Genomic DNA, 57,671 nt, shown 5'->3' with positions numbered 1-57,671 from the left:
TTTGAAACTGCAGGGGATTGGAGAATCTGAATTAGAAGTTCGTATTCAATCATTACTGGAAAATCAAACAAATCCTACTATTGCCCCGCTTGCTTCACCGGGCATGGTCAAGTTGCGAATCACGGCAAAAGCGAAATCGGAAGAAGAGGCTGAGCAATTGATCTTGCCGGTAGAACACCAAATACGTTCTATCGTGGGCGAGTATATATACGGAGTCGATGAGGATACATTGGCATCGAAAACTACTGAACTTTTACTGCAAAACGATTGGTCTATTTCTGCTGCTGAAAGCTTAACTTCGGGTATGTTTATGGCAGAACTGGGATCAGAGCCTGGAATTGGCAATGCTTTAAAAGGCGGTGTTGTAGTTTATAATAAAGAGATGAAAATTGAACAGCTCGGTATTTTGCCGTCCCTACTCGAATACCACGGAATCGTCAGCTCGGAATGTGCAGAAGCTTTGGCTGAAAGCGTTAGAGAACGATTTGCTACTACATTTGGTGTCGGACTGACAGGTGCAGCCGGACCAGAACCACATGACGGTGAGCCGCCAGGAACTGTCTGGATCGGCATTGCAACTGAAGGTATGGCGACTGAATCTTATAAGCTGCAATTATCCGGCTCGCGTAATTCAAATCGTAAGCGTTCCGTGCAGTTTGCATTGCATTATTTAATACAGAAAATGAAAGAGAAAAAAGAATTGAAGTATTGATTTTTGAGGTCGATTTCTCTGTTGAAAATTAATTTCGCCTCGGTTATACAGACTGTTTTTCAATTTCCGGCAACAAATTATCGAATGCGCGTTCGTTTATTTGTTGTGTATTCTAACGAAAAAAGGTATAATAGAAATAGAAAAAGAGTTGAGGAGGAATTTTAATTGAGCGATCGTAAAGCGGCTTTAGATATGGCATTAAAACAAATAGAGAAACAATTTGGTAAAGGTTCTGTTATGAAACTTGGAGAGAAAACTGACCGTCAAATTGACACTTCATCTTCCGGGTCATTGGCATTGGATGCAGCACTCGGAATAGGTGGCTATCCACGCGGACGAGTGATTGAAGTCTACGGACCTGAAAGTTCAGGTAAAACGACAGTTGCTTTGCACGCTATCGCAGAAGTTCAAGCGAATGGCGGACAAGCGGCTTTCATTGATGCAGAGCACGCGCTTGACCCTGTGTACGCGCAAAAACTAGGCGTCAATATTGACGAATTGCTATTGTCTCAACCAGATACGGGCGAGCAAGCCTTGGAAATCGCGGAAGCTTTAGTACGCAGTGGCGCTGTAGATATTATCGTAGTAGACTCGGTTGCTGCGTTGGTTCCTAAAGCTGAAATTGAGGGTGAAATGGGAGACGCGCATGTCGGTTTGCAGGCACGTTTGATGTCTCAAGCATTGCGTAAACTTTCCGGTGCAATCAATAAGTCCAATACGATTGCAGTATTTATCAACCAGATTCGTGAAAAAGTCGGTGTCATGTTCGGTAACCCTGAGGTGACTCCTGGCGGTAGAGCGCTTAAATTCTATTCTTCTGTGCGCCTTGAAGTGCGACGTGGAGAAGCGATTAAGCAAGGAAACGACATTATGGGGAATAAGACTAGAATCCGGGTAGTGAAAAACAAAGTAGCACCGCCTTTCAGAACAGCAGAAGTCGATATTATGTACGGTGAAGGAATTTCAAAAGAAGGTGAAATTCTAGATCTAGGTGCAGAATTAGAAGTTGTCCAAAAAAGTGGTGCTTGGTACTCTTACGAAGGCGAGCGCCTAGGCCAAGGACGAGAGAATGCGAAAATATTTTTGAAAGAAAATCCACAAATGCGTTCGGAAATCGCTAGTAAGATTCGGGAAACATACGGCTTGGACAAAACCGATTATGTTATTGCGGCTCATGATGAAGAGGACGAGTTAGAAGAGCTTCTCTTGATTCCTGACGAAAAATAATTTTGCAGCTAGAGTCCGCCAATGAAAATTGGCGGATTTTTTCTGCTCCATTATCTAGCCTATTCCCTAGATTCATATGAAATGAAAGAAGCATCGCGGCGCAACTATTGCAAAATAGTTCAGAACCCCCTTCAATTTCCTTCATCATTCCTTGACACAATAAAAATACAACTATACAATTAAAGTGGCGTATTATATATGCCCTACATTGATCAAACCAATGAATTGTTTTTTTGGCAGTATGTTGATTTTAACTTAATTCAGCAAACACTTTGCTCATCTAAAAAGCAGTAAACTGAATGCCAAACAGTCCCGAAACAGCAGGCTTAAACCTGTTGGATTAAGTTAGTGCCTTCGGCGTTTTCACAGTTAATAGGGACATTACTTATCCAGTAAAATTGGTGATGTGAACACAGCCGCCATGGCAAAATTGATAATACGAGCCGACTGAAAAGAAAAGAATAAGCAGGAGGAGGTGACCTCAATGGGTGTTGAAATACTCATCTCCGTTTTGCTAAGTCTCATCGTCGGTGCAGTTGTTAGCTTTTTTATATTGAAAAATGTGAACGATTCAAAAGTGACTGGTGCCAAGCAAACAGCGAATCAAATCGTCGAAGAGGCGAAGCGTGAAGCGGAGTCAGTGAAAAAAGAGGCACTATTAGAAGCGAAAGATGAAACTCACGAACTGCGAATTGAAGCGGAAAATGAAGTCCGTGAGAGAAGAGCGGAATTACAGAAACAAGAAAACCGTCTCTTACAGCGGGAAGAAAACCTTGATCGCAAGGATGATGCGCTCAATAAACGAGAAGCGAGTCTAGAACGCAAAGAAGATGCGCTTTTAGAAAGACAACAGCATATTGAACGAATGGAACGCAAAGCGGAAGAACTTGTTACCGTTCAGAAGACCGAGCTTGAAAGAATTTCTTCCCTTACAAGAGATGAGGCGAAACGTATCATCTTGGAAGATGTGGAGGATGAACTATCCACTGATATTGCGGTCATGACCAAAGAATCCGAACAGCGGGCAAAAGAAGAATCCGAACGTAAAGCGCGGGAAATTCTGTCCCTAGCATTGCAACGATTTGCAGCAGATCATGTTGCAGAAACTACAGTTTCGGTCGTCAATTTACCAAATGACGAAATGAAAGGCCGCATTATCGGTAGAGAAGGAAGAAATATCCGTACACTTGAGACTTTGACGGGCATCGATTTAATCATCGATGATACACCGGAAGCAGTCATTTTATCAGGATTTGATCCGATACGGAGAGAAACAGCTAGATTAGCGCTCGAGAAACTTGTACAGGATGGAAGAATACATCCTGCGCGTATCGAAGAAATGGTAGATAAGTCTAGAAGAGAAGTGGACGAGCTAATTCGTGAAAAAGGTGAACAAACTACTTTTGACGTAGGCATCCACAACTTACATCCGGATCTTATCAAAATACTGGGACGTCTGCATTTCCGTACAAGTTATGGCCAGAACGTCTTGAAACACTCGATTGAAGTCGCTTATTTATCAGGCTTACTAGCGGCAGAACTCGGAGAAGACGTAACCCTCGCAAGACGAGCAGGCTTGCTGCATGATATCGGTAAAGCAATCGATCATGAAGTAGAAGGCAGCCACGTTCAAATTGGCGTGGAGCTGGCAACGAAATATAAAGAACATCCAGTGGTTATCAACAGTATTGCTTCACATCATGGTGATGAAGAAGCGACTTCTGTCATTGCCGTACTCGTCGCTGCAGCAGATGCACTTTCAGCCGCAAGACCGGGTGCTAGAAGTGAGACATTGGAGAATTATATTAAACGTCTGCAAAAGCTTGAAGAAATCTCCGAATCGTATGAAGGCGTTGAAAAGTCATTTGCAATCCAAGCGGGACGTGAGGTTCGTATCATTGTCCGTCCGGAGCAAATCGATGATATTACAGCACATCGTCTGGCGCGAGATATTCGAAAACAGATCGAAGAAGAATTGAACTATCCTGGGCATATTAAAGTAACGGTCATTCGGGAGACCCGTGCAGTAGAGTATGCGAAATAAAGAATAACTAAGTAAACAGCTTCCGGTTCGATTGGAAGCTGTTTTCATTTTGGAAAGAGGTTTTTTTGATGAAAGTAATTTTTATTGGGGATATTGTAGGGTCGATGGGGCGAGAAATGGTAATAGATTATTTATCTCGCCTGAAAAGAAAATACCAAGCAGATGTGATTATTGCAAATGGTGAGAACGCAGCTTCCGGAAGAGGGATTACGAAAGCAATCTATCATGATCTATTGCATGCAGGCGTGGATGTGATCACGATGGGTAACCATACATGGGATCAAAAAGAGATTTTTGATTTTATTGATGAGGTCGATTATTTGATACGCCCCGCTAACTTTTCGGAGCAAGCACCCGGCAAAGGCATGACCACAATAACCAAGAATGGTGTAACGCTTTCGGTTATTAATTTACATGGCCGAACATTTTTACCTCCCCATGACGATCCGTTTACCAAAGCGGATGAATTGGTAGAAGAAGCTCTAAATTTATCTCCATTAGTCTTCGTCGATTTCCATGCGGAAGCTACAAGTGAGAAAATTGCTATGGGCTGGCATCTGGATGGCAAAGCATCTGTTGTAGTCGGCACACATACCCATGTGCAAACTGCAGATGACCGAATCTTACCAGGTGGCACAGCGTATTTGACAGATGCAGGGATGACTGGACCATATGATGAAATACTGGGCATGAGAAAAGAAGACGTACTCTATCGCTTCCATACAAATTTACCTACTCGATTCGAAGTTCCGAAAAAAGGAAGACCGCAACTCAATGGCTTATTTGTGGAACTGGATGACAAGACAGGAAAAGCTCTTAAAATCGAACGAATCCGGATTAACGAAGACCATCCATTCATAAACTAATCTGAATGGTGTCTAAATCCTCTTTACCTATCATAGGATGACTTATGGAATACACTCTTTCCATAGACATTGCAAAATAAGGAGGAAATATCGTGAGTCCCTTGAAAGTATCTTCCCGATCAAATCCGAACTCTGTAGCAGGTGCGTTAGTTGCTGTGATTCGTGAACAAGGCTATGCAGAAATCCAGGCAGTAGGAGCAGGTGCATTAAACCAAGCAATCAAAGCAGTTGCTATTGCAAGAGGATTTGTCGCGCCAAGCGGTGGGGATCTAATTTGCGCCCCTGCCTTTACTGATATCGAAATCAATGGGGAAGGGCGGACTGCGCTTAAACTTCTCGTTGAAAAAAAGACTCGTTAATAGAATTTCCAGAAGATCATGGCTAAGTCGCCATGGTCTTTTTTTCATGACAAACAAGCAACAATTTGGCCCTTTACTGTCATATCCGCCAAAAGTTCAGTATAATAACATCATGTATGCTTATTTCCCGATAAGTAATAGAAAGGGGCTACTGCAATAATGAATGAAGAACAGCGCTTGCAAGCTGGACTCGCAACAGAAGACGCGCCATCAGGCAAAACAACTGAAAAAGACTATAGTAAATATTTTGAGTCTGTGTATAGTGCACCTTCTCTGAAGGATGCAAAAAAACGCGGGAAAAAAGAAGTGGAATATCACGATAATTTTCAAATAGAGCAACGTTTTAAAGGTATGGGTCAAGGACGTAAATTTTATATCCGTACGTACGGCTGTCAAATGAATGAACACGATACAGAAGTAATGGCCGGTATTTTCATGGCGCTCGGCTACGAGGCAACTGATACCGTAAAAGACGCAGATGTGATCTTGCTTAACACGTGCGCTATCCGAGAAAATGCAGAAAATAAAGTGTTTGGTGAGTTGGGACATCTAAAACCATTGAAACTGGAACGCCCCGATTTATTGATTGGCGTCTGTGGTTGTATGTCACAAGAAGAATCAGTAGTGAACAAGATTCTTAAGACTTACGACCAAGTAGACATGATCTTTGGTACGCACAATATCCACCGCCTGCCGCATATCTTGCACGAAGCGTATATGTCAAAAGAGATGGTCATTGAAGTGTGGTCAAAAGAAGGCGATGTCATTGAGAACTTGCCGAAAGTACGTCATGGCAAAATCAAGGCGTGGGTCAATATTATGTACGGCTGTGACAAGTTTTGCACATACTGTATCGTGCCTTATACCCGTGGGAAAGAACGTAGCCGCAGACCGGAGGATATCATTCAAGAAGTCAGACAGCTAGCAGCGGAAGGCTATAAAGAAATCACATTACTCGGTCAAAATGTCAACGCGTATGGTAAAGATTTTGATGACATTACGTATCGTCTAGGCGATTTGATGGATGATCTTCGAAAAATCGATATCCCGAGAATCCGCTTTACGACGAGTCACCCGCGAGACTTTGATGATCATTTGATAGAAGTGCTTGCAAAAGGCGGCAACTTGGTTGATCACATTCATTTGCCTGTACAATCAGGGTCTAGTGACATGCTGAAAATTATGGCTCGGAAATACACACGAGAAAGTTATTTAGAGCTCGTCAATAAAATCAGAACAGCTATCCCGACAGCTTCACTGACAACGGATATTATCGTAGGATTTCCAAATGAAACAGATGAGCAATTTGAGGAAACCATGTCGCTTTATCGCGAGGTAGGTTTTGACATGGCCTTTACGTATATTTATTCTGCACGTGAAGGGACGCCGGCTGCGAAAATGCAGGATAACGTACCGATGGAAGTGAAGAAAGAAAGACTGCAGCGCTTAAATAAGCTTGTGAACGACATGTCTGCAGAAGCAATGAAGCCTTATAAAGGACAAGTTGTGAAAGTGCTTGTGGAAGGCGAAAGTAAAAAGAATCCTGATGTGCTTGCAGGTTACACTGAGAAAAGCAAATTGGTGAATTTCAGAGCTCCAAGATCTGTGATTGGCGAGATTGTTGAAGTTCGAATCAAAGAAGCGAAAACATGGTCACTCGATGGTGAATTCATCGGAGTAGTTAAAGAAGAAAAGGTGATGTCATAATGGAAAAACTATATACAAAAGACGAAATCATTGCTAAAGCACGAGACTTGGCACATATGCTTGCGAACACGGAAGAAGTAGAATTTTATAAACGTGCAGAAGCGCAAATTAACGAAAACCAAAAAGTGCGTGAAAAAATAGCAAGCCTGAAATCGCTTCAGACACAAGCTGTGAATTTCCAGCACTATGAAAAAGAACGTGCACTAAAGAATATTGAAAAGAAAATCGAACAAGTACAAGGGGAGATCGATGAAATTCCATTGGTTCAGGAATTCAAACAATCTCAAGTTGAAGTGAACGATTTGCTTCAGCTCGTTTCAAATACGATCGCTAACAGCGTAACAGATGAGATTATCGAATCTACAGGCGGCGATGTATTACGCGGCGAAACAGGTTCATACGTTGAAAATACAGCACGCAAATCACTTTCCTAATAAAAAATGTCGGCTAAGGAGAAATTCCTTGCCGATTTTTTTCACTTTCTGGGCTGCTGTTGCATAGGATGGATAGAAGCCTAAGAAGGAGGAAGAAAACTGAAAAACTTACGACAAATTGTGACGAAAGCTGTTATTGCCAAAGGGAAGCATCGATCGGATTCTACTGTAACGTTAAAGCCGCCAAATCGCCCTTCCAGCATTTTGGGTTGCTGGGTGATCAACCACACGCATCAAGCGAAGAAGGTTGGAAACCATGTAGAAGTGACAGGGAGCTTCGATGTAAATGTATGGTACTCTCATCACGATCATTCCAAAACGTCGGTCTTTACTGAGTCCATACCATACAAAGATAAAATTGCTCTGCATTATCGAGATGAGCCTACGTCAAGCAAAGAAGAGACGATCGTAACGGTATTGCAACACCCGAATTGCACGGAAGCGAGTATTTCGGAATGTGGCCAGAATTTCTCCATCTCAATTGAAAGGGAATTGCTTGTTGAAATGGTAGGAGAAACGAAAGTATCCGTGACGATTCATCCTCATCCATATGAAGAAGAGTGGCCGATAGCTGAAGCAGAATCATCTTCTGTTGTGATGGAAGATAAAAAGGCCAATGAACCGCATGCTAAAGAGCCGTCACCTCATCCAGTCAGAAGAAAAGATTCACCCTTTTAAAAGCCGGTTTTTCACCGGCTTTTTAATTTTGACCTTATCATGGAAAGAATGAATTTCTTAGAGAGGTGGCTCCTTTTGATTCGTTAACTCCGGATAGGTTTGTTATAATGAAAAGAAAATGAGCGAATAAATGAGGGTTTTACATGTCACAACATACACCGATGATTCAGCAATATTTACAAATTAAAGAACAATACACCGATGCTTTTTTATTTTTCCGATTAGGTGACTTCTATGAAATGTTTTTTGAAGATGCAGTGAATGCATCTTCCATTTTAGAGATCACATTGACGAGCAGGGACTCAGGGGCTAAGGACCGGATTCCGATGTGTGGTATACCTTATCATTCCGCTACCGGCTATATTGAAACACTTATCCAAAATGGCCACAAAGTTGCGATTTGCGAACAGATGGAAGATCCAAGATCAGTCAAAGGCATCGTAAAGCGTGAAGTGGTAAAAGTGATCACACCTGGTACGCTGACAGAAGGCAAAACAATTGATACGGAAGCGAACCATTTTATTGGCGCGATCGACAGCTTAGGAGATCAACGGTTTGCACTCGCTTATCTAGACGTCGGAACAGGCGAAGGGAAAGTAGAATTAATCGAGGGAACTGAGCGCTCGCTGCTAGCGGAAATCGAATCTCTCGGAATGAAGGAAATTGTCGTAGATCAAACACTGCATTTAACTCTCCATGAAATGTTTGAGAATCGTGAAATTATGCTGTCTATTGAAGATGCAGAGCAAAATGCCTCTATTGCAAAAGACACGTATGGACACCTTCCCAATGAACTACAAGAAGCTTGCAATAAGCTACAGTCGTATTTGATGCGCATGCAAAAAATGGTGTTCGGCCATATCCGTCCTTTTGTTTATATTGAAAAGGACGCGAAACTGTCAATTGACGCGAACTCCATGAGGAATCTAGAACTCGTCCAGACGATTCGTTCAGGCAAGAAGGAAGGTACATTATTTTGGGTATTGGATGAAACGGTCACCGCAATGGGTGCAAGAAAACTGAGAATGTGGATCCATCAGCCATTGGCACAGCGTAAAGCAATTGAAGAGCGATTGGAAACTGTCAGTAATTTAGTCGATGAGTTTTTCCTGCGTGAAGAACTAGTAGAGGAATTGAAAAATGTCTATGACTTAGAACGGCTTGCCGGTAGAATCTCAATGGGCAGTGCAACTGCACGAGACTTAGCACAACTGCGAAATTCATTGACACATATTCCTAAATTGCAAAAAATATTAAGTGAATCCAAGCGGCCGATGCTTCAGCAAATTGCGGATAAAATGGACCCATGCGAAGATACGTATCAATTACTAGCGGATGCAATTGCCGAAAATCCACCTTTAACGAGTAAAGAAGGCGGTCTGATAAAAGATGGTTACAACGAAAAATTAGATCAACTGCGTGATGCGTCTCGTAACGGCAAAAGTTGGCTGGCGCAACTTGAGCAAAAAGAACGCCAAGCAACTGGGATTAAAACATTGAAAATCGGGTATAACCGAATATTTGGATACTACATCGAGATAACGAAATCCAATGTTCATTTAGCGGATTTAACACGATATGAACGAAAACAAACATTGGCAAATGCGGAGCGATACATAACGACGGAATTGAAAGAGAAAGAAGAGTTAATATTGAATGCAGAAGCTGATGGTCAAATACTTGAAACGAACTTATTTTTGGCGATCCGCGAACAAGTGAAAGAGGAAGTACAGCGTATCCAGAAACTCGCGACTGTTGTAAGTGAACTGGATGTGTTGCTGGCATTCGCTGTGGTATCGGAAAGAAATCGTTATATACGTCCAGAATTTCATGACGGACGAGCGCTGGATATCCAAAACGGCAGACACCCTGTCGTTGAAAAGATGATGAATCACTCGCTTTATATACCGAACTCTTGTGAATTAGCCGACTATAGCAATATGTTACTGATCACAGGACCGAATATGTCGGGGAAAAGCACCTTTATGAGGCAAGTTGCCTTAACTGTCGTAATGGCACAAATCGGTTGTTTCGTACCATGCGAAAAAGCAGTGCTGCCGATTACAGACCAAATATTCACACGGATCGGTGCGGCAGATGATGTCGCGTCTGGCCAAAGTACGTTCATGATGGAAATGATGGAGTCACAATATGCGCTCGCTCATGCAACATCCCGAAGTTTATTGCTGTTTGATGAAATTGGCCGTGGTACTTCTACGTATGATGGAATGGCTCTTGCGCAGGCAATGATGGAGCATATACATGAGCAGGTCGGAGCGAATACATTATTCTCTACGCATTATCATGAATTGACGAAGCTCGAAGATGTACTCGCACGCTTATTAAACGTGCATGTCGCCGCAAAAGAACAAAACGGCAAAGTAGTATTCCTACATAAAGTATTGCCTGGCGCTGCGGATCGAAGCTATGGAATACATGTGGCAGAACTCGCAGGATTGCCGGCCGAATTGGTAGAGCGGGCGAAAAAACTATTGCAGCGATTTGAGGAAGAAAGTGCTGCCAATGAATCCACCAGCGTGTCTGAGCAATTGGCGCTATTTGATACTTCAATTGAGTCAGCGACGTCCTTAGAACAACAAAAACTTCTGGATGAAATCAAAGCTGCAGATGTACTGAATATGACACCACTCCAAGCGATGCAGAAAATTGCGGAATGGAAAGAACGTGTATCCGCAGAAATGAAAGGTTGAGGCGAATGAATCACATTCATATTATGGAAGATACACTTGCCAATAAAATTGCAGCAGGAGAAGTCGTCGAGCGGCCTGCTTCCATCGTCAAAGAATTAGTGGAAAATGCGATCGATGCACAAAGCACCCAAATTGAAGTGACTCTTGAAGAAGCGGGACTGACATCCATACGTGTAACAGATAACGGCAAAGGCATGTCTGAAGAAGATGCGATTCGCTGTTTTGAACGACATGCTACGAGCAAGATTTCCAATGAACATGATTTGTTTCGTATCCGTACACTAGGATTTCGTGGGGAAGCGCTGGCAAGTATCGCTGCTGTATCTAAAGTTTCATTATGGACATCCGATGGTGAGGACCAAGGAACCGTCGTAGAAATCGAAGGCGGTAAAGTATTGAAGCATGAACCGGGAGCTTTACGTAAAGGTACTGATTTCACGATCCAACAATTGTTTTTCAATACACCGGCTCGCTTAAAATATATGAAGACGATTCAGACAGAACTTGGCCACACGATTGATTTGCTGAATCGGCTTGCTTTAAGTCATCCGGATATCGCCTTTACATTAACGCATGATCAACATCAAATTTTGCGGACTTCAGGTTCAGGTAATTTATTGAGAGTTCTGTCTGATATTTACGGAGTATCGGTTGCCCGCAAGATGATTCCTTTTGAAAAAGAAGACGCAGATTTCAAGGTTAATGGTTTCATAACATTACCTGAACTGAACAGAGCATCGAAGAATTATGTTTCACTTCTGATGAATGGACGGTGGATAAAGAGTTACCCCGGTACTCAAGCTGTGATCGATGCGTTGCATACGTATTTGCCGATAGGCCGCTTTCCAATTGCGGTTGTAAATATCATGGCGGATCCAATCCTAACCGATGTCAACGTCCATCCAGCTAAACGCCATATTCGAATCAGTAAGGAGAGTGAATTGTTTACTTTAATAAAAGAGGCAATCAGAGAGGCGATCCAAAAAGCTTCGATTATTCCGGATGCAATTAAAAAAGAGAAACTAACGAAAACAGATTCTGAGCAACAAACGATTTGGTCGCCTTCGTTCCGTCGCCAAGAAGCTCCCGCTCGTCAACAACAAGTTCTAGAGCCTGTCGTCCCTGCAAAACCTGTTCAAAATCCTTTTTCAGAAATAACCGAACCTGAATTTCCAGAGGCTATTTTCGAACAACATGACGAGCCGCCAACAGAAGAGCCAATTCACAATGAAACAGAGACGGAAACCAGTTTGTTTCCTTCCATCGTACCGATCGGACAAGTACATGGTACATATATTGTTGCTCAAAACGAGGATGGCTTTTATATGATTGACCAGCATGCTGCGCAAGAACGTATTAAGTATGAGTATTTCAAAAAGAAATTAGGTCAAGTGAGTGCGGATGAACGACAACAGCTTTTATTGCCGCTTGTTTTCCATTATTCTGCGGATGAGCAGGTGAAAATTGAAGAATGTAAAGAAGCACTTGAACGAGTAGGGGTTTTTTTAGAAGCATTTGGACCCGCTACGTACACAGTCAAAGAATATCCGGCGTGGTTCCCTGAGGGCCAAGCAACTGCGATTATTGAGGAAATGATCGAGCAAGTGCTGCATAGCCGTAAGGTAGATGTAGAAAAACTAAGAGAAGAGAGTGCCATCCTAATGAGTTGTAAACGTTCCATTAAAGCGAATTATTATTTAACTCAAGCCGATATGGAACGGTTACTCGATGACTTAGGAAAGTGTCACAATCCATATACATGTCCGCACGGCCGTCCTGTATTGATTCATTTTACGACGTATGAATTGGAAAAAATGTTTAAACGAGTGATGTAGCAATTCAGAGAGGAGCAATCAGATGTTTTCAACTATTGAAAGAGCAGACAGTATTGAGGATTTAAAAAGATTTTCATTTGATCTGTTAATAGTAGGTGGCGGAATAACAGGTGCAGGGATTGCGCTTGATGCAGCGACTAGGGGATTTTCAGTTGCTCTCATTGATATGCAAGATTTCGCGGCGGGAACATCCAGCCGTTCGACGAAATTAATTCATGGCGGTTTGCGTTACTTAAAACAGTTGGATGTCAAAATAGTCGCGGAAACTGGGAGGGAACGTGAAATCGTCTATCGGAATTCACGGAACATCACGAAGCCGAGACCGATGCTGTTGCCGATTTATAAAGATGGGACATTTGGCAAATACTCTACCTCAGCCGGGCTGTTGGCATATGATCTTTTGGCTGGTGTAAAACATGCGGAACGCCGTGAAATGTTGAATAAAGAAGAGACGCTGGAGCTGGAACCGCTGCTTAAGAAAGAGCGGTTACAAGGTGGCGGGCACTATGTGGAATACCAGACAGACGATGCGCGTCTGACAATCGAAGTTTTGAAAAAGGCTGCGGAATATGGAGCGCTTTGTGTTAATTATACAAAGTGCGAGCAGTTTAATTTTGAAAAAGATGATGTTGTCGGTGCGGTGCTGAAAGATCAAATATCGGGTGAAAAATTTTCGGTTGCTGCGTCTATGGTCATCAATGCAACCGGTCCGTGGGTGGACGATCTGCAGCAAAAAATCAGCAGCAAACCGAAAAAACAGCTTCATATCTCAAAAGGTGTCCATATTGTAGTAGACCAATCTGTATTTCCTTTACAGCAAGCGATCTATTTTGATCATTCGGATGGTCGAATGCTTTTCGCGATTCCAAGAGGAAATAAAACGTATGTCGGTACGACGGATACATTTTATTCAGCGAACAAACAGCATCCAACAGCTACAGAAGAAGATATTCAATACATCATTGGAGCAGTTAATGAAGTCTTTCCTAGCGTGCAATTAACGCGTAGGGCTGTCGAGTCAACTTGGGCAGGATTACGTCCATTAATTGCGCAAGAAGGAAAGGATGCTTCAGAAATTTCAAGACGCGATGAAATATGGGAAATGGTTCCGGGGTTACTGACAATTGCTGGAGGGAAGCTGACGGGATACCGTCAAATGGCAGAAGTCGTCGTCGATAGGGTTTCTGAAAAACTGAAGCATCCTAATATTCTACCGTGTCAAACGAAAAAAATTGCCGTCTCAGGAAGTGATTTTGTGGACGATCAATCACTGCAACACTATATCGATGAGCAATCGGTGAGAGCACCACACTACGGTTTAACTGTACAGCAAGGTGCTCGGATTGCTTCATTTTATGGGAGAAATAGCGATAAAGTATTTCAGTTTGCCCACTCTATTTCTGCGGAAACGAATAGCTTGCCAATTAGTTTACGGGCAGAAATTCTATATGGCATTCATTATGAAATGGTCACATCACCAAGTGACTTCTTTATTCGCCGAAAAGGCGATTTGTATTTCCAAATCGATGTCGTGGAGACTTTTGCGGAGCAAGTAACCGACTATATGGCAAATTTGCTGCATTACACGGATAATGAGAAAACGGTATATGTAAATGATCTGATGAATGCAATTGCGGAAGCGAAAGGAAGTGGCGCTAATTGGAAGAGTATTGGATAGAGGCGAGAGACGGGACAAAACTGTATAGTAGCTTCCATAAGTCTGCTGAATCCGGAAAAGCACGTGTACATCTTATACATGGAATTGCAGAGCACAGCGGACGATATGGAGAGTTCATTAATTATTTAGTAGAACAGGGCTATGTTGTGGTGATACATGATCAAAGAGGGCACGGCAAAACAGCTGGAGGAAATAAGCTGCCATACGGTGATCTTGGCGATCAAGTCTCTTTTGATCATTTAATTGATGATGTGTTTGAAGTCATCCAGTTTTATCAGCACGAATATCCCGACCTTCCAGTAGTTCTTTTTGGACATAGTATGGGGTCATTTGTAGCCAGACGTTTTATTCAGTTGTATGGAAATGTAGTGGATAAAGTGATCTTATCCGGAACTGGAAGTAATTCGAAAATCATCAGTTACGCCGGAAAACTGCTGGCTGAGTGGAGAGAAGATCATTTGCCGAATAAACAACCGGATGAATTCTTGAATCAATTGGTTTTCGGCAACTTTTCGAAACCATTCGCTGAAGACGGTTCATCATTTGCTTGGTTATCAAGGGATCGTGAAACAGTCAGAGGATATGAACAGGATGAGGCTTGTGGTTTTGTTCCCACTTCACAATTGTTTCGCGTTTTATTGGAAGGTTTGAATACAATTGAAGATCAAGAATCCGTACGAAATATCCCGAAGGAGCTGCCGATTTTATTGGTATCCGGTACAGACGATCCAGTAGGTGATCGAGCGAAAGGTGTTTGGAAAGTGGCAAAGCAGTTCAACGAGGCGGGGCTGCAATACGTGACTGTTCAGCTATATGAAGGCGGACGCCACGAAATGCTTCAGGAAACGAATCGCCTTGAAGTATTCCAGAATATAATTGGATGGATGAAACACTATGAATGAATCAATTGACGTAATTGCAGTGGTAGGCCCGACCGCATCCGGTAAAACTGCATTGAGTACAGCTCTTGCGCTTGCTCTTAATGGAGAAATCATCAATGGCGATGCGATGCAAGTCTATAAAGAATTAAATATCGGAACCGCAAAGATCCACCCTTCTGAAATGAGAGGAGTACCACATCATTTTTTTGATGTGAAAGAACCGACAGAAAGTTTTTCCGTAGCGGAATACCAAGAAGCCGTTAGAGAGTGGATTGCGGATATCCAGTCACGAGGAAAATTGCCAATTATCGTAGGTGGCAGCGGAATGTATATACAAGCAGTCTTATTTGATTATCGTTTCACGGAGCAGGCAGCCGATCCAGTAATTCGTCAAAGGTTGGAAGAGGAATTGGAATCGTCCGGGTCAGATGATTTATATGCCAGGCTGCGAATGTTGGATCCGAAAAGTGCAGAAAGTATCCATCCGAATAATCATCGACGATTAATTCGTGCGCTTGAAATAGTGGAGGTCACTGGCCGAACAAAGCAAGAGCACGAACAGCAACAGGGAAATCAGCCAATGTACCGCGAGTTGCTGATCGGGTTGGATTTACCTCGAGAACAGTTATACGAACGGATTGACCGACGCGTTGACTTGATGGTGGAGGCGGGATTGTTTGCGGAAGTCCATGCTTTATGGGAGCGCGGAATCAGGGATACACAAGCGGTTCAGGCGATCGGTTATAAAGAGTTGATCGCGCATTTTAATGGACAGCTAACGAAGGAACAGGCGATTGAAGCCGTCAAAAAAAACACTCGGAACTATGCTAAAAGGCAATTGACATACTTCCGCAATAAATTACCTATCCAATGGGTCGAAGCGAATCAATCGAATGATGAAATTTTCAGAAGAACCTCTAAAATAATAGAGGATTTTCAGAAGTGAGTATGGAATAACTAGATAACAGAGACAGGGAGGCAATTGAATGGCACAAGGAAATATGCAAGATACGTTTTTGAATGCATTACGCAAGAACAACACATTCGTTACAATTTTTTTGTTAAACGGTTTTCAACTGAAAGGCCTTATTAAATCCTATGATAATTATACGGTCTTACTTGAATCGGAAGGCAAGCAGCAGCTCATTTACAAACATGCAATTTCAACATTTGCTCCTGCGAAACCCGTAATTTTAAAAGATGAACAATAAACAGGCGCTTGCCTGTTTTTTTGTGGTCTTTAGTAGGTCAACTGCAGTCCTTCTGTTAAACTAGATGATGAACAAATTGAAAAGAGGTACTACAAATGCAAATAGCACCAATTAATGATGAATTACTCATGAAATCTCAAGAAGCAGAGCAGTTGATTGCACCGTATGTAAAGGAAGTAGAAGACATTGCTTTCTACAATCAACGAAAGGTTCTTCAGGCTTTCAAGCAAAACCGTGTCAGTGATTTTCATTTATCTGGATCAACGGGCTATGGGTATGACGATAGCGGCCGTGACGTACTGGAACAGGTATACTCAGATGTCTTCGGCGCTGAAGACTGTCTGGTCAGGAATCAAATCATCTCTGGGACCCATGCGATCACGATCAGTTTATTCGGGATTCTGCGTCCGGGCGATGAGTTAATTTATATTACGGGTAAGCCTTATGACACGTTGGATTCCATCGTGTCAGGAAACGGAAAAGATACTGGATCACTGGAAGATTATCAAATTTCCTATCAGCATATTGACTTGCTGGAAGGCGGTGCTGTTGACTATGTCAAGGCTAAACAAGCAATTTCATCAAAAACCAAAGTGGTTGCGATTCAGCGCTCAAAAGGCTATTCGAGCAATCCATCCTTCCGTATACATGAAATAGAAGAAATCATCAAGGAAATCCGCAAAATAAAAGAAGACGTCGTGATATTTGTAGACAACTGCTACGGTGAATTCGTCGAGAAACAGGAACCGACTGAAGTAGGGGCGGATCTGATGGCGGGTTCACTAATAAAAAATCCAGGCGGCGGACTAGCTAGAACGGGCGGCTATATTGCAGGCAGGAAAGAACTCGTTGAAAAATGTGCATATCGCATGACATCACCGGGACTAGGGGCAGAAGCAGGGGCTTCATTGGATACGCTGTTGGAAATGTATCAAGGTTTCTTTTTAGCGCCGCACGTAGTCAGCCAGGCCGTTAAAGGAGCTTTGTTTACAGCTGCATTTTTCGAGCAGTTTGGAATGGATACTACACCGCATTATAGTGAACGGAGAACTGATCTCATTCAATCTGTCAACTTCTCATCAGCAGAACAAATGATCAAGTTTTGTCAGATAATCCAGGATAACTCACCGATCAATGCGCACTATGCTCCTGAACCATCTTATATGCCCGGCTATTCGGATGATGTTATCATGGCTGCAGGCACATTTATACAAGGCTCCAGTATTGAGCTGACAGCTGACGGTCCGATTCGACCTCCTTACACCGCTTACATTCAAGGCGGTTTAACGTATGAGCATGTAAAAACAGCTGTACTCACTTCCATGGAACAATTATTAGAGCGAAAATTAATCTAAAGAAAAAAGTGTATCAAGAACCTATAGGGGTTCTTGATACACTTTTTTTAATGGATCATTCGGTAAACACCGACGACTTTACCAAGTATGGACACATGATTCACGATAATAGGATCCATGGAAGAATTTTCAGGCTGTAAGCGGAAGTAATCTTTCTCTTTAAAAAAACGTTTTACAGTAGCTTCATCTTCCTCTGTCATCGCCACCACGATTTCTCCATTGGAAGCTGTATGTGTTTGTCTGACGATGACACGGTCGCCATTCAAAATACCTGCCTCGATCATACTGTCACCGACGATTTCCAACATGAAGATCTCATCATCTGAAGAACCGAACGTATCTGGTAATGGAAAATATTCTTCAATATTTTCTACAGTTGTAATCGGAGTCCCTGCTGTAACTTTACCGATCAAAGGAACATGCATGACGCCGCTCTTTAATTCGTCTAGTCCTTCCGGGTCTAAGACTTCTATTGCACGCGGCTTAGTAGGGTCCCGGCGAATAAACCCCTTGTTTTCCAATCGAGATAAGTGACCATGTACAGTGGAGCTAGATGCCAGTCCTACTGCTTCCCCGATTTCACGCACGGATGGCGGATATCCTTTTAGCCGTACTTCATCTTTAATAAAAGCTAATATTTCTTCTTGTCTTTTAGATATTTTCTTCAATCTATTCACCTCTTCAAATTGTTTACTAATAAATAGAGATACAGCTCAAGTATTTTGAATATAGTATAACATGTGTTCGATTAGTAATCAAACAAAGGTTCGAATTCTGCTTGACAGCCAATCGTACGTTCTCTTATAATAGAGAACAAGCATTCCGAACATGCATTCTAAAAAGTAGACTACTAGGGGGATTTATCATGAAATTTCTTAAAGAAAATTATTACTTTATCGTACTATTAATCGTTTTTCTTAGTGTTGCAGCTTATCAATTGGACAAACTGTCTGAAGAAGATAATTATCTAGAAATTGTCATCAATGACGGGGACACATTATGGGGGCTGGCAACCAACTATTCAGATGGAACACCTGCGCACCATTGGATTGAACAAGTTAAATCATTAAATGAATTGCAGACTGATCAAATTAATTCGGGTGAATTATTACGCCTTCCTGTTAAAATGAACCCACAAGCTGAACATCGTGTGGCTGAGATGGGGGAGGAAGCGGATGAATAAAAAAAAGTGTGTAATTTATTGTCGGGTCAGTACCGAAAAGGAGAGTCAAGAACAATCCATTGTCAGACAGCAGGAAGAGCTGGAAATATTGGCGGCAGAAATGTTTTATGAATGTGTAGGTATATTCACTGATCGCCAGAGCGGTTATGATATGGACCGTGAAGGTCTGTTGAATTTATTGGATCGTATACAAGCAGAACCAATCGATGCTGTCTTTATTCAAGATGAGACAAGATTAGGAAGAGGCAATGCGAGGGTGGCCATCCTGCATGTCATTGCTAAATCGAACACAGCTGTTATTTCAAACCATACAAATGGAGCACTGGAGTTAAATGAAATGGATACGATGCTGTTGGAGATTTTAGCGATTGTAGAAGAATACCAACGGAAACTCCATAATGCCAAAATACGAAGAGGAATGAAAAGAGCGGTTCAAAGAGGTTACGACCCTTCCCGTAACTTGCATAATATCGACCGGGGCCCAGGAAGAGAACGACTCGAATTGCCTATTGAAGAAATTGTCGCGTTGCGCAACAAAGGAATGACATTCGATGAGATTTCGAGAGTATTGATCGGACTTGGCCATTCGGTTAGCAAAGCAACTGTCCATAGAAGATATAAAGAGTTTCAAGAGCAGGAACACTAATCGTTTGCACTTTTCCTTCAGGTTGTTTACATTTTAGTAAATGAAGAAATTTTGGAGGGTGTAAAGATGTTATCTGAAAAAAAGATTAAGCGTATTAATGAGTTGGCAAATAAATCCAAGACTACAGGGTTATCTATTGAAGAGGCAAAAGAACAAACTCAATTGCGTAAAGAATACTTGGAAACTTTCCGTTCAAGCATGCGTGAAACAATTGAATCTGTAAAAGTGATCGACGCAGAAGGAAATGATGTAACTCCTGAAAAGGTTAAGGAAGCAAGAGAGAACCAAAAGCCGTTAAATTAAGTCTCAACTGCTGATTAATATTGTAATTCATTAAGTAATTGACTACACTATAGAAGGAATACTTATAAAAATAATCAGAAGAGACAGGACGGAAAGGATGTACAGAATGACCGGAAAAATCGATCAACTGGCAATAACAACAATCCGAACATTATCAATCGATGCGATTGAAAAAGCAAATTCAGGTCACCCGGGATTACCGATGGGTGCGGCTCCAATGGCTTATACCTTATGGACAAAGTTTTTACACCATAATCCAACAAATCCGCAATGGTTTAACCGAGATCGCTTTGTGCTATCTGCTGGTCACGGCTCTATGCTGTTGTATAGTTTACTGCATTTAAGTGGCTATGGCTTAACGATTAATGACATTAAGAATTTCAGACAATGGGATTCTAAAACACCTGGACATCCAGAATACGGCCATACAGTAGGTGTGGAAGCGACTACTGGTCCATTAGGTCAAGGTATCGGAATGGCTGTGGGAATGGCTATGGCGGAAAAACATCTAGCCGCAACTTACAATAAACCTGGTTTTGATATTGTTGACCATTACACATATGCGCTTTGCGGAGATGGTGATTTAATGGAAGGCGTTGCTGCCGAAGCGATCTCATTAGCTGGTCACTTACAATTAGACAAGCTGATTGTACTTTATGATAGCAATGATATTTCTCTTGACGGCGATTTAGGTATGTCCTTCTCTGAAAATATTAAGAAACGCTTTGAATCCTACGGTTGGAATTACTTGCGCGTGGATGATGGCAATGACATCGATTCACTATCTGAAGCCATTAAAGAAGCTAAAGGAAAAACGGGCGGTCCTACAATTATCGAAGTGAAAACGGTCATCGGCTATGGTTCACCGAATAAATCTGGTAAAGCAGATGCGCACGGTGCACCGCTTGGCGAAGATGAATTAGCATTAACAAAAGAGTACTATAAATGGACATTTGATCAAGACTTCCATGTTCCGGAAGAAGTATATGACCGTTTCAAAGAAGCGTCCGAAGAACTGGGTGTTAAACAAGAACAACAATGGAATGAATTGTTTGATCAATATGAGAACGAACATAAGGAATTGGCAACACAGTTGAAAAAAGCAATTGCCAATGAACTTCCCGCTGACTTGAAAGAAAGCTTGCCTATCTATGAGGCAGGAGCTTCCGTAGCTACTCGTTCAGCTTCAGGAGAATCCATTAATGCGCTGGCTTCAACTTTACCATCTTTATTTGGCGGAAGTGCGGACCTTGCAGGATCAAATAAAACATCTATCAAAAATGCAGGAGACTTCTCTTCTGAGAACTATGAAGGTCGCAATATTTGGTTTGGTGTTCGGGAATTTGCAATGGGAACTGCATTGAACGGTATGGCTTTACACGGCGGAGTTTCTGTTTTTGGTGGTACGTTCTTCGTATTTAGTGACTATGTAAGACCGGCAATTCGGCTGTCTGCGTTAATGGGCTTGCCCGTAACGTACGTTTTCACACATGATAGTGTGGCGGTAGGAGAAGACGGTCCTACACATGAACCAGTCGAGCAGTTGGCTTCATTACGCGCTATGCCAGGGTTATCAATCATTCGTCCTGCTGATGGTAATGAAACGTCTGCAGCTTGGTATGCAGCCGTCTCTTCAAAAGACACACCAACGGTTCTAGTACTATCTAGACAAAACCTGAAAGTGTTGCCAAAATCTAAAGAACTGGCTATGGACTCTGTACAAAAAGGTGCATACATCGTATCGCCAGCTTCTAAAGAACAAGCGGACGGTATTTTGATTGCGAGTGGTTCCGAAGTCAGCCTCGCGGCAGAAGCACAGCAAGCGCTGAAAGAACAAAACATTGACGTCAGCGTAGTCTCCATGCCGTCTTGGGATCTGTTTGAGAAACAAGATCAGGCTTATAAAGATTCCGTGCTTCCAAAGCAAGTGAAGAAAAGATTGGCTATCGAAATGGGAGCTTCCCTTGGATGGCATAAGTATACAGGCGACGAAGGCTCCGTTTTGGCAATCGATACATTCGGCGCAAGTGCACCTGGTGATCTAGTTATTGAAAAATATGGCTTTACTGTTGACAATGTTGTGAAGCGAATGAAAGAATTGCTAGATCAATAAGTAAAGCACTCCACACATCTCTTAGTTATCTGACTGAGAGATGTGTTTTTTGTTTTATATCGCCGAATTCAATTCGTAACTTTCCGACAATAATAGTGAGGAAGTTTTCCGCAATGTGACATGATTTTGAAGGGACAAGCTCTATCATAGGTTCTAGGAGGTGTTCGCTATGAGGAAATATGAAATTTTTAAGATTAAGGCAGAATATCAATCCTTCATAATGGGACGTGAACGCTTATTGTTTGATTTGTTAGCCATGGGTCCTTCGACGAACTATCAAGAGATTGAATATTTATGTGACCGGCTAAATGAAATGGAACTGGATCAATTGATCCAACGTAAATTGGGAAAAAGTTTCGATGAATTGGACTCCTATCATAATGAATATCGATTGACACATCTAATTAAAGGCGAAGTTTTCATTAAAATGGGCACTCACTGCATACAGGTTTACTGTCAAGGTTCCAGGATGTTAGATTTAGATTTATTTGTTGCGCTTTCTAGTTCGACGGATCGATTTTTCGCGGTAATGAATGAGCAAGAGGAATGTGGATGGCTGAAGCCGGTTAAATATTCAGAGCGTATGCTCTTAGAAGATGTCGTAATGTAAAAATTTCCGCATAATTTATGAAGAGTCATTGCTATTCACTGCTGCTATGTTGTATAATCCTTCTTGGTAGTATGTAATCGAACTATTTTTAGTGAAGGAGGTATAGCAGCAATGAATTTAGTACTAGCGATTGTCTTAATCGTCGTCGCATTGATAGGCGGGGTAGCACTCGGCTTTTTCATCGCTCGTAAATATATGATGAATTATTTGAAGGAAAATCCACCGATCAATGAACAAATGCTACGTATGATGATGATGCAAATGGGACAAAAACCTTCACAAAAGAAAATTAATCAAATGATGGCTCAAATGAACAAAGTACAAGACAAGCCTGATAAAAAAAAATAAGCAAAAACTCCGTTGCTGGCTCTATGGCCCTCTTATACGGAGTTTTTTTATTTTTATTCAGCAGAAGACCACCTCAAAAGGTTGCGAGCTGAATGTAGTTTTATATTCTGCTCAGTGGATGTTCAAACGACCACTGAATGAAGAGAAAGATTCAAGTTCGGTCAAGAAAGTCGGAAACGATTCAGGAATGTCTGGACAACACGCAAGTATTCTTCAGGATTGTCATTATAAGATTTCGCATGTGCACCTTTTTCAAATAGTTTCATCATTTTATCGCCCTTTTTTAACGCATACAGTTCTTCCGTCATATGAGGGAGGATAAATTTATCTTCTAAACTGTGTATAAATAACACGGGTTTATCGATATATTTCATGACTTCTCGAGGCGATACTGCAGCCGATGTGTAACCGTCGCGTATTTTTAAGAATAGGTTGGCAATACGCAAACTCATCGCTGTTTTAAGAGGTAATTCCGTTCGAATGATATGCAATAGCTGTTCAGAGAAATCTGAGAAAGGGCAATCGGAGATATAGAAATCTGCCTCATCCTCATAAGTCCCAGCGTATAAAAGAGTCGTTGCCGCACCCATGGATTCACCATGGATGCCGACCAATGCACGCTTGCCTACGCGCTTTCGTACAGCAGCTACTACTTCCTTTAAATCAATTTTTTCATAAAACCCAAAGCTAGTCGTCTTGCCTCCAGAATCGCCATGCCGTCGATGATCAAAAATCACTGAATTAAAACCGAGACGCTCAAAAAGTCGAGCATATTTTATGGAATTTACTTTGTTTTCAGTGACGCCGTGGCAAATTACGACAGTTCTCGTTGTGTCCAAAGGGCGTAAGAAGACTGCCCGTAAATTGTAGCCATTCGGCGAAGGGATCCAAATATCATCTTTCCGAACGGTTTCGTACCATTGTCGGTCAAAACGTTTTGCCAGCGTTTCCCGCTGCAAAATGAATTCGGAATCTTTTATTTTGAGATACATCATCCGGTTGGTTACCAAGATGCCAAAAACAGTAAAGATGGCCGTGAAAATGCTTGAGACAATACCTGTAATGTACATGACTCTCCGTTTCAACAAAATTACTCCTTTCTTTCTAACTGTTCCCTTTTATATAATTGATACATAGCCGTTTCAATTGGCCGTGAAAGATAGGGAGCTACTTCATCTACAGCTAAGCAAATTCCAGTCAAATCTATTCCTGTTTCGATGTGTAAAGACTGCAGCAAATATAAAACATCCTCAGTTGCTACATTACCTGTAGCTCCAGGAGAAAATGGACAGCCACCCAGCCCGCCCGCAGACGTATCAAAGCGGTCAACGCCTGCTTGTAGAGAAGCATAAATATTCGCGATACCCATTTTTCGCGTATCGTGAAAATGAGCAGTGATCAGTACTTCAGGGAACTGCGTTTTCAGATTACTGAATAATGAATGACTAGCCAACGGGTTCGCCATCCCATCTGTATCGGCCACACTCAATTCATCGACACCCATTTCAACAAATTGTCTACATAGCGCGACTGTTTGTTCAGGTCGTATGAAGCCCTCATACGGACAGTGAAACGCAGTCGAGATGCAGGCCCTGACATAATGCCCATCTTGCTTTACTTGCTGAATTAAAGGTCGTAGCGCAGTCACACTCTCGCTAGTGGAGCAATTAATATTCTTCTGATTGAATGTATCACTGACACCAACAAAGACAGCCAAACTTTCAGCACCGGCATTGATTGCAGCGTGAATACCTTTTTTATTGGGAGTCAGAACGAGCTGCCGGCCATTCTTCCTTACTCGCTGTACTATTTCTTGCGCATCCTTCATCTGCGGTACCCATTTCGGAGACACAAATGAGGTAAGTTCCATTTCCTTTATCCCAGCATCATGCAGCGCCTGGATAAAGGATAATTTCACTTCTGTCGGGATATTGTTTTTTTCATTTTGTAAACCATCTCGCGGTCCGACCTCGATTAGTGTAACGTTTTTTGGTAAACTAAACATAAACATCCCTCCCTTATCTTATTGTACGTAATAAAGAAGAAATAGGGCAATCCATAAACCTTAATAATTTTACAGCTGCGTAATAGCAAGTGCAAATTACATAAAAAAAGAGAAAGCAGGGTTAACTATGGCTAAAAAAAGAAATAACGTTCAACCGAAACAGCAAAAAGCGGATACAGAAGCAGTAGGCACATCCCTTTCCGACTTAGTGAGTGAAGACATGCTGGCGAAATTAAAAAGTGCCAAGCAAGAACTTACAGCAGCGGAGCAAACGAAAAAAGAGCAAGATAAAGAAAAGAGAATTCAAGAACGCAAAGAGCGTGAAAAGAATAAAAGCTTTGAAGAGCTACTTGAAGAATATGGTGACCAAGGAACTAAGTATTGAAAAGTAATATAAACTTGAGCAGTCTGCTGTATAATTAGTGTACAGGCACTGTTTAAATTATTTAGTGGGTTGATCTATAATCTTCTGTTTGAGGAGGCGTACTGTGAAATTCTTACACATTGTTTATGCTGATAAAAGCGAAATGAGGGGCCGCCGAACTTTAGGGAAAAGTCTTGGAGAAGTTCATCGAGCTCCAATTGAACACCCGATTGTAGACTGGATCAGGAAGAATTTAATCCCTGTCGCAGAGCAAGGGCAGATTCAGTATTTTGATTTTCCGAAAGAAAAAGTCGAACTTCTTAACAATTTATTGAATGAAGCTCATGCTGAGAAATCAAAAGATACACCGCGGCCTTGGAAGTATCTACCTATTCCTGATGATGAACATTATCCTTTTATGATCGCGCAATATGAAAAAGAGTACGGAACTATTTACTATGAGTCTTTATATAAATATGTCACTGCACTTGGAGTGATTTTGAATATTTTTGACTTTGAAAAAAACCGCTTACTCGTATTTATTCAATGAACAAATTCTTCTATAAAGGAGAAGTTAAAAGTATAACGAGAATAGCAGTGGGGGATATAGAATGAAAGAGATTGATGTTAAGCTGTATGAATACTTATTGTCTGAATTTCCAAATATAACTGAGTCGTGGCTTGCGATGAGAAAAGTGGAGGAAGGCTCCGTTTATTCTTTAAGCGCCAGTCAGTCAATGGAAGAGACGCTTCGGGAACAAAACAGATTAACCAATTTGACGGTTACCAGCAGTCTGTTGGATGACAAAGAAATATTTCTGAAAAATAAAAAACAGTGGGCAGCAGTAGTTGCACCGAGCAGGGTCAATAGTAAAACGCCAATTGAAGATGTATTAGATGCATTAAGCAAAGTACGCCTAACTTATTGGGGTGTAATTAAAGAATTTTACGTCGCTAATGAGGAAAGCATAACAATTGAAGATTATGTACGTTGGAGCGAGACAATTAACAGTGCGTTTGATCAGATTTATGTTGATTTTGCTGAGACATATAATAAATTTGTTAACAGTAGATTTGATATGCAGCAAAGTTTGATTAATGAATTGAGTTCTCCTGTAATTAAATTGACGGATCAGATTGGAGTCGTTCCATTGATTGGAGATATGGATGAACTGCGTGCTCAAATCATGTTAGAAAGCATACCAGAAAAATGTATGGAAACCAATATCCTTCATTTATTTATTGATTTATCAGGAGTATCAGTTATCGATACATTGGTTGCGCAACAGATTTATCAAATTACACAAGTGTTGGCTTTGCTTGGTACGAAGTCTACTATTACTGGAATTCGTCCAGAAATTGCGCAAGCATCGACAGAACTAGGTCTTGATTTTAGTAATGTCGAGACCTTCAGTTCTCTGCAACAAGCATTTTCAAAGGAATTTAGTGTAGTCCTCAATTAGAAAACCAGGTCACTCTTATATTAGAGTGCCTGGTTTTTTAGTATTATTGATTTTTCGCTTGAAAGTTTAACATGAATTGCTGTAATGCTTGGCAAGCTGCGAACGGCACTGCATTGTATGCAGAAGCACGGCATCCGCCTACGGAGCGGTGTCCATTCAGCCCGACGAAACCTGCCTCTTTTGCTTCCTGTAAAAATTGTTTTTCAAGCTGTTCATCAGCCAAACGGAATGTAATATTCATAAGTGAACGGCTGTCTTTTTCAGCATGTCCTGTATAAAATCCATTACTTTCATCGATGACGTCGTAGATTAGCGTAGCTTTCGCTTCATTATTTTTAGCGATTTGCTCAAGGCCGCCTTGCTGCTCCATCCAGCCTAAAACTTCACCTAACATATATATACCGAATGAAGGCGGAGTATTGTATAGTGAATTGTTTGTAGAATGCGTGCTGTATTTTAGGATAGCAGGAATTTCTACATTTGCATTTTCCAATAAATCTTTACGGATAATTGCAACTGTTACGCCGGAAGGACCGAGATTCTTTTGCGCCCCTGCATAGATCATGCCGAATTTGCTGACGTCTATAGGTCTTGAGAGAATATCACTCGACATATCCGCAATCAATGGAACATCTCCAGTGTCAGGAAACTCTTGGAATTGTGTACCGAAGATCGTGTTGTTGGATGTGATATGAACATATGCATCCTTGTCATCAAACTGGATGTCCGCAAGGGATGGTACTCTATTGTAGTTTGTTTCTTTAGTGGAAGCAGCTTCAAACACATCGCCGATTGTTTTACCTTCTTTTAATGCTTTGTCAGACCAAGCTCCTGACATAATGTAGCCGGCTTTTTTTCCGGAAGTAAGAAAGTTCATTGGAATCATAGCAAATTGAAGACTTGCTCCGCCTTGCAGCAAAAGAACTTCATAATTCTCAGGTATAGCGAAAAGTGATCTCAAGCGTTGGATTGCTTGATTATGTACTTCTTCATAAGCCGCGCTGCGGTGACTCATTTCCATAATGGACATTCCGGAATTTTTAAAATCCACTAGCTCTTTTTGTGCTTTCTCCAACACTTCACGTGGAAGAGCTGATGGACCCGCGTTGAAATTATATACAGACTTCTGACTAATCAACAAAATCACTCCTTCATAAATGTAAGACACTATTATAAAGTATATATGAAAAAATGAACATGTGAAATAGATAACAGTCAATTATCAATAATTTCATCATAATCTGGTGCAGCCGCCTTGTTTGTCTCCTTACCAACTTGGGTATGTTGAAATAAAGTGCAAGTACATGCTCATTAAGCCTTCCACTAAACTGGAAGAACGAGTGGAGGAGATGTCATGAAGACAGATGGACGAAGGAAAAGTTCCAATGTGGAGGATCGAAGAGGTAGAAGCGGTGGCGGCGCGATTGCATTAGGCGGTGGTGGCCTAGGTATCGTGGGAATCATCTTATTTTTATTGCTGGGTGGAAACCCGACTGATTTACTGGATAATGCATCCGTGTCTGAACCCGAGCAACCGTATGTTGAGACGGAACAAGATAAAGAATTGGCGGATTTTGTATCGGTCGTATTAGCCGATACGGAAGATATTTGGACAGAGCTATTCCAGCAACAAGACCTTCAATATGAAAATCCTACGCTTGTCCTCTATACCGGTCAAGTACAGACTGCATGCGGCTTTGGAAGTGCTGCGGCAGGTCCGTTCTATTGTCCAGGAGATCGTAAATTATATATTGATTTAGAGTTTTACGATGAATTGCAGAGTTCTTTCAAAGCTCCGGGAGATTTTGCGATGGCTTATGTTATAGCGCACGAAGTCGGTCATCATGTACAAACTTTACTTGGAATATCGGATCAAGTTATGCCTTTACGTCAAAAAATGAGTGAAACAGAATTCAATAAATACTTAGTAAGATTTGAATTACAAGCCGATTATTTTGCTGGCGTCTGGGCGCATCATGCACAAGGTCTTGGCTACTTGGAGCAAGGAGATTTACAGGAAGCGATTACCGCAGCTGGTGCGGTTGGAGACGACACGATCCAAAAACGTGCGAGAGGCTATGTAGTACCGGAAAGCTTTACGCACGGAACTGCAAAGCAGCGGATCTATTGGTTTGAACACGGATTTGAACTTGGCACCATCAAAGGCGGAGACACGTTTAGTGAAACGGAAAGATAAAATAGCGCATCTCATTCAGAATTCATGAATGAGATGCGCTTTTCATTATTTCGTAGCCGCTATTTGTGGAACTGCGGAGGGATCGATTCCAGCTTGTTCATTACGCAGTCGCTTCATGTCAACACGAATCAAAAGAGAGATTACAAATGCCACAACGAATAATCCGGCGAAAAATAATAAACTGCTTTCGTAACTGCCAGTCGTATCCTTCATCCAAGCCGCAAACATCGGGCCTGCTACTCCGGCAGCGGACCATGCTGTTAAAATATAGCCATGGATCGCTCCGAGTTGCTTCGTTCCAAAAATATCACCGATAAATGCCGGGATGGATGCGAAACCACCACCGTAACATGTATAGATGATTGCTAAAATCACTTGGAAAATGATCGCGTTTGTTGTAAATGGCAACACTGAGAATAATATAAGCTGAACGACAAAGAATGTAGTATAGGTATTCGGACGGCCAATATAGTCTGAGATTGCTGCCCAGCCCAGTCTTCCGGCCCCGTTAAATACTCCAAGTACTCCAACTAAAGCGGCTGCCTGAACGGTAGTCATTCCGATGCTATCAATCGCCAGCGGTTTAGCAGCAGACAGAATCGCAATTCCACAGGTGACATTAATAAATAACATGAACCATAAATAATAAAATCGCTTCGTTTTAATCGCTTCGTTCGCTGTTAGCTGTGCAAGATCTTTTTTGATTTCAGTTTTTCCAGAACGAACTTTTTCGATAAATCCAGGTGGTGCCCATCCTTCTTCAGGTTTTTCAAGATAAAGAGAAGAAAGCAACATGATGATAAAATAAGAGATTCCAAGAATATAAAAAGTGTTTTGCAGCCCCACATTGACAATTAAATATTCCATAATCGGACTGCTGACCGCAGCCGCGAAACCGAAGCCCATAATTGCCAGTCCAGTTGCTAAGCCTCTTCGGTCAGGGAACCATTTAACAAGTGTAGAAACAGGGGCTATATACCCGACACCCAACCCAATTCCACCGAGCATGCCGTAAGAAATATAAAGCAGCGGCAAAGAAGATAAACTAACTGCGAGACCGGCTCCGGTAACTCCGACACCAAAGAAAGTTGCTGCCAGCAACCCGGCTTTTCTAGGACCATACTTTTCTACGAAGTGTCCGAGAAAAGCAGCTGACAATCCTAGGAATAAAATAGCGATACTGAACGTCAGTTGTACTTGGCTTGTTGTCCAGCCGAATTCATCGATCAATGGATTGGTGAAGTTACTCCAAGCATAAACCGATCCAATGGAAATATGAATCCCAACTGCAGACAATGCGATCAGCCATCTGTTCTTTGTCTTTTTCATTCATAAACCTCCCTTTTTTACTGATAAATTCAGCGAGCGGTTTCTGTGATGTCTAATAAGCCACGTAACATGTGCAAGAGCCCAGTGTCTCGTTCTTTGTCGAAAAAGCTAATTTTACAGCTTTTCTGCCATGTTTATTACAGAGGTCTCTACAAATTTTTCATAGATAAAGAACGTGATTTGGGATTAAGCTGTATATTATTATCAATTCACATTATTGTCAATATTAATTTTTGTCCGCTCTTGAAAAAAGGTTTTTAATTATTTAAGACAATTCTTTCCGGATGTGTGTATAGGTTGAATGAATTTCCTCGGATAAAACCTACCGTAGTAATACCGAGTTCTTCGGCTAATGTCAGAGCCAACTCAGTTGGAGCCGACTTCGATAAAACGATTTCACAACCGATTTTTGCCACTTTCAATAAAATTTCGGATGAGATCCGCCCACTGAAAACAATAATTTTATTTCTTACGGAAATTTTATTTCTTAAACAGTGTCCGTAAATTTTATCTAAAGCATTATGCCTGCCGATATCCATTCTAGATAGCAATAAACGGTCTGGCGCGCAAAGGGCGGCATTATGGACGCCGCCTGTATGCCTGAACATGTCCGCTTGCTCTTCCATTTCGTTCATCAGCGAAAAGATTTGTTCGGTTGTTAACTGCACGGAGACACTGCTCATTTTTTTTGCGGTCAAAACGTCACTAGCAAAGACAAAGCCTTGTCTGCTCATACCACAACACGAAGTGATATAGCGCTTGTTCTGTAATTGCTCGAAAAAGGGATAGATAGTGTCTGTTTGCACATGAATAAAACCATTTTCTGTGTCCAAGTGAATATCTTTTATTTGCTCCCATTTCGGGACAATGCCTTCAGACGCTAAAAACCCCACCACCATATCCTCGATATACTCTGGTGTGCAGACAATCGTTGCGAATTCTTTTTCATTCAGCTTAATGGTAATTGCATATTCTACTGCCACCAGATCTTTTTTTTGAGTAAAATGCCCATTTTGAAAACGAATGATCGGCCGCTGATGTTGCTGTTCCATACTATTTTCCCCCTTTCAATCAATCGAACGATCAAATAAAAAAACCGATACAGCAATATCATCATCAATTTTAAAATCACTGAACAAGTGTAAAAATTTAGCTTCCATCAATTCTTCAAGCCCTTCGGGGGGGGCCTTTGCGTATACAGCTTGAATCATTCCTGTACGCGCCCTGTGAACCATTTCTTTTCCTTCAGGCGTGCTGGCGATAAATTTTTCTGTGGGAGTAAGATTTCCATAAAGCGTCGACACAGCCATATTGTCAACAAATATTGTATGAATTCTTTCGGGCCCTTTGCCGAATAGGTCTTTTCGTAACTTCCTGATAATATCATTGAACATGTGGATTTTTTTCATATTATTTCCTCGATTCATTTAGCAGAATAGTCTAACATTTTTATTACAGGCATTGTATTACATGCTATTTTACTTTATACTAAAGTAAGAATTGATGAGATTCTAGTACGTGATTGCTAGGTTCTTATCGCCTACATGTAATAGTAAGTATGGATTGGTTCTTTAGCAAGTCCTGTTAAGAAACTATTCCACCATGAAAATTGCCGCTTACGCCGGTTTTTTTCATGGTGGATTTTTATCTTTGTTTAAGAAAGGGGACGTGAATATGTCTATTTCAATTAACGGCAAGCCCTTTGACTTCGCAGAGGGGTCAACATTAATCCAAATTATAAATGCGAATAAAATAGAACATCCGCAAATATGTCATTTGCCAGAAGTGGATCCAATTGAAACTTGTGATACATGTATCGTGGAAGTAAACGGTGAATTAATGCGAGCCTGTTCTACAAAAGCAAGAGACGGTATGAATATAGAGCTGGCTTCACCGCGTGCAAAAGAAGCACAGACAGAAGCGATGGATCGGATACTCGAAAACCATTTACTGTATTGCACCGTATGTGACAACAATAATGGCAACTGCAAAGTGCACAATACAGTTGCACTGATGGAGGTCGAGCATCAAAAGTATCCTTACGAGCCAAAATGTTCAAAGGACGCAGTGGATTTCACCCATCCATTTTACCGGTATGATCCGAATCAATGTATCGCCTGCGGTCAATGTGTGGAAGTCTGCCAGAACTTGCAAGTTAACGAGACGTTATCAATTGACTGGGAACGGGATCGCCCAATTGTTCTTTGGGACGGCGGAGCAAAAATTAATGAGTCTTCATGCGTTGGCTGTGGACATTGTATAACAGTTTGTCCATGTAATGCTTTGATGGAAAAGACGATGCTCGGAGAAGCCGGCTTTATGACGAAAATGGATGACGAATTAATGGAACCAATGATTGACTTGATCAAAGATGTGGAGCCTGGCTATAGCAGCATTATGGCAGTATCCGATGTAGAGGCCGCAATGAGAGAGTCTAAAATCAAAAAAACGAAAACCGTCTGTACATTTTGCGGTGTCGGCTGTTCATATGAAGTATGGACGAAGGATCGTAAAATATTAAAGATCCAACCGGTTTCTGATGCGCCGGTGAATCAAATTTCCACATGTATCAAAGGGAAATTTGGTTGGGACTTCGTTAATAGCGAGGAACGGATTACATCGCCGCTCATTCGAAAAGGTGATGAGTTTGTCGAAGCTTCTTGGGAAGAAGCATTAGACTTGGTCGCCTCAAATTTAGGGGAAATCCGTAAGAAGTATGGCCGAGATGGTATTGGTGTGATTTCTTCTTCGAAAATTACCAATGAAGAAAACTATGTTATACAGAAATTTGCACGGCAAGTATTCAAGACGAATAATGTAGACAATTGCTCTCGTTATTGTCAGTCACCTGCGACAGACGGATTGTTCCGTACGGTCGGAATGGGTGGGGATGCAGGAACGATTAAAGATATTGCGGAAGCCGGACTTGTCATTATTGTCGGGGCAAATCCCGCAGAAGGTCATCCCGTTCTTGCTACGCGTGTCAAACGAGCACATAAATTGCATGGTCAAAAACTGATTGTCGCGGATCTTAGAAAGCATGAAATGGCGGAGCGCGCGGACATCTTCATGACGCCGCAGCAAGGAACAGACCAAGTGTGGTTGATGGCTGTTACGAAATATTTAATCGATCAAGGTTGGCACGATCAGAAATTTATTGATGAAAACGTCTTGCATTTTGAAGATTTTAAAGAAGTGCTCGACCGATATACTTTGGATTATGCTGTAGACGTAACCGGTATTTCGAAAGAAGTATTGATCAAAACAGCCGAAATGATCCGTGATGCAGATGGAACATGTATATTGTGGGGAATGGGTGTTACACAAAATACAGGTGGCTCTGATACATCAGCAGCGATCTCGAATTTGCTGCTCGCATCAGGAAATTATCGACGTCCGGGAGCAGGGGCTTATCCTTTGCGCGGTCATAATAACGTGCAAGGTGCATGCGACATGGGAAGTTTGCCAGGTTGGCTGCCGGGTTATCAGCATATTACAGATGACGCAGCGAGAGAAAAATTTGAACGTGCTTATGGCGTGGAAATAGAAGGCAAGCCAGGCCTTGATAATATTCAGATGCTTCATTCGATTGATGAAGGCGTTATGAAAGGTATGTATATTGTCGGAGAAGATATGGCACTTGTTGACTCCAATGCGAACTATGTGCACGATGTATTATCAAAGCTGGATTTCCTGGTAGTACAAGATATTTTCTTCTCACGAACAGCGCAATATGCCGATGTGATTTTACCGGCTGTTCCTTCACTTGAAAAGGACGGAACATTTACGAATACGGAACGACGTGTTCAGCGTCTATATAAAGCACTGCCGAATAAAGGTGACTCGCGTCAGGATTGGTGGATCATTCAAGAGGTAGCAAATCGTCTAGGCGCAAACTGGAATTATACGCATCCTAGCGATATTTTTGAAGAAATGACGAGCTTGAGCCCGATTTTCGCTCAAGCGTCTTATGAAGAGCTAGAAGGATGGGGAAGTTTCCTTTGGGGCAGCCTGGATGGGGAGAGTACACCTTTGTTATATACAGATGGATTTAATTTTCCGGATAAAAAAGCCCGTTTTGCTTTATCCGATTGGGTAGTGCCGGTTAAGTTCCCGGATGAATATGATCTTCATATTAATAACGGACGGATGTTGGAGCATTTCCATGAAGGGAATCTGACGAATAAATCAGAAGGAATTCAAGAGAAAGTTCCGAATATTTACGTTGAAGTATCACCAGAATTAGCGAAAGACCGCGGCGTGGTATCCGGTACATTTGTACGTCTCATTTCACCGTATGGTGCGTTGAAGCTACCGGCACTTGTCACAGATCGAGTACAGAAAAATGAGCTGTTCCTGCCGATGAACTCTGTAGAGAAAAAGTCTGCCATCAATTTTCTAACTGGTCCGGCAACCGATCAACGGACGAATACACCAGCTTACAAGCAGACAATGGTACGTATGGAAGTTTTACCTCAAGAAGGTGAGAATCCATTGCCGAAGAGCAATCACCGTGATAAGAAAAGGCATCCACAAAACGGAGTGGAAGTAGAGCGTAAGTGGAAAAGGCCGGGGTATGTGCAATTAACAGATCAATGAATCGGGAGGTGAATGGGAATGGCAACACCGATTACTTCTATTAAACGAACCGAACGGACGGAAATTGAAGTTCAAGAAGAAAAATTAGCTGAACTGCAAAAGTTACTAGCAGAGCAAGAAGATTCTATCCAGAAAATAATGGAAATCACCGGTGAATTGCATGATATCGGTGCCTTAGATGCTTTGCAAGCCATGCTTCAAGCAAAAGAAAAAATTGCAGGGATAGCGGTCGGTCAAGTGTCTAGAGAGCCGGTCACCAATATGTTGAATAACTTAATGGCTGCAGCCGGCACTCTAACTGCAATTGATCCGGCCACGATCCAAAAACTATCTCAAAGCGTGCAACGTGGTTTGCATGAAGCAGAGTTGGGTAATGGAGAAAACCAAAAAACCGGAGCCTTGCAATTAATGAAGTCCTTAAACGATCCCGACATCAACCGTGCCCTAACATTTGGCATGAACTTCCTTAAAGGAATGGGAAAAGGATTGAATGAACCAGCCGAATAACAAACCTTTGCGAAAAAGCGCCGAATCCTTCATACTGTAAAGAAGAGTCACGCTTCATTAGAATAGGTTTTCGAAAACTATACGAAGCAAAAACCTTCTCCAACTTTCTTTTATTAGATGGTTGGAGAAATTTATTGATTACAGGAAGTTGGATTGAAACCATTTACAAAGCTATACAACAACCTAGTTGATTTATCGTTGAGAGCAGCGACTTCAACGGGATTAGCGTGACAGGTGAGCCCTCCAGAAGCGACGAGGAGGCTAACCGCATGCCCCCGTGGAAAGCGTTCACTTGCAACGGAAATCAACGGTTTTCAGCAGCAATTCAACGTATCAAATCAACTTATCAAGTAGGAGATGGAGAATACATGTCAACAAGAAGTAGAATGTCAACACACCTAGCAGAACAATCATCTGCACTACAAAATATCGGAAGATTGCTCGTCCAATGCTCCGACAGACCCGGAATCGTTTCAGCGGTCTCTACATTTTTGCTGAATCATCAAGCAAACATCGTGGAATCCAGCCAATACTCGACCGACCCTGAAGGCGGAACGTTCTATCTTCGCATCGAATTCCATGCAGATAATCTCTTGGAGAAAAAGCAGGAATTAGAAAAAGACTTTCAAAAGATCGCCGATGCGTATGAGATGGAATATCGTTTTTCATACGCCGTAGAACTTAAACGCACAGCTATTTTCGTCTCGAAAGAACCTTACTGCTTGATGGAATTGCTCTGGGAGTGGCAAAATGGCGACTTAAACACGGACATTGTCGTCGTGATCAGTAATCATGAGGATGCACGAGAAATGGTCGAAGCGCTCGGAATTCCTTTTCACTACATTCCGGCGAATAAAGACATTCGTCAAGAAGTAGAGCAGCAGCAGATTCAGTTAATGGAAGAATACGACGTCGACGTCCTCGTGCTAGCGCGTTATATGCAAATATTAACACCGAACTTCGTCAGTCACTTCCCGAATCAAATCATTAATATCCACCATTCATTCTTACCTGCCTTCATCGGTGCCCGTCCTTACGAAAGAGCTTTCGGGCGAGGAGTAAAATTGATTGGCGCAACGTCACATTATGTCACAAACGATTTGGATGAAGGTCCGATTATTGAACAGGACATCGAACGCGTAGATCATCGTGATGACACAGTCCAATTAAAGAAAATTGGTCGCCAAATCGAAAGACGTGTTCTTGCGCGTGCTGTGAAATGGCATCTTGAAGATCGTATTATCGTTGAAAACAATAAAACGATTGTCTTCCATTAATAGATGAAACAACCTCTCCGGAATTTTTCGGAGAGGTTGTTTCTATTATATAGAAGGTACTTGTTAATGAATCGCCGATTTGAATGTGGCTCCATGCGTTTCTTGAGTATTCATGATGGTCAAAAATGCAGAGGGATCGATATCTTGTGCGATTTGCTTGAGCTTTGAAATCTCCAGTCTGGTCACCACAACATAGATGACATCTTTTTCATTGTCTGTATAGCCGCCTCGACCATGCAGCTTCGTAATACTTCTGCCCAGTCTCAATCGAATCGCTTCACCGAGTTCCTCATATTCATCAGAAATAATGATGACTGCTTTTGTCTCATCCAACCCTTGAATAACAATATCGATTGCTTTGGACGCGATATAGTAAGTAATGATCGAATACATCGCTTTCTCAGGACCAAGCACAAAACCAGCCCATGTAAAGATAAAGAGATTGAAGGACATAACAAATTCCCCGACGCTGTACGGAATCTTTTTCGTCAATAAAATCCCCAGAATCTCTGTACCATCCAAGGCTCCTCCATTCCGAATAATCATTCCAACACCTGCACCCAATAGTAATCCACCGAAAACAGAGCAAGCAACGGATCCGTGACGAACGGACCGATAGTCTTTAGCGGGAACTCCACAATTGCAAGTAACGCGATGGCAAACGATGAAGAAATGAAGAAGTTCCTCCCGATATGCTTGTAGCCGAAAAATAAAAACGGAAGGTTACAGATCAATATAAGAACTCCAAATGGTACGCCTGTCAAAAAGTTCAATATGAGTGCTATACCAATAATCACTCCATCAATGACGGAATTGGTATGAGAAATAAATCCAATGCGACAGCGGTCAGCACAACGCCAATTGATATAAACAAATATCTCCTGATCAAATGGCCGGCTGCTTCTTTTTTATGCTGCTTGTTCATAAAATTCCCCTTTTCCGTAACTTATACTTTCTATTTTAAAGGAATCTAAAAAAAGAACAAAGTATGAAATCAAGTAAATTTATTTTTCCTCGTTCCAACGATAAGAATCATTTTTCTTCTACGGGCATACGATAATACATCATAGCCTAATTGGAGGAGAGACGTTGGATATTATTAATCAATTGCATAATTATCGCAGAGAAGAAAATGAGTTGAAGTGGGAAGGGACGTTCAAGGAATACTTGGAATTATTGAAGGAACGTAAAGAAGTTGCGCAGACTGCTCATTCACGAATTTATGAGATGATCGAAAGTGCAGGAGTTGAAAAACAAAATGGACGGAAAGTCTATCAGTTTTTCAATGAAGAATTATTTGGTTTAGAAGAGTCAATTGAACGGCTGGTAGAAGAGTATTTTCATCCGGCAGCTAAACGTTTGGACGTTAAGAAGCGTGTACTATTATTGATGGGACCAGTCAGCGGGGGGAAATCGACGATCGTTACAATGCTTAAACGCGGGCTTGAGCAATATTCACGCACGAACGAAGGAGCTGTGTATGCGATCAAGGGCTGTCCGATGCACGAAGACCCACTGCATCTCATTCCAATGCCATTGCGTGATTCATTTTTTGAAGAATACGGTATACGGATTGAAGGAAGCCTATCCCCGTTGAATAGCTTGCGTCTTGAAGAGGAATATGATGGCAAGGTTGAAGATGTTATAATAGAAAGAATTTTATTATCCGAAGATAAAAGAGTAGGAATTGGTACGTTTACACCATCCGATCCTAAATCACAAGATATTGCGGACTTAACAGGAAGCATTGATTTCTCCACAATCGCAGAATTTGGTTCTGAATCCGACCCTCGAGCGTACCGGTTTGATGGTGAATTGAATAAAGCAAATCGAGGAATGATGGAATTCCAAGAGATGTTGAAGCTTGATGAAAAGTTCCTCTGGCATTTATTGTCTTTGACGCAGGAAGGAAACTTCAAAGCAGGACGTTTTGCGTTGATCAGTGCAGATGAATTAATTGTTGCGCATACGAATGAAACGGAGTATCGATCATTCATTAGCAATAAAAAGAATGAAGCATTACATTCTCGACTCATCGTCATTCCAATTCCATACAATCTAAAAGTGAGTGCGGAAGAAAAAATTTATCAGAAAATGATTCGTGAAAGCGATATGGCGCATGTCCACATTGCGCCTCATGCGTTGCGTGTTGCCGCGATTTTCTCTGTGTTGACTCGTTTGAAAGCTTCTAAAAAGCAAGGGATTGATCGCTTGAAGAAGCTGCGTCTTTACGATGGGCAGAGTGTAGAAGGCTTTAACGATGCGGACACAGAAGAATTGAAAAATGAATTTATGGATGAAGGAATGGATGGGGTCGACCCACGTTATGTGATCAACCGAATTTCCTCCGCCATTATTCGTAAAGAAGTACCTAGTATCAATGCGCTTGACGTACTGCGGTCATTGAAAGACGGATTCGATCAGCACGCGTCAATTTCTGCCGAAGATCGTGATACGTATATGAATTATATTTCTATGGCGCGTAAGGAATATGATGAAATTGCCAAAAAAGAAGTGCAAAAGGCATTTGTGTATTCTTACGAAGAGTCGGCTAAAACGCTGATGGATAACTATTTAGACAATGTTGAAGCCTATTGCAATAAAAATAAATTACGTGATCCATTAACTGGAGAAGAAGTAAATCCGGATGAAAAATTGATGCGCTCGCTTGAAGAGCAAATCGGTATTTCTGAGAATGCCAAAAAAGCATTCCGTGAAGAGATTTTAATTCGCATTTCCGCTTATGCAAGGAAGAATCAGCGCTTTGATTACCGTTCGCACGACCGCTTACGGGAGGCTATACAGAAGAAGCTGTTTGCTGATTTAAAAGACGTCGTCAAGATCACAACGACTTCTGCTACGCCAGACGAGACGCAGCTCAAGAAGATGAACGAGGTAGTGGCTCGACTGATTGATGAGCATGGGTATAATTCAGTTTCCGCCAATGAACTTTTGCGTTATGTAGGCAGTTTGCTGAATCGTTGACGAAAGAAACAAGGTCCCAGAAATAGGGACCTTGTTTTTTAGTCAATATTCAAACTTCTTCCGCATATGATAGGGAAACAAATTGTTCGAGAGATAGGCGGGGATTCGAATGGAAGAAAACCAGAAAAGTCGTTTTGTTGTCACTGAGGAAAATTGGTCTCTCCATCGCAAAGGGCATCAGGATCAGCAACGCCATCTAGATAAAATTAAAGAAGTGTTGCAAAGTAATTTGCCTGATTTAATTAGTGAAGAAAATATTATTCTTTCGAATGGAAAAGACGTAGTGAAAATACCGATTCGTTCATTGGATGAGTTCAAAATTCGTTACAACCATGAGAAGTCCAAGCACGTTGGACAAGGAAAGGGAGACAGTAAAGTTGGAGATGTCGTGGCGCAAGGAGAGCAAAAGCAAGCACAACAAGGCAACGGCAAAGAAGCGGGAGACCAACCAGGGCAAGATATCTATGAAACTGAAGTGTCGATGGAAGAGTTGGAAGAGCTTTTCTTCAAGGAGCTGGAGTTACCGGATTTGGAACAAAAAGAACAATCCGTGACGACAATTGAAGATATTGACTTTACGGATATTCGAAAAAAAGGATTGATTGGCAATATAGATAAAAAACGTACTTTACTATCTGCCATTAAACGAAATGCGATGAAAGGGAAAGCGGAAATTGCTCCGATCATAGAAGATGATTTGCGGTTTAAAACGTGGAATCCTGTTGAGAAGCCCCAATCAAAGGCAGTCGTACTTGCGATGATGGATACGAGTGGTTCGATGGGGAAATTTGAGAAGTATATGGCGAGAAGCTTTTTCTTCTGGATGACAAAATTTCTACGCACAAAATATGAAACAGTCGAAATCGAATTCATTGCACACCATACTGAAGCAAAAGTTGTGACGGAAGAGAATTTCTTCAATAAAGGAGAGAGTGGCGGGACGAAATGCTCTTCAGCTTATGAAAAAGCTTTGCAAGTGATCAAAGAATCGTATCCGCCAGCCAGCTATAATATTTATCCGGTACACTTTTCAGACGGAGAAAACATGACAAGCGATAATAGGAAATGCCTGGAGTATGTAGACGAATTACTGTCGATATCTAATATGTTCGGCTACGCAGAAGTGAATGAACACCGTAGAATGTCCACGTTAATGTCCGCGTATAAATCGATAGAGCATCCGAAATTTAATTATTACATTTTACAGAAAAACCGAGATGTTTACTTTGCACTTAAGAAGTTCTTTGAAAAGCGAACGGAGGGATTACGCTGAATGATCAGCTAGCATTAGAGCGAGCAATTGAAGAAATAACCGAGATTGCCAGTGGATTTGGTTTAGATTTTTATCAGATGCGCTATGAAGTGTGTCCTGCAGATATCCTTTACACATTCGGGGCATACGGCATGCCGACCCGCTATACGCATTGGAGTTTCGGAAAGCAATTTCATAAAATGAAACTCCAATATGACATCGGATTAAGCAAGATTTATGAGCTAGTGATTAATTCGAATCCGTGTTATGCATTTTTATTAAATACGAATAGTTTGATTCAAAATAAGTTGATCATTGCCCATGTGCTGGCTCATTGTGATTTCTTTAAAAATAATATTTATTTTTCCAAGACGCGTAAAGACATGGTGGAAAGTATGGCAGCGACAGCAGAGCGCATCGCGGAATATGAAATACGCTATGGTAAGCAAAGAGTTGAAACGTTTTTGGATGCCGTATTGGCTATCCAGGAGCATATTGATCCAAGTATCGTACGCGACATTAAACCATCCTCTTCCTCATTTGATGAGCCTATTGCGAGACGAACAGCTTACGATGACTTATGGAATTTAGATCAGCATCCTGTCCTTGGACAGCAAGCGATCGAGATGAATAAAAAGTTTCCCGAACAGCCGGAGAAGGATGTACTGCTTTTCATATTGGAAAACAGCAGAATTTTAACAGATTGGCAAGCTGATATTTTAACGATGTTGCGTGAGGAAATGCTATATTTCTGGCCGCAGCTGGAAACAAAAATCATGAATGAAGGATGGGCTTCTTATTGGCATCAACAAATACTTCGGGAAATGGATTTGACGCCCTCTGAGACGATTGAATTTGCAAAGTTGAATGCTAATGTTCTCCAACCTTCCAAGACTTCCATCAATCCATATTATCTTGGAGTGAAAATTTTTGAGGATATTGAAAAGCGATATGATTTACTTGCGCAAGGAGCAGATGGAAAAGGTGAACGTCCTATGACAGGGCGAGAAAAGATTTTTGAAGCGAGGGAAATAGAGAATGACACATCGTTCATCCGCAATTATTTGACCGATGACTTGATTAAGCAAGAAGATATGTATGTCTTTCAGAAACAGGAGAATATGTACAAAGTTTCGGATCTGCAGGCAGAGAATGTCCGAAATCAGTTGATCGGGATGCGGGTGAATGGAGGGTTTCCGTATATCGTAGTGGAAGATGGCGATTATATGAAAAATGGTGAGTTGTATCTTGTGCATCGTTACGAGGAGACGGAGCTTGATCTGCCCTATTTAGAGCACGTCCTCCCGCATATCCACCGGCTGTGGGGCCGCATTGTTCATATGGAGACGGTACTTGAGAACAAGTCACTCATATTTTCATATGATGGGCATAAAGTGTTCCGGCGATCTAAATAACGCGGAAGAGAATAGACGGACGTCTATTCTTTTTTCTATGATTAATTTAATTTTAGTAAAGTAGGGGCTTTTCATTTCGGATATCTAATGGTATTTTAGTAATACGTTAATTCTTTAGCGTATTAAAGAGAGGAAGAGAGAGGGGAAATAACATGAAGAAGTCGTTCATATTCCTGTTCGCTGTCTTACTACTAGTTATGGCAGGCTGTTCGGACAAGTCCGCTGAAGGTGATAGTCCTGCAACAAGTGCAGACACAGGGAAAGACAAAGAAGTTAAAGAGATCATCATTGGCGTGGATGATAAATTTGCACCAATGGGGTTCCGAGATGATAAAAATGAGCTAGTAGGATTTGATATCGATATGGCAAAAGCAGCCGCTGAGCATATGGGAGCTGAGGCGAAATTCCAGCCAATCGACTGGAAAACGAAAGAAACCGAATTAAGCAGTGGACGAATTGATTTAATTTGGAATGGTTATACGATTACTGATGAGCGAAAAGAAAAAGTATTATTTACAAAGCCGTACTTGGATAATAACCAAGTGGTTGTAACATTAGCGGATTCAGATATTGGAAAAGTAGAAGAGCTAGATGGGAAAGTAGTTGGCTTGCAAGCTTTGTCTTCAGCAGGACCGGCACTGGAGAGTCACCCGATCCATGAAAAATTAAAAACCGTAACCGAGTTTGCAGATAATGTATTGGCACTGACAGACCTTAAAACAGGCCGTCTCGACGCGGTCGTACTTGACGAAGTTGTCATCGACTACTATATGACAAAAGAAGAAGGAGTCTTCAAGAAACTAGATGGTTCTTTAGCGGTTGAGGAGTACGGGATTGGTGTCAAGAAAGGCAATGAAGAGTTACTCGAAAACTTACAAAAAGCTTTAGATACGATGAACGAAGATGGCACTTCCGCTGACATCTCCACTGAATGGTTTGGAGAAGATAAACTCCTTCGTTGATTCGAAATTATATATGTTGTATTAAAGTTTTTATATGAGTTTGCTCAGAAATGGACACTCAGTTGATTGGAGTGGAAGGCGGCGACTCCTGCGGGGTATAGCGCGAATGGCGAGACCCCACAGGAGCAAAGCGACGAGGAGGCTCGCCCGCGCCCCGCGGAAAGCGTCCGCCTGGAACGGAAATCAACGGGTTCTACGTTGTACTTTGAGTGTAAGTTATTTATTTTAGCGTATATAGCGAAAAAATAGTGTATCAACTGTGTTGCAGAAAGTTGAGAGTACTGACTTTCTGCAGCATTTTATAATGGAAGTCCAAGAGTTTTTAACTGTGTTTTTGGAGGAATTAAACGATGAATTTTGACTATTTTATGTCTATGCTGATCCCAATGCTCGAAGGAGCTAAAGCGACCGTCCTATTATTCGTGCTCGCTATCGTTCTTTCGATTCCACTTGGTTTTATGCTGACACTTGCCGTAAGAAGTAGTATGAAACCAATTTCTTTTTTAGCGCAAACTTATATTTATATCATGCGTGGGACCCCTTTGTTATTGCAGCTATTGTTTTTTGTCTTTGGTTTGCCACTTCTTCCGGTAATTGGGGAGTTTCTCGTGTTAGACCGGTTCGTCGCTGCCACATTGGCGTTTATTTTGAACTATGCGGCCTACTTTGCTGAAATCTTTCGCGGTGGCCTCCTATCCATTGATAAAGGACAGTACGAAGCTTCGCAAGTCCTCGGATTATCAAAATGGCAAACGACTACACGTGTCATTCTACCGCAGATGTTCCGAGTGACGTTACCACCGATTGCTAATGAGTCTGTCTCCTTAGTAAAGGACACAGCCTTATTGTATGCAGTGGCGGTACCCGAGCTGCTCCACTACGCGCAGACCGTGGTCAATCGAGATTTTACGATCATTCCATTTTTCATTGCAGCGGGGATCTATTTATTGATTGCCTTTGCATTGACGATTGTTTTCAAGTATTTAGAGAGAAAGCTGCAATATGATTGAGGAGAGAAAATTATGTCTTTCATTGAAGTACGTAACTTAAAGAAATCATTCGGACCATTAGAAGTATTGAAAGACTTAACTTTTAATGTAGAGAAAAATGATGTTTTGGCAATCATCGGACCTTCAGGTTCAGGTAAGAGTACAATGCTTCGAAGTTTGATTCAGTTGGAGGAAGTAGAAGGGGGCAGTATTGCTGTGGATGGCGATCATCTAGTGAAGGATGGCCTCTATGCTAAACCGGCAGACAGTAAAAAAATCATCGCGAAAATGGGAATGGTATTTCAGCAATTCAACTTATTTCCGCATTTGACAGTCAAACAAAATTTAGAATTGGCATCCAAGCTTGTAAAAAAAGAACAAGCGAAAGAATATAGTGATAGAAGCATTGAATTATTGGAGAAAGTTGGTCTGGCTGACAAACGATATGAGTTTCCTTCTAGGCTTTCGGGGGGTCAAAAACAACGTGTTGCGATCGCAAGAGCTTTGATGATGAATCCGGATATTTTATTGTTTGATGAACCGACGTCTGCATTGGATCCGCAGCTGACAAAAGAAGTACTGCAAGTAATGAAAAAGCTTGCGGAAGAACATATGACGATGATAGTTGTTACTCATGAGATGGAATTCGCGAGCAATGTCGCAAACCGAGTGATTTTTATGGATAAAGGATTGATTGTCGAAGAAGGGAACCCACAGGAAGTTTTAAAATCGCCAAAGGAACTGCGCACGAAACAATTTTTAAACTATTAATTAAGTGAATAAAAGATAAGAGTAATTTTTTTGTTTAGCCAAGCGAGGTAAGTAGCGCTTGGCTAATTACAGTTTAATTATCTCTCTGCTTCTATAATTTTCTTAATTAATACATAATAATGACAAGAAGATCTTCGATTTATGGGAATTTACTTAAAATATCGAATAATGCATTGACGGATAACTTAGTAGAGTGTACGATAACGTATAATTATTGCCTTTTCTGAATATATCGACAAGGTAATAGAGAGAAAAGTATAGGGGGATTTTCTATGAAGAGACGTTGGATGACTTATGCAGCAGCGCTATTTAGTATCGTGCTCATCTTAGCTGCATGTGGAGGGAAAAAGGAGTCATCAGGATCATCGGCAAACGATCAAAATGATGATAATGAAAAAGAGGGAGAAAAATACACGATCGGCGTGACACAAATTGTTGAACACCCATCTTTAGATTCTGCACTAAAAGGTTTTGAAAAAGCGATTAAAGATGCAGGGTTAGATGTTGAATACGATAAACAAAATGCGCAAAATGACAATAGTTCAAACTCTACGATTGCTAATAACCTGGCAGGAGCTGGAGTAGATTTGATTTTCGCCAACTCTACACCAAGTGCTCAGGCAGCGGCAAGCGCTACACAAGATATCCCAATTGTCTTTACATCTGTTACGGATGCAGTAGCGGCAGAACTGGTTGCTTCCAATGAAGAACCTGGTGGAAATGTGACGGGCACAATTGATAACCATCCTGATGCAATCTCGAACACAATGAAATTTTTGAAAGAACAAATTGGTGCCAAAAAAGTAGGTATGATCTTTAACTCTGGAGAGCAGAATTCACGTCTTCAAGTAGATCAGGTGAAAGAAATTTTGAAAGATATGGACATGGAAGTAGTCGAAGCTTCTGTTGCTACATCTGCTGACGTGAAACAGGCAGCTGAGTCATTGGTTGGTTCAGTCGACTCACTGTATATCATTACAGACAATACAGTAGTTTCGGCTTTGGAATCCGTCGTTTCTGTTGCAAATGATAATAAGATTCCGATGATGGTTGGGGAATTCGATTCAGTTGAAAGAGGAGGCTTGGGGGCTTACGGCTTCGAATACTACGATATCGGTTATGAAGCGGGTGAAATGGCAGCGAAGATTCTAAAAGGGGAAGCAACTCCTGATTCTTTACCTGTACAAGTTCCCCAGAATTTAAAATTAGTAGTGAATAAGAAGACTGTTGAAACAATCGGTCTTGAAATCCAAGACGATTGGAATGCCGAAACGGTAGAATAAGTTAGGAGATGATCTTGCATGTTTTCAGCTGTATTTGGCTCAGTTGAGCAGGGCATCATCTATGCGATCATGGCGCTCGGAGTGTATCTTACATTCCGAGTGCTTGATTTTCCAGATTTGACGGTGGACGGAAGTTTTGTGACAGGAGCAGCAGTGGCGGCCACGATGATTGTATTTGATTACCATCCACTCGTTGCAACACTAACCGCAATTGTCGTCGGTTTTTTTGCGGGATGTATAACAGGCTTATTACATACCAAAGGAAAAATCAATCCACTTTTATCCGGAATCCTCATGATGATAGCTCTCTACTCGATAAACCTTCGGATAATGGGACTGACTACTGAAAGTTCAGTAGGACGCCCGAACATCCCGCTCTTGAATGCAGAAACGATTTTCAGCAAGTTCCAAGGTTTTTGGAGCGACCTTGGAATTGATGGGGCTATAAATGGCTTCCTGTCAGGCCTGGGTATTGAACATTTACCTGCGACATGGGGCACTTTGTTCTTGATGATTTTGGTGACGATCCTGATTAAACTGATTGCCGATTGGTTTTTGCAGACGGAAGTCGGATTGGCTATACGTGCGACAGGAGATAATAAAAAAATGATTCGCAGCTTTTCCGCGAATACAGATACTCTCGTAATTTTAGGATTAGGAATTTCCAATGCGTTGGTGGCATTCTCGGGCTCATTGATAGCCCAGTATGGTAAGTTCGCCGATAACGGAATGGGAATTGGAATGATCATCATAGGTTTAGCTTCTGTCATAATTGGTGAGGCGATATTCGGAACAAAAACAATTTTCCGTACGACATTGGCGGTCATCTTCGGGGCTGTCATTTATCGAATTGTGTTAGGTCTTTCCTTGCGAGTGAAGTTTCTTGACTCCGGCGATATGAAATTGATTACTGCGATCATTGTGATCGCGGCATTGATTATCCCGCAAATTTTAGAAAAGAGACGGGAAAAAGCCCGAAAAGCACGTCGACAAGCCGAGCGAATGGAAATGAAAGCAGCACAAGGGGGTCATAGGATTGTTGAAACTGGATCAAATCAATAAAACTTTCAATGAAGCTACCCCAGACGAAAAAGTGGCGCTCGACCAGATTAATCTTCATTTGCATCCTGGTGATTTTGTTACAGTAATCGGAAGTAATGGAGCAGGGAAGTCCACGATGATGAATATGATATCAGGTGCATTGACGCCTGACTTTGGTAATATTTATCTTGACGGTAAAGACGTAACGAGATTAGCCGAGTTTAAGCGTTCGAAAATGATCGGGCGGGTTTTTCAAGATCCGATGGCAGGCACAGCACCGACAATGACGATAGAAGAGAATTTGGCGATGGCTTATTCACGCAATAAACGTCGTTCGCTTCATCGCGGTGTAGACAAAAAGCGGAAAGAGTTGTTTCGTACGTCTCTTGAAACATTGCACTTAAATTTAGAAAATCGAATGTCTGCTAAAGTGGGATTGTTGTCCGGCGGAGAGCGGCAAGCGTTGTCGCTGTTAATGGCTACGTTTACTCAGCCGTCAATTTTATTGTTGGACGAGCATACGGCGGCACTAGACCCTTCTCGTGCAGAGTTGATCACGGATTTGACGAAGAGGTTAGTCGAGCATGAAAGGTTGACGACTTTGATGGTGACGCATAATATGCAGCAGGCACTGGATCTTGGAAATCGTTTGATCATGATGGATAAGGGACAGATCATATTAGAAGTGGAAGAAGAAGAAAAGCAAGGCTTGACAATTGCGAAGCTGATGGATGAATTCCAACGAATTCGTGGTGAGCAGTTGACAAGTGATGCCGCGTTGCTATCTGTATAAATAGAAAGAGGAGGCTGTTCTGAAAGTGAAACGATCTTTCAGTGTCAGCCTTTTTTAAGTTATAAAGCAAGAGGGAGCAGAAGAACGCATCAATGTGTTGTCGGACTGAACCAAAACCCTTTTGGACCGTACAGTTGTCAAGCAGCTCTGCTCCAAACCTCCTGCCTAACGAAACAGACCAGCCGTGTACCGCGCATTTCTCTACAGCAGTGAAAACTGACTGACTAAGATGTACAAAAGATTTTTTTATACAAAAAAACGCCCAAAAAGTCAGGTTGAAATGACTTTTTGGGCAGTTTCTATTCTCATCCACGGTCAAGCAAGTTGAGCAATATGTTTTTTGATTTCGTAGACCCAATTGAAAGGATCGTTTTCTTTGCCTGTTTGGATATTTGTCAGTGTGTCGTACAGTTTTTTTGAAAGCTCTCCAGTTTCTCCATTGCCGATGATCATTTTATAGCCATCCCAATTCAGTTCGCCTACTGGAGAGATGACAGCGGCTGTTCCGGTACCGAAAACTTCTTCCAGCTGCCCATTTTCATAGGCATTTCGAATTTCGTCCATCGAAATTTTTCGTTCGGCCACAGGTACTTCCCAATGACGTAGTAGCTGTAGTATAGACTTCCGTGTGATACCTTCCAGAATACTGCCGTTGATTGCAGGCGTCACGACTTCTCCGTTGATTTTGAAGAAAATGTTCATGCTGCCTACTTCCTCTACGTACTTACGCTCCACACCGTCTAACCAAAGCACCTGTGAATAGCCTTGTTGATCGGCTACTTCTTGTGCTTTTAATGCTGAAGCATAATTGCCGGCTGTTTTCGCGCTTCCTGTACCGCCTTTTGTGGCGCGAACAAATTCATTTTCAACCAGAATCTTTACAGGATGGATTCCCTCTTTATAATAAGAACCTACCGGAGAAAGAATCATGAAAAATTGATATTTCTTAGCAGGTGCTACGCCAAGGAAAGCTTCCGTTGCAATTACAAATGGTCGAATATATAATGAAGTCCCATCGAGAGTCGGAATCCAATCTTTGTCGATTTGCAGAAGCTGGTTTAGTGCGTATAAGGCATTCTCTTCATCGATTCGCGGCATGCACAAACGATCTAATGAATAATTGAGGCGTTTCATATTTTCTTCAGGACGGAACATACGGATCGTTCCTTCTTCCGATTTATATGCTTTCATTCCTTCGAAAACTGTTTGCCCATAATGGAAGACGATAGCTGCAGGATCAAGCGTCAGTGGTGCATAGGGTACGATACGGTGACTGTGCCAGCCTTTGCCTTCCTCGTAATCTACGATGAGCATGTGATCCGTAAATGTTTTCCCGAAAACTAAAGTTGCTGGATCTGGCTTTTCTTTTTTGCTTTGTGTAAGTTGTATTTGCATAGGTACTCTTGTCATAATCATCAGATCTCCTCTGGATGTAGAATATTCCGAAAAATCTTTCGAATAGAATCATTATACTGCTTTTTCAGAAAAAATAAAGTGAAAAATTTGTCGAATTTGAAAAGTATATAAAAAGGAGTTAATTTAGTATGAAGAAAATCATTATTATCGGTGCGGGGATCGTCGGAATTTCTGCTGCGTATCATCTATCCAATCAAGATGTGGAAGTCATTGTAATCGATCGACAGGAACCAGGGCAAGCGACGAGAGCGGCGGCAGGCATTATCTGTCCTTGGGCTTCGCAGCGACGAAACAAGGCATGGTATGCACTAGCAACAGCAGGAGCAGCCTATTATCCCGAGTTGATTCGATCACTGGAAGAGGAAGGAGAAACTGAAACAGGATATAAGAAAGTTGGAGCCTTGGCTATCCATACCGAGCGTGAACGTTTACATAAGAAAATGGATTTATTGGAAGGGCGCAAAAAATCATCTCCCGAAATCGGAGAAGTGGAGTTATTGGACATGACGCAAACGGCGAAATATTTCCCTGCGCTCTCAGACGAATATAGTTCTGTTAGAATCACAGGGGCTGCCAAAGTGGATGGCCAGGCCTTGCGCGAAGCCTTAGAGCGAGTCGTGGTAAAAAGAGGGGTGCAGTTGATTAAAGGTTCTGCTGTTCCTTACATGACAGGTGGGAGTGTCAGTGGTGTCATCGTTGGAAATCAGATAATCAAAGGGGATCAAGTCATTTTAGCTGCAGGTGCATGGGCTAATGAATTTACAGAGCCTTTAGGGAAGACGCTGTTAGTCTATGGCCAGAAAGCACAGATACTTCACTTGCAGACATCATACAATACATCAGGGGATTGGCCCGTCATCATGCCGCCCGCCACACAATATATTGTGCCGTTTGAAGACGGGAAATTTGTTGCAGGGGCAACACATGAAAATACAGACAATTTTGATACTCGGCCAACAGCTGGTGGTATACTAGAAGTATTGACGAATGTGTTACCGGTGGCGCCGGGTTTGAAGGATGCTGAAGTTGCCGAGGTAAGAGTTGGAATTCGACCGCATACACCGAACTTTATGCCGGTCATTGGCCGATTGCCCGATCATCCGATGATCTGGGTAGCCAACGGACTCGGGTCTTCAGGTTTAACAGTGGGTCCGTTCGTCGGTAAATTGTTGTCCCAGTTGGTGTTGGATCAACCGACGGGATGGAATCTGGAAAGCTATCAGATCGAACAAATCATTGCGGAAGAACATTGAACAAATGATAGAGTATGTTTATCTTTGGTATGGGGGTAAAGTTATTGGACGGTAAAGGGGGAACTCAGATGAGAAGATATGTATCTTATTCGGAAGAAGTCAAAGAAGCGATGAAATATGGCAAACCTTTAGTTGCGTTGGAGTCGACAATCATTACATATGGAATGCCTTATCCGGAAAATGTAAAAGCTGCACGTGAGGTTCAGCAGATTATTCGAGAAAACGGAGCAGTGCCTGCTACGATTGCAATCATGGACGGCAAGATTAAAATAGGGTTGTCGGATGAAGAGTTGGAAAGTTTTGGCGATAGCAAGGGGGTTATCAAAGCGTCCAGACGAGATATAAGTTATCTTATCGCTACCAAGAAGCCTGGTGCTACGACTGTAGCAGCATCGATGTTTTTCGCGGATTTGGCGCGTATTCGTGTATTCACGACAGGTGCAATTGGAGGGGTTCATCGTGGTGTCGAGGAGACGTTGGATATTTCTGCGGACTTAGAGGAATTTGCACTTACGAGTGTAGCAGTCGTTTGTTCAGGGGCTAAATCCATACTTGATTTAGGTAAGACACTCGAATACATGGAGACTAAAGGGGTCCCGGTTATAGGCTACCGGACGAATATTTTTCCTGCTTTTTATACGAGGGGCAGTGAACATCGTGTAGACTATCAAGTGGACGATATCGAATTAATGGCGGAAATGCTGCGTGTCAAATGGAATCTCGGTTTAGAAGGCAGTACGATAATTGCCAATCCAATTCCTGAAGAATATGCGATGGATCAGCACTATATGGATCAGCTTGTATCGAATGCGTTAATAGAGGCGAAACAGTTAGGAATAAGCGGTAAAGACCTCACCCCGTATATGTTGAAGAAAGTCCAGCAGTTGACGGACGGAAAAAGCTTGGAAGCGAATATCGCATTGGTTAAATCGAATGCGGCACTGGCTGCAAAATTAGCTGTTAGTTTCAATGGCAATTAAATTTAGATAGGTTGTGTAAAGTTGAAGGTAGTATCTTGGAATGTCAATGGCATACGGGCTTGCGTGAAAAAAGGGTTCAATGACTTTTTTGAGCAAATGCAAGCGGATATTTTTTGTGTTCAGGAAATCAAATGCCAAGAAGGACAAATTGAATTGCCGTTTGACGGATATGAACACTATTGGAATTACGCAGAGAAAAAAGGTTATTCCGGCACGGCTGTTTTTACAAAGCAACGACCGCTATCTGTCCAATATGGATTGAATGGGCAAGACAGTGAAGCGGAGGGTCGTGTACTGACGCTAGAGTTTGAAAAGTTCTTCTTAGTGAACTGTTATACTCCGAATTCACAGAGAGACTTGGCACGTCTTTCCTACAGATTAAAATGGGAAGATGAAATGCTCGCTCATTTAACAGAACTAGACGCACAGAAACCTGTTATTTACTGTGGAGATTTAAATGTTGCACACGAAGAGATTGATATTTGCAATGTGAAATCCAACTATGGCAATTCAGGGTTTACGAAAGAAGAGCGTGCGAAGATGACACGTTTGCTTGATTCGGGATTCATTGATACGTTTCGCTATTTGCACCCTAACCAAGAAGGGGCTTATACGTGGTGGTCCTATATGCGGGATGTAAGAGCTCGTAATATTGGCTGGCGGATTGACTATTTGCTCATTTCAAATCGTCTTCAGTCAACACTTCAAACAAGTGAAATTCATGCAGAGATCTTGGGGAGCGATCATTGTCCAATTTCTGCAGAGTTTGTATTTGCATGAATAAAAGAGCAAGTGCAACAGCACTTGCTCTTTTTATCATGAAGCCTTTGGATCTTGAGAAATGATTCGATTTTTTCCTGCATACATCCCGCTTACGAATACCAAGAATGCGATAAACATGAATGCATAGAGCGGAGTTGTCCAAGAACCTGTCCAGTCGTGCAAATAACCGAAAAGAACAGGACCGACCGCTGCAAGTAGGTATCCGACGGACTGTGCCATGCCGGAAAGAGAAGCGGCTTCTTCAGGTGTGTTGGTCCGCAATGTAAAGAACATCATCGATAGACCAAATGCAGAGCCTCCGCCAAGTCCGATGAAAATCATCCATAACGCAGTCAAGTTTTCGCTGCCAAATTGCACGCCGGCATATCCGATAAAATAACATGCAAATATAGCGACGACAAGCACGCGTTGATTTTTCAATCTATCTGCAATCATCGGTATGATAAACAACATAGGTAACTGTGCGAATTGGACCAGAGACAGCATCCAGCCGGCTGCTTCGTTCGATAAGCCGGTCGTCTGAAGAACCACGGGTATCCAGGAGGAAGTTGTATAGAACAAAAAGGATTGGAAGCCCATGAAAAAAGTGACGCTCCAGGCAATTGGCGAACGCCAAAGCGGAGTTTTCGGACGTGCTTTCAAGTCATTCGTTACTTCTTTTTCGGTTTCGGGTTTTTTTCGGATTTGCGGAATCCACACGATGATAGCTATAAATGTAATGACACCCCAGATGCCGAGCGCACCTTGCCATCCATATGTAGTGTTATTGGCAATGGGTGCAGCGATCCCGGACGCGAGTGTTGCGGATATATTCATGGAAACGGAATACAAGCCTGTCATCAATCCGATATGTAATGGAAAACTCAGTTTCAGCAAGCCGGGAAGTAGAACATTCGCAAAAGCGATGCCTACACCTATTAAAAATGTACCAATTAGTAGTAAGCTGCTAGATCCTACAGAGCGCAGAGTAATACCTGCCATTAGTACAATCAACGAATAAAAAAGAGTGGGCGCCATGCCGTATTTTTTTGATATACGAGGCACGAATGGTGAAACAATAGCAAAAGCGAGCAACGGAATCGTTGTCAAGAAGCCCGCTAGCGAATTGGATATTTGCAATTGGTCTCGAATGGCCCCGATAATAGGTCCTACAGATGTCAGTGGTGATCGAATCGTTGCGGCGATAAATAGAATGCCGGCTAACAGGATCCACTGACTCTTTGGAAAATGTAAATGTTTGTTCGGTCGTACGTTTTTTGAATTCAAAATAGTGAAGCCTCCTATTAATGAAGATCGATCCAAGAAGTATATGGCTATAAGAACAGAAAGGAGATCTCCTAGTGGAATATTTACTCATAGTCTTCGTAAATGTTATCACACCGATGCTAATTTTATTAGCAATTGGGGTTGTTTTGCAAATAAAATTTACTTTTAACGTTAAGGCGTTAGGGAATATCTTAACGTATTGTCTCATCCCGGCTGCTGTATTCATGAATTTATACCATACGGTGATCAATGTGAAAGTCTTGCTGGATGTTTTATTTTTTGTTGTATTATTCAGTACTTCGCTGATTGTCATAGGTCATCTATTCAGTAAAATGCTGCGTCTAAACCGCCAGCAATCCGCAGTAATGAAAAATAGTATTGTCCTCATTAACTCTGGTAACTATGGATTGCCGGTCAGCCAATTGGTTTTCCATGCAAATCCGCTCGGTGTCTCAATTCAAATTGTCTTGATCGTCTATCAAAATCTCCTGACGTATTCCTATGGTTTATATAATCTAGTTTCTGCGACACAATCAGGAGCGGCCATTCTGAAACAATTTATTAAGATGCCGATCATTCATGCACTTTGGCTCGGGGCATTTCTGAACTTGGCAAACATCCAATTGCCTCTCTTCGTTGAATTGCCGATCGAACATTTATCCAACGCATTCATCGCGATTGCACTCATTACATTAGGCGCACAATTAGCGCAAATAAAAGTGAAGGCGCTATGGAATCGACTGATTTTTTTGAGCGCATTCGGGCGCCTCATTCTTTCACCGACTGTTGCGCTTCTTCTTATCATGCTGTTGAAGATTGACGGTGTCACAGCTCAGTCTTTATGGATCGCAAGTTCATTCCCGACGTCAAGGAACAGTTCCACTCTGGCATTGGAGTACGATATAGAGGCTGAACTGGCAGCGCAAATTGTCTTGTTTACTACTGTGATCAGCAGCTTTACAGTCGGCTTGGTGATTTATTTGTCCTCTATCATTTTTGTTTGACAATGGGAAAAAAGCGAGTGGAATAGCAGTCATTGCTTTTTATTACATCTCTCCTGAAGTTATGATACATAATTTTTTTGACAGGAATATGTCCAAGCTCCAAAAGGAAAGGATCCAATGAGTTTAATTGGAAGAATTAAGTATTGAAATGTAGTCGAATCATGCTATACTATTACCATTCAGTTAAATAGAACTCATATAATCGCGGGAATATGGCCCGCAAGTTTCTACCGATCTACCGTAAATGGGTCGCCTATGAGGAGTATGAAAAGCAGATTTCTTTGTCGTTCGACAGGAAAATGCTTTTTCATCTTTAAAAGCGTAGATGCCGCTCTCTCATAGTTTATATGGGGAAATGGCATGTACGCTTTTTTTATTCGTACATTTGAAGGGAGCAAAACACAAGTGGAGTTGTTAAAAGAAAAGATTCGACAAGATGGTAAAGTATTATCGGAAGAGGTATTGAAAGTCGATTCGTTTTTAAATCATCAAATCGATCCAGTACTGATGCAGGAAATCGGGAAGGAATTCGTTGCGCGGTTTAGTGACCAGAACATCACAAAGATCGTCACGATTGAATCTTCAGGAATTGCTCCTGCCACGATGGCTGGCCTAATTTTAGGTGTACCTGTCGTCTTTGCGAGAAAACGAAAATCTCTTACATTGACGGATCATCTCTACTCCGCAAAAGTACATTCATTCACGAAAAATGAATCAAATGATATTTCGGTTTCTAAAGATTTCATTTCCAATGAAGACACCGTGTTGTTGATCGATGATTTCTTAGCGAATGGACAAGCAGCACTTGGATTAATAGATATTGCAGAACAAGCAGGCGCAAAAATCGCTGGTGTAGGTATTGTCATTGAAAAAGCATTCCAACCAGGCGGGGAATTAATACGTAAGGCCGGGATTCGACTGGAATCATTGGCGGAACTACAGTCCTTGCAGGATGGAAAAGTGCAATTCGTCGGGGAGGAAGCCTTCTAATGAAAACTACCTTGCTTGGTTTTCAACATTTACTAGCTATGTATGCTGGAGCTGTATTAGTCCCTCTGATCGTTGGGAACGCTATCGGTTTGACACCAACACAGCTGACGTATCTCGTGTCGATTGATATTCTGATGTGCGGAATTGCAACGATTTTACAAATTTCGCGTAATAAATATTTCGGTATTGGCTTGCCTGTTGTGCTCGGCTGTACGTTCACGGCAGTCGGCCCAATGATTTTGATTGGAAATGAATATGGGATTTCGGCTATTTACGGTGCGGTCATCGCTTCTGGAGTGATTATCTTTTTCATCAGCCGGTTTTTTGGAAGCTTAGTTCGTTTCTTCCCTCCCGTTGTGACAGGTTCGGTCGTGACAATTATTGGAATTACATTGATTCCAGTTGCGATAAATAATATGGGTGGCGGTCAAGGGGCTTCTGATTTTGGCTCACTGACGAATATTGGTTTGTCATTTGGTACCTTGTTGTTTATCGTGCTGATGTATAGATTCTCTACAGGTTTCTTGCAGTCGATTGCGATCTTGCTTGGATTGGTAGGAGGTACTGTGGCGGCTGTATTCTTAGGCATCGTGGACTTTTCAAATGTACAAGATGCTTCCTATGTGCATATGGTGCTTCCGTTTTACTTAGCGACACCAACTTTTCACTTGTTGCCGATTGCAATCATGACGTTGGTTGCAATGGTTTCATTAGTAGAGTCGACAGGTGTGTATTTCGCGCTTGGAGACATTTGTGATGAAGAGATTGATAAAAGTAAACTGGAAAAAGGTTACCGTGCAGAAGGATTGGCTTCTGTCATCGGTGGAATTTTCAATGCCTTTCCATATACGACGTTTTCACAAAATGTTGGTTTAATGCAGTTGTCAGGTGTCAAATCACGCCGCGTCATTTTAGTGACAGCGGTCATGCTGATTTCATTGGGCTTCTTACCTAAAGTTGCAGCACTTGCTACAATCGTCCCGAATGCTGTCCTTGGAGGGGCGATGGTTGCGATGTTCGGAATGGTGGTCGCTCAAGGAATTAAAATGCTGAGCCCAGTCATATCGAAATCTCAGGACAATGCGATGATCGTTGCGTGTTCGATTGGAATTGGTCTAGGGGTCTCAGTTGTACCGGATCTGTTTGCAAAATTGCCAGACAGTGTGCAAATTTTAACGAGTAATGGGATTGTGTTAGGGAGTTTAACTGCGATTTTCTTAAATATCATCTTCAATATGGTGCCTTCGGGAAAGAAGCAGACAAAACAGAAAGCTAGTGAAACGAAGACACAGCCAGTTACGATGAAAGAAGGTCCTTCTTCCGTATTGGTAAGTGCTTCTGCTCAAAGTGAATAAGTGAAAAATGTATAACCAATAAAAGAGGCTGGGACAAAAGGGTTCAAAACGATAAAAAACCGAATGATTACAAAACATTCCAACGAAGTTTTGTAAAATTGTTCGGTTTTTTCTAATGCAAAGGTATTGCAGACTTGGAGCTGCCTATGGGATTTCCGCTGCGGGCAGGGACGCTTTCTTACCTCTAGTCAAGGGTTTTGTTAGAATAAAAGATACGTACTATGATTTACTATCCGAATAGGCGTGTGAAACCACAGCTAGTGAGCACCCCGGGATTTCCGCTCCAGACGGTACGCTTTCCGGGGGGCGTGGCCTTGAGCCTCCTCGTTCGCTTCGCTTCCTGCGGGGTCTCAAGACGCACGCTGATCCCCCAGGAGTCGACCGTCTTCCGCTCCAATCCTATATAGCGAGCGAAAGAAGCCATCCCCCGTCATGATCTAATTGCTTAAACTGAAAAAATTAGTAAAATCTGAGCTTTATTTTTGCATATG

The 57,671-nt window shown here is 41.9% G+C and carries 54 protein-coding genes, 1 pseudogene and 1 riboswitch (1 of these 56 running past the window's edge); of the genes and pseudogenes, 43 read left to right on the top strand and 12 right to left on the bottom strand.

Features of this window, described 5'->3' with window-relative positions:
* The 15 genes from B5D59_RS09215 to B5D59_RS09145 all read left to right on the top strand — a co-directional run.
* Positions 1-712, top strand: partial view of a competence/damage-inducible protein A gene (locus B5D59_RS09215; RefSeq protein WP_009497312.1) — the 3' portion only. The gene continues 545 nt to the left of window position 1, outside the view; 712 of the gene's 1,257 nt are visible here — the last part of the coding sequence; its start codon lies off the left edge, out of view; the stop codon is at positions 710-712.
* Between the two features lie 165 nt (positions 713-877).
* Positions 878-1,939 carry a recombinase RecA gene (gene recA, locus B5D59_RS09210; RefSeq protein WP_009497310.1) on the top strand — a complete coding sequence of 354 codons (1,062 nt, stop codon included), beginning with the start codon at positions 878-880 and terminating at the stop codon, positions 1,937-1,939.
* Positions 1,940-2,423: 484 nt separating this feature from the next.
* Positions 2,424-3,983, top strand: a complete 1,560-nt coding sequence (rny, locus tag B5D59_RS09205; RefSeq protein ID WP_078817724.1) for a ribonuclease Y — start codon at positions 2,424-2,426, stop codon at positions 3,981-3,983.
* 68 nt (positions 3,984-4,051) lie between these two features.
* Positions 4,052-4,849: a TIGR00282 family metallophosphoesterase gene (locus B5D59_RS09200; protein WP_009497306.1), complete on the top strand. Its 798-nt coding sequence runs from the start codon at positions 4,052-4,054 to the stop codon at positions 4,847-4,849.
* Between the two features lie 92 nt (positions 4,850-4,941).
* Entirely contained in the window at positions 4,942-5,208 is a 267-nt protein-coding gene (locus tag B5D59_RS09195; RefSeq protein ID WP_009497304.1) for a stage V sporulation protein S, read from the top strand.
* 159 nt (positions 5,209-5,367) lie between these two features.
* Positions 5,368-6,915, top strand: a complete 1,548-nt coding sequence (gene miaB, locus B5D59_RS09190; protein ID WP_078817723.1) for a tRNA (N6-isopentenyl adenosine(37)-C2)-methylthiotransferase MiaB — start codon at positions 5,368-5,370, stop codon at positions 6,913-6,915.
* Positions 6,915-7,349 carry a YlbF/YmcA family competence regulator gene (locus B5D59_RS09185; RefSeq protein WP_009497300.1) on the top strand — a complete coding sequence of 145 codons (435 nt, stop codon included), beginning with the start codon at positions 6,915-6,917 and terminating at the stop codon, positions 7,347-7,349. Before miaB ends, B5D59_RS09185 begins: the two co-directional genes overlap by 1 nt.
* 120 nt (positions 7,350-7,469) lie before the next feature.
* Positions 7,470-8,027, top strand: a complete 558-nt coding sequence (cotE, locus tag B5D59_RS09180; RefSeq protein WP_009497298.1) for an outer spore coat protein CotE — start codon at positions 7,470-7,472, stop codon at positions 8,025-8,027.
* A gap of 143 nt (positions 8,028-8,170) precedes the next feature.
* A complete protein-coding gene (mutS, locus tag B5D59_RS09175) occupies positions 8,171-10,738 on the top strand; it encodes a DNA mismatch repair protein MutS (RefSeq protein ID WP_078817722.1) in 2,568 nt (855 codons plus the stop codon).
* A gap of 5 nt (positions 10,739-10,743) precedes the next feature.
* Positions 10,744-12,573 (top strand): DNA mismatch repair endonuclease MutL, encoded by a 1,830-nt coding sequence (gene mutL, locus B5D59_RS09170; protein WP_009497294.1) that lies wholly within the window; start codon positions 10,744-10,746, stop codon positions 12,571-12,573.
* Between the two features lie 22 nt (positions 12,574-12,595).
* On the top strand, positions 12,596-14,251 hold the full coding sequence (locus B5D59_RS09165; protein WP_009497292.1) for a glycerol-3-phosphate dehydrogenase/oxidase: 1,656 nt from the start codon (positions 12,596-12,598) through the stop codon (positions 14,249-14,251).
* A complete protein-coding gene (locus tag B5D59_RS09160; RefSeq protein ID WP_009497290.1) occupies positions 14,233-15,153 on the top strand; it encodes an alpha/beta hydrolase in 921 nt (306 codons plus the stop codon). The genes B5D59_RS09165 and B5D59_RS09160 overlap by 19 nt, the downstream gene beginning before the upstream one ends.
* Positions 15,146-16,078, top strand: coding sequence for a tRNA (adenosine(37)-N6)-dimethylallyltransferase MiaA (gene miaA / locus B5D59_RS09155; protein WP_009497288.1), 933 nt, complete (start codon positions 15,146-15,148; stop codon positions 16,076-16,078). Before B5D59_RS09160 ends, miaA begins: the two co-directional genes overlap by 8 nt.
* Before the next feature lie 40 nt (positions 16,079-16,118).
* The gene (hfq, locus tag B5D59_RS09150) at positions 16,119-16,343 is read left to right on the top strand and encodes an RNA chaperone Hfq (RefSeq protein ID WP_009497286.1); all 225 of its coding nucleotides are present in this window, start codon (positions 16,119-16,121) and stop codon (positions 16,341-16,343) included.
* A 95-nt stretch (positions 16,344-16,438) separates the two neighbouring features.
* The gene (locus B5D59_RS09145; protein WP_078817721.1) at positions 16,439-17,698 is read left to right on the top strand and encodes a methionine gamma-lyase family protein; all 1,260 of its coding nucleotides are present in this window, start codon (positions 16,439-16,441) and stop codon (positions 17,696-17,698) included.
* A gap of 47 nt (positions 17,699-17,745) precedes the next feature.
* Here the strand turns inward: B5D59_RS09145 and lexA are convergent, their stop codons facing one another.
* Positions 17,746-18,366: a transcriptional repressor LexA gene (gene lexA, locus B5D59_RS09140; protein WP_040758222.1), complete on the bottom strand. Its 621-nt coding sequence runs from the start codon at positions 18,364-18,366 to the stop codon at positions 17,746-17,748.
* Between the two features lie 197 nt (positions 18,367-18,563).
* Here lexA and yneA point away from each other — a divergent pair, with 197 nt between their 5' ends.
* The 6 genes from yneA to B5D59_RS09110 all read left to right on the top strand — a co-directional run bounded on the left by yneA (position 18,564) and on the right by B5D59_RS09110 (position 22,901).
* Entirely contained in the window at positions 18,564-18,881 is a 318-nt protein-coding gene (gene yneA / locus B5D59_RS09135) for a cell division suppressor protein YneA (RefSeq protein WP_009497280.1), read from the top strand.
* Positions 18,874-19,527 (top strand): YneB family resolvase-like protein, encoded by a 654-nt coding sequence (locus tag B5D59_RS09130; protein WP_009497279.1) that lies wholly within the window; start codon positions 18,874-18,876, stop codon positions 19,525-19,527. The genes yneA and B5D59_RS09130 overlap by 8 nt, the downstream gene beginning before the upstream one ends.
* 66 nt (positions 19,528-19,593) lie before the next feature.
* Entirely contained in the window at positions 19,594-19,830 is a 237-nt protein-coding gene (locus B5D59_RS09125) for a DUF896 domain-containing protein (RefSeq protein ID WP_009497277.1), read from the top strand.
* Between the two features lie 106 nt (positions 19,831-19,936).
* The gene (gene tkt / locus B5D59_RS09120; RefSeq protein ID WP_009497275.1) at positions 19,937-21,943 is read left to right on the top strand and encodes a transketolase; all 2,007 of its coding nucleotides are present in this window, start codon (positions 19,937-19,939) and stop codon (positions 21,941-21,943) included.
* A 169-nt stretch (positions 21,944-22,112) separates the two neighbouring features.
* Positions 22,113-22,553 carry a sporulation inhibitor of replication protein SirA gene (gene sirA / locus B5D59_RS09115; protein ID WP_009497273.1) on the top strand — a complete coding sequence of 147 codons (441 nt, stop codon included), beginning with the start codon at positions 22,113-22,115 and terminating at the stop codon, positions 22,551-22,553.
* A 111-nt stretch (positions 22,554-22,664) separates the two neighbouring features.
* Positions 22,665-22,901: a YneF family protein gene (locus B5D59_RS09110; RefSeq protein ID WP_009497271.1), complete on the top strand. Its 237-nt coding sequence runs from the start codon at positions 22,665-22,667 to the stop codon at positions 22,899-22,901.
* A 161-nt stretch (positions 22,902-23,062) separates the two neighbouring features.
* Here the strand turns inward: B5D59_RS09110 and B5D59_RS09105 are convergent, their stop codons facing one another.
* Both B5D59_RS09105 and B5D59_RS09100 read right to left on the bottom strand, forming a co-directional pair.
* Complete coding sequence (locus B5D59_RS09105; RefSeq protein ID WP_040758220.1) at positions 23,063-23,986, bottom strand: alpha/beta hydrolase; 924 nt, start codon at positions 23,984-23,986, stop codon at positions 23,063-23,065.
* A gap of 5 nt (positions 23,987-23,991) precedes the next feature.
* Positions 23,992-24,906, bottom strand: coding sequence for a hydroxymethylglutaryl-CoA lyase (locus B5D59_RS09100; protein WP_176132545.1), 915 nt, complete (start codon positions 24,904-24,906; stop codon positions 23,992-23,994).
* 127 nt (positions 24,907-25,033) lie between these two features.
* On the opposite strand from B5D59_RS09100, the gene B5D59_RS09095 reads away from it, so the two are divergent.
* The 3 genes from B5D59_RS09095 to B5D59_RS09085 all read left to right on the top strand — a co-directional run bounded on the left by B5D59_RS09095 (position 25,034) and on the right by B5D59_RS09085 (position 26,733).
* Positions 25,034-25,291 (top strand): YqkE family protein, encoded by a 258-nt coding sequence (locus tag B5D59_RS09095; protein ID WP_078817719.1) that lies wholly within the window; start codon positions 25,034-25,036, stop codon positions 25,289-25,291.
* Between the two features lie 103 nt (positions 25,292-25,394).
* Entirely contained in the window at positions 25,395-25,820 is a 426-nt protein-coding gene (locus B5D59_RS09090; RefSeq protein ID WP_078817718.1) for a hypothetical protein, read from the top strand.
* 61 nt (positions 25,821-25,881) lie between these two features.
* Complete coding sequence (locus tag B5D59_RS09085; RefSeq protein WP_078817717.1) at positions 25,882-26,733, top strand: STAS domain-containing protein; 852 nt, start codon at positions 25,882-25,884, stop codon at positions 26,731-26,733.
* 43 nt (positions 26,734-26,776) lie between these two features.
* Here the strand turns inward: B5D59_RS09085 and serC are convergent, their stop codons facing one another.
* Entirely contained in the window at positions 26,777-27,874 is a 1,098-nt protein-coding gene (gene serC / locus B5D59_RS09080; RefSeq protein ID WP_078817716.1) for a 3-phosphoserine/phosphohydroxythreonine transaminase, read from the bottom strand.
* A gap of 213 nt (positions 27,875-28,087) precedes the next feature.
* Here serC and ypfJ point away from each other — a divergent pair, with 213 nt between their 5' ends.
* A complete protein-coding gene (gene ypfJ, locus B5D59_RS09075; protein WP_078817715.1) occupies positions 28,088-28,930 on the top strand; it encodes a KPN_02809 family neutral zinc metallopeptidase in 843 nt (280 codons plus the stop codon).
* A gap of 45 nt (positions 28,931-28,975) precedes the next feature.
* On the opposite strand, the gene B5D59_RS09070 is transcribed toward ypfJ, so the two are convergent.
* From B5D59_RS09070 to B5D59_RS09060, 3 genes are all read right to left on the bottom strand, one after another.
* Complete coding sequence (locus B5D59_RS09070; RefSeq protein ID WP_078817714.1) at positions 28,976-30,259, bottom strand: L-lactate MFS transporter; 1,284 nt, start codon at positions 30,257-30,259, stop codon at positions 28,976-28,978.
* 257 nt (positions 30,260-30,516) lie between these two features.
* Positions 30,517-31,311, bottom strand: coding sequence for a formate dehydrogenase accessory sulfurtransferase FdhD (fdhD, locus tag B5D59_RS09065; RefSeq protein ID WP_078817713.1), 795 nt, complete (start codon positions 31,309-31,311; stop codon positions 30,517-30,519).
* A gap of 15 nt (positions 31,312-31,326) precedes the next feature.
* A complete protein-coding gene (locus tag B5D59_RS09060) occupies positions 31,327-31,668 on the bottom strand; it encodes a Na-translocating system protein MpsC family protein (RefSeq protein ID WP_078817712.1) in 342 nt (113 codons plus the stop codon).
* Between the two features lie 265 nt (positions 31,669-31,933).
* On the opposite strand from B5D59_RS09060, the gene fdhF reads away from it, so the two are divergent.
* The 3 genes from fdhF to purU all read left to right on the top strand — a co-directional run bounded on the left by fdhF (position 31,934) and on the right by purU (position 36,642).
* Positions 31,934-34,858: a formate dehydrogenase subunit alpha gene (fdhF, locus tag B5D59_RS09055; RefSeq protein WP_040758214.1), complete on the top strand. Its 2,925-nt coding sequence runs from the start codon at positions 31,934-31,936 to the stop codon at positions 34,856-34,858.
* An 18-nt stretch (positions 34,859-34,876) separates the two neighbouring features.
* Entirely contained in the window at positions 34,877-35,365 is a 489-nt protein-coding gene (locus B5D59_RS09050; RefSeq protein WP_040758212.1) for a helical membrane plugin domain-containing protein, read from the top strand.
* 386 nt (positions 35,366-35,751) lie between these two features.
* The gene (gene purU, locus B5D59_RS09045; protein ID WP_050804657.1) at positions 35,752-36,642 is read left to right on the top strand and encodes a formyltetrahydrofolate deformylase; all 891 of its coding nucleotides are present in this window, start codon (positions 35,752-35,754) and stop codon (positions 36,640-36,642) included.
* 63 nt (positions 36,643-36,705) lie between these two features.
* Here purU and B5D59_RS18460 read toward each other — a convergent pair whose 3' ends face one another.
* The 3 genes and pseudogenes from B5D59_RS18460 to B5D59_RS18550 all read right to left on the bottom strand — a co-directional run bounded on the left by B5D59_RS18460 (position 36,706) and on the right by B5D59_RS18550 (position 37,567).
* Positions 36,706-36,909 (bottom strand): YitT family protein, encoded by a 204-nt coding sequence (locus B5D59_RS18460; protein WP_245799499.1) that lies wholly within the window; start codon positions 36,907-36,909, stop codon positions 36,706-36,708.
* A gap of 63 nt (positions 36,910-36,972) precedes the next feature.
* Positions 36,973-37,439: pseudogene (locus B5D59_RS18455) on the bottom strand (YitT family protein); the annotation flags it as partial.
* Positions 37,436-37,567 (bottom strand): hypothetical protein, encoded by a 132-nt coding sequence (locus B5D59_RS18550; protein WP_281250660.1) that lies wholly within the window; start codon positions 37,565-37,567, stop codon positions 37,436-37,438. The gene B5D59_RS18550 and the pseudogene B5D59_RS18455, both read right to left, overlap by 4 nt.
* 164 nt (positions 37,568-37,731) lie before the next feature.
* On the opposite strand from B5D59_RS18550, the gene B5D59_RS09035 reads away from it, so the two are divergent.
* The 9 genes from B5D59_RS09035 to B5D59_RS08995 all read left to right on the top strand — a co-directional run bounded on the left by B5D59_RS09035 (position 37,732) and on the right by B5D59_RS08995 (position 48,133).
* On the top strand, positions 37,732-39,627 hold the full coding sequence (locus B5D59_RS09035; protein WP_009497237.1) for a PrkA family serine protein kinase: 1,896 nt from the start codon (positions 37,732-37,734) through the stop codon (positions 39,625-39,627).
* Positions 39,628-39,736: 109 nt separating this feature from the next.
* Positions 39,737-40,900, top strand: coding sequence for a sporulation protein YhbH (gene yhbH / locus B5D59_RS09030; protein WP_009497235.1), 1,164 nt, complete (start codon positions 39,737-39,739; stop codon positions 40,898-40,900).
* Complete coding sequence (locus B5D59_RS09025) at positions 40,891-42,294, top strand: SpoVR family protein (protein WP_040758208.1); 1,404 nt, start codon at positions 40,891-40,893, stop codon at positions 42,292-42,294. The genes yhbH and B5D59_RS09025 overlap by 10 nt, the downstream gene beginning before the upstream one ends.
* A gap of 152 nt (positions 42,295-42,446) precedes the next feature.
* A complete protein-coding gene (locus tag B5D59_RS09020) occupies positions 42,447-43,256 on the top strand; it encodes an amino acid ABC transporter substrate-binding protein (protein WP_078817710.1) in 810 nt (269 codons plus the stop codon).
* Positions 43,257-43,606: 350 nt separating this feature from the next.
* A complete protein-coding gene (locus B5D59_RS09015) occupies positions 43,607-44,266 on the top strand; it encodes an amino acid ABC transporter permease (RefSeq protein WP_009497226.1) in 660 nt (219 codons plus the stop codon).
* A gap of 12 nt (positions 44,267-44,278) precedes the next feature.
* Complete coding sequence (locus B5D59_RS09010; protein ID WP_078817709.1) at positions 44,279-45,016, top strand: amino acid ABC transporter ATP-binding protein; 738 nt, start codon at positions 44,279-44,281, stop codon at positions 45,014-45,016.
* Between the two features lie 272 nt (positions 45,017-45,288).
* The gene (locus B5D59_RS09005) at positions 45,289-46,299 is read left to right on the top strand and encodes an ABC transporter substrate-binding protein (RefSeq protein ID WP_009497222.1); all 1,011 of its coding nucleotides are present in this window, start codon (positions 45,289-45,291) and stop codon (positions 46,297-46,299) included.
* 18 nt (positions 46,300-46,317) lie between these two features.
* Positions 46,318-47,361, top strand: coding sequence for an ABC transporter permease (locus tag B5D59_RS09000; protein WP_078817708.1), 1,044 nt, complete (start codon positions 46,318-46,320; stop codon positions 47,359-47,361).
* Positions 47,336-48,133 carry an ABC transporter ATP-binding protein gene (locus B5D59_RS08995; protein ID WP_040758206.1) on the top strand — a complete coding sequence of 266 codons (798 nt, stop codon included), beginning with the start codon at positions 47,336-47,338 and terminating at the stop codon, positions 48,131-48,133. The genes B5D59_RS09000 and B5D59_RS08995 overlap by 26 nt, the downstream gene beginning before the upstream one ends.
* A 315-nt stretch (positions 48,134-48,448) precedes the next feature.
* Here the strand turns inward: B5D59_RS08995 and B5D59_RS08990 are convergent, their stop codons facing one another.
* Positions 48,449-49,549: a branched-chain amino acid aminotransferase gene (locus B5D59_RS08990; RefSeq protein ID WP_009497214.1), complete on the bottom strand. Its 1,101-nt coding sequence runs from the start codon at positions 49,547-49,549 to the stop codon at positions 48,449-48,451.
* A 128-nt stretch (positions 49,550-49,677) separates the two neighbouring features.
* On the opposite strand from B5D59_RS08990, the gene B5D59_RS08985 reads away from it, so the two are divergent.
* From B5D59_RS08985 to B5D59_RS08975, 3 genes are all read left to right on the top strand, one after another.
* Positions 49,678-50,802 (top strand): NAD(P)/FAD-dependent oxidoreductase, encoded by a 1,125-nt coding sequence (locus B5D59_RS08985; protein WP_078817707.1) that lies wholly within the window; start codon positions 49,678-49,680, stop codon positions 50,800-50,802.
* Between the two features lie 68 nt (positions 50,803-50,870).
* Complete coding sequence (locus tag B5D59_RS08980; protein WP_040758202.1) at positions 50,871-51,782, top strand: pseudouridine-5'-phosphate glycosidase; 912 nt, start codon at positions 50,871-50,873, stop codon at positions 51,780-51,782.
* 21 nt (positions 51,783-51,803) lie between these two features.
* Positions 51,804-52,562, top strand: a complete 759-nt coding sequence (locus B5D59_RS08975) for an exodeoxyribonuclease III (protein ID WP_078817706.1) — start codon at positions 51,804-51,806, stop codon at positions 52,560-52,562.
* A gap of 36 nt (positions 52,563-52,598) precedes the next feature.
* Here B5D59_RS08975 and B5D59_RS08970 read toward each other — a convergent pair whose 3' ends face one another.
* Positions 52,599-53,831, bottom strand: coding sequence for a CynX/NimT family MFS transporter (locus tag B5D59_RS08970; RefSeq protein ID WP_078817705.1), 1,233 nt, complete (start codon positions 53,829-53,831; stop codon positions 52,599-52,601).
* Between the two features lie 74 nt (positions 53,832-53,905).
* Here B5D59_RS08970 and B5D59_RS08965 point away from each other — a divergent pair, with 74 nt between their 5' ends.
* The 3 genes from B5D59_RS08965 to B5D59_RS08955 all read left to right on the top strand — a co-directional run bounded on the left by B5D59_RS08965 (position 53,906) and on the right by B5D59_RS08955 (position 57,180).
* Positions 53,906-54,835 carry an AEC family transporter gene (locus tag B5D59_RS08965; RefSeq protein WP_040758196.1) on the top strand — a complete coding sequence of 310 codons (930 nt, stop codon included), beginning with the start codon at positions 53,906-53,908 and terminating at the stop codon, positions 54,833-54,835.
* A 174-nt stretch (positions 54,836-55,009) separates the two neighbouring features.
* Positions 55,010-55,111, top strand: a riboswitch (purine riboswitch).
* A gap of 129 nt (positions 55,112-55,240) precedes the next feature.
* The gene (locus tag B5D59_RS08960; RefSeq protein WP_078817861.1) at positions 55,241-55,825 is read left to right on the top strand and encodes a xanthine phosphoribosyltransferase; all 585 of its coding nucleotides are present in this window, start codon (positions 55,241-55,243) and stop codon (positions 55,823-55,825) included.
* On the top strand, positions 55,825-57,180 hold the full coding sequence (locus B5D59_RS08955; protein WP_078817704.1) for a nucleobase:cation symporter-2 family protein: 1,356 nt from the start codon (positions 55,825-55,827) through the stop codon (positions 57,178-57,180). The genes B5D59_RS08960 and B5D59_RS08955 overlap by 1 nt, the downstream gene beginning before the upstream one ends.
* Positions 57,181-57,671 lie beyond the last annotated feature (491 nt).

The sequence above is a fragment of the Sporosarcina newyorkensis genome, assembly GCF_900167515.1.
Lineage (GTDB): Bacteria > Bacillota > Bacilli > Bacillales_A > Planococcaceae > Sporosarcina > Sporosarcina newyorkensis.
The sequence above is the reverse complement of the archived record's forward strand: the minus strand, read 5'-3'. Positions and strand labels throughout refer to the sequence as shown.

Bases quoted from the DNA above. Each gene is read 5' to 3' on its own strand.
- B5D59_RS09050 (WP_040758212.1), top strand. From the start codon at position 34,877: ATGGCAACACCGATTACTTCTATTAAACGAACCGAACGGACGGAAATT.
- yhbH (WP_009497235.1), top strand. From the start codon at position 39,737: ATGGAAGAAAACCAGAAAAGTCGTTTTGTTGTCACTGAGGAAAATTGG.
- B5D59_RS09185 (WP_009497300.1), top strand. From the start codon at position 6,915: ATGGAAAAACTATATACAAAAGACGAAATCATTGCTAAAGCACGAGAC.
- purU (WP_050804657.1), top strand. From the start codon at position 35,752: ATGTCAACACACCTAGCAGAACAATCATCTGCACTACAAAATATCGGA.
- miaA (WP_009497288.1), top strand. From the start codon at position 15,146: ATGAATGAATCAATTGACGTAATTGCAGTGGTAGGCCCGACCGCATCC.
- B5D59_RS09110 (WP_009497271.1), top strand. From the start codon at position 22,665: ATGAATTTAGTACTAGCGATTGTCTTAATCGTCGTCGCATTGATAGGC.
- B5D59_RS09060 (WP_078817712.1), bottom strand. From the start codon at position 31,668: ATGAAAAAAATCCACATGTTCAATGATATTATCAGGAAGTTACGAAAA.
- B5D59_RS08985 (WP_078817707.1), top strand. From the start codon at position 49,678: ATGAAGAAAATCATTATTATCGGTGCGGGGATCGTCGGAATTTCTGCT.
- B5D59_RS09010 (WP_078817709.1), top strand. From the start codon at position 44,279: ATGTCTTTCATTGAAGTACGTAACTTAAAGAAATCATTCGGACCATTA.
- B5D59_RS09200 (WP_009497306.1), top strand. From the start codon at position 4,052: ATGAAAGTAATTTTTATTGGGGATATTGTAGGGTCGATGGGGCGAGAA.
- B5D59_RS09165 (WP_009497292.1), top strand. From the start codon at position 12,596: ATGTTTTCAACTATTGAAAGAGCAGACAGTATTGAGGATTTAAAAAGA.
- sirA (WP_009497273.1), top strand. From the start codon at position 22,113: ATGAGGAAATATGAAATTTTTAAGATTAAGGCAGAATATCAATCCTTC.
- B5D59_RS09015 (WP_009497226.1), top strand. From the start codon at position 43,607: ATGAATTTTGACTATTTTATGTCTATGCTGATCCCAATGCTCGAAGGA.
- yneA (WP_009497280.1), top strand. From the start codon at position 18,564: ATGAAATTTCTTAAAGAAAATTATTACTTTATCGTACTATTAATCGTT.
- mutS (WP_078817722.1), top strand. From the start codon at position 8,171: ATGTCACAACATACACCGATGATTCAGCAATATTTACAAATTAAAGAA.
- B5D59_RS09145 (WP_078817721.1), top strand. From the start codon at position 16,439: ATGCAAATAGCACCAATTAATGATGAATTACTCATGAAATCTCAAGAA.
- B5D59_RS08980 (WP_040758202.1), top strand. From the start codon at position 50,871: ATGAGAAGATATGTATCTTATTCGGAAGAAGTCAAAGAAGCGATGAAA.
- ypfJ (WP_078817715.1), top strand. From the start codon at position 28,088: ATGAAGACAGATGGACGAAGGAAAAGTTCCAATGTGGAGGATCGAAGA.
- B5D59_RS09005 (WP_009497222.1), top strand. From the start codon at position 45,289: ATGAAGAGACGTTGGATGACTTATGCAGCAGCGCTATTTAGTATCGTG.
- B5D59_RS09100 (WP_176132545.1), bottom strand. From the start codon at position 24,906: ATGTTTAGTTTACCAAAAAACGTTACACTAATCGAGGTCGGACCGCGA.
- miaB (WP_078817723.1), top strand. From the start codon at position 5,368: ATGAATGAAGAACAGCGCTTGCAAGCTGGACTCGCAACAGAAGACGCG.
- mutL (WP_009497294.1), top strand. From the start codon at position 10,744: ATGAATCACATTCATATTATGGAAGATACACTTGCCAATAAAATTGCA.
- B5D59_RS09070 (WP_078817714.1), bottom strand. From the start codon at position 30,259: ATGAAAAAGACAAAGAACAGATGGCTGATCGCATTGTCTGCAGTTGGG.
- B5D59_RS18550 (WP_281250660.1), bottom strand. From the start codon at position 37,567: ATGAACAAGCAGCATAAAAAAGAAGCAGCCGGCCATTTGATCAGGAGA.
- B5D59_RS08990 (WP_009497214.1), bottom strand. From the start codon at position 49,549: ATGATTATGACAAGAGTACCTATGCAAATACAACTTACACAAAGCAAA.
- fdhD (WP_078817713.1), bottom strand. From the start codon at position 31,311: ATGGAACAGCAACATCAGCGGCCGATCATTCGTTTTCAAAATGGGCAT.
- B5D59_RS09000 (WP_078817708.1), top strand. From the start codon at position 46,318: ATGTTTTCAGCTGTATTTGGCTCAGTTGAGCAGGGCATCATCTATGCG.
- B5D59_RS09085 (WP_078817717.1), top strand. From the start codon at position 25,882: ATGAAAGAGATTGATGTTAAGCTGTATGAATACTTATTGTCTGAATTT.
- tkt (WP_009497275.1), top strand. From the start codon at position 19,937: ATGACCGGAAAAATCGATCAACTGGCAATAACAACAATCCGAACATTA.
- B5D59_RS09125 (WP_009497277.1), top strand. From the start codon at position 19,594: ATGTTATCTGAAAAAAAGATTAAGCGTATTAATGAGTTGGCAAATAAA.
- B5D59_RS09020 (WP_078817710.1), top strand. From the start codon at position 42,447: ATGAAGAAGTCGTTCATATTCCTGTTCGCTGTCTTACTACTAGTTATG.
- B5D59_RS09095 (WP_078817719.1), top strand. From the start codon at position 25,034: ATGGCTAAAAAAAGAAATAACGTTCAACCGAAACAGCAAAAAGCGGAT.
- fdhF (WP_040758214.1), top strand. From the start codon at position 31,934: ATGTCTATTTCAATTAACGGCAAGCCCTTTGACTTCGCAGAGGGGTCA.
- B5D59_RS09130 (WP_009497279.1), top strand. From the start codon at position 18,874: ATGAATAAAAAAAAGTGTGTAATTTATTGTCGGGTCAGTACCGAAAAG.
- B5D59_RS08955 (WP_078817704.1), top strand. From the start codon at position 55,825: ATGAAAACTACCTTGCTTGGTTTTCAACATTTACTAGCTATGTATGCT.
- hfq (WP_009497286.1), top strand. From the start codon at position 16,119: ATGGCACAAGGAAATATGCAAGATACGTTTTTGAATGCATTACGCAAG.
- rny (WP_078817724.1), top strand. From the start codon at position 2,424: ATGGGTGTTGAAATACTCATCTCCGTTTTGCTAAGTCTCATCGTCGGT.